Origin of the sequence: Enterococcus sp. AZ035, from assembly GCF_050548325.1 — a bacterium.
Taxonomy (GTDB): domain Bacteria; phylum Bacillota; class Bacilli; order Lactobacillales; family Enterococcaceae; genus Enterococcus; species Enterococcus faecalis.
Window position 1 is genome coordinate 2,407,843 of record NZ_CP172958.1, and the last position, 57,671, is coordinate 2,465,513.

Annotated in this window: 50 protein-coding genes (2 of these 50 only partly in view); 10 read left to right on the forward strand and 40 right to left on the reverse strand. The window is 39.0% G+C overall.

Annotated elements, in window-relative coordinates:
- The 18 genes from IGL32_RS11585 to IGL32_RS11670 form a co-directional block, all read right to left on the reverse strand.
- Positions 1–825 carry the 5' portion of an alkaline phosphatase gene (locus IGL32_RS11585; protein WP_002392525.1) on the reverse strand. Its footprint begins 621 nt before the window's first position, so only the first 825 of its 1,446 coding nucleotides appear in the window; its start codon is at positions 823–825; its stop codon lies off the left edge, out of view.
- Positions 826–912: 87 nt separating this feature from the next.
- Positions 913–2,826 carry an endonuclease MutS2 gene (locus IGL32_RS11590; protein WP_002355085.1) on the reverse strand — a complete coding sequence of 638 codons (1,914 nt, stop codon included), beginning with the start codon at positions 2,824–2,826 and terminating at the stop codon, positions 913–915.
- A gap of 346 nt (positions 2,827–3,172) precedes the next feature.
- Positions 3,173–3,916, reverse strand: a complete 744-nt coding sequence (gene dagF, locus IGL32_RS11595; RefSeq protein ID WP_002361094.1) for a 2-dehydro-3-deoxy-phosphogluconate aldolase — start codon at positions 3,914–3,916, stop codon at positions 3,173–3,175.
- A gap of 3 nt (positions 3,917–3,919) precedes the next feature.
- Positions 3,920–5,023 (reverse strand): DgaE family pyridoxal phosphate-dependent ammonia lyase, encoded by a 1,104-nt coding sequence (locus IGL32_RS11600; protein ID WP_113793655.1) that lies wholly within the window; start codon positions 5,021–5,023, stop codon positions 3,920–3,922.
- A gap of 11 nt (positions 5,024–5,034) precedes the next feature.
- On the reverse strand, positions 5,035–5,886 hold the full coding sequence (locus IGL32_RS11605; RefSeq protein ID WP_430600044.1) for a PTS system mannose/fructose/sorbose family transporter subunit IID: 852 nt from the start codon (positions 5,884–5,886) through the stop codon (positions 5,035–5,037).
- Positions 5,886–6,635, reverse strand: a complete 750-nt coding sequence (locus IGL32_RS11610; RefSeq protein WP_002355079.1) for a PTS mannose/fructose/sorbose/N-acetylgalactosamine transporter subunit IIC — start codon at positions 6,633–6,635, stop codon at positions 5,886–5,888. The genes IGL32_RS11605 and IGL32_RS11610 overlap by 1 nt, the downstream gene beginning before the upstream one ends.
- Before the next feature lie 23 nt (positions 6,636–6,658).
- On the reverse strand, positions 6,659–7,153 hold the full coding sequence (locus tag IGL32_RS11615; RefSeq protein WP_002355078.1) for a PTS system mannose/fructose/N-acetylgalactosamine-transporter subunit IIB: 495 nt from the start codon (positions 7,151–7,153) through the stop codon (positions 6,659–6,661).
- Positions 7,154–7,172: 19 nt separating this feature from the next.
- Positions 7,173–7,574 (reverse strand): PTS sugar transporter subunit IIA, encoded by a 402-nt coding sequence (locus IGL32_RS11620; RefSeq protein WP_002365282.1) that lies wholly within the window; start codon positions 7,572–7,574, stop codon positions 7,173–7,175.
- A gap of 71 nt (positions 7,575–7,645) precedes the next feature.
- The gene (locus IGL32_RS11625; RefSeq protein ID WP_108120224.1) at positions 7,646–10,459 is read right to left on the reverse strand and encodes a sigma 54-interacting transcriptional regulator; all 2,814 of its coding nucleotides are present in this window, start codon (positions 10,457–10,459) and stop codon (positions 7,646–7,648) included.
- Positions 10,460–10,579: 120 nt separating this feature from the next.
- On the reverse strand, positions 10,580–11,107 hold the full coding sequence (locus tag IGL32_RS11630) for a histidine phosphatase family protein (protein ID WP_002359138.1): 528 nt from the start codon (positions 11,105–11,107) through the stop codon (positions 10,580–10,582).
- A gap of 65 nt (positions 11,108–11,172) precedes the next feature.
- Complete coding sequence (locus IGL32_RS11635; protein WP_156210205.1) at positions 11,173–12,621, reverse strand: amidase; 1,449 nt, start codon at positions 12,619–12,621, stop codon at positions 11,173–11,175.
- 96 nt (positions 12,622–12,717) lie between these two features.
- Positions 12,718–13,383, reverse strand: a complete 666-nt coding sequence (locus tag IGL32_RS11640) for a helix-turn-helix domain-containing protein (RefSeq protein WP_002381139.1) — start codon at positions 13,381–13,383, stop codon at positions 12,718–12,720.
- A 380-nt stretch (positions 13,384–13,763) separates the two neighbouring features.
- Entirely contained in the window at positions 13,764–14,972 is a 1,209-nt protein-coding gene (locus IGL32_RS11645; RefSeq protein WP_156210204.1) for an ABC transporter permease, read from the reverse strand.
- Positions 14,969–15,643 carry an ABC transporter ATP-binding protein gene (locus IGL32_RS11650; protein WP_002381138.1) on the reverse strand — a complete coding sequence of 225 codons (675 nt, stop codon included), beginning with the start codon at positions 15,641–15,643 and terminating at the stop codon, positions 14,969–14,971. Before IGL32_RS11650 ends, IGL32_RS11645 begins: the two co-directional genes overlap by 4 nt.
- Positions 15,636–16,802, reverse strand: a complete 1,167-nt coding sequence (locus tag IGL32_RS11655; protein WP_002359132.1) for an efflux RND transporter periplasmic adaptor subunit — start codon at positions 16,800–16,802, stop codon at positions 15,636–15,638. The genes IGL32_RS11650 and IGL32_RS11655 overlap by 8 nt, the downstream gene beginning before the upstream one ends.
- Before the next feature lie 171 nt (positions 16,803–16,973).
- On the reverse strand, positions 16,974–17,273 hold the full coding sequence (locus tag IGL32_RS11660) for a rhodanese-like domain-containing protein (protein WP_002355066.1): 300 nt from the start codon (positions 17,271–17,273) through the stop codon (positions 16,974–16,976).
- Positions 17,266–18,915 carry an FAD-dependent oxidoreductase gene (locus IGL32_RS11665; RefSeq protein WP_002381137.1) on the reverse strand — a complete coding sequence of 550 codons (1,650 nt, stop codon included), beginning with the start codon at positions 18,913–18,915 and terminating at the stop codon, positions 17,266–17,268. Before IGL32_RS11665 ends, IGL32_RS11660 begins: the two co-directional genes overlap by 8 nt.
- Positions 18,916–19,230: a rhodanese-like domain-containing protein gene (locus IGL32_RS11670; RefSeq protein ID WP_002365287.1), complete on the reverse strand. Its 315-nt coding sequence runs from the start codon at positions 19,228–19,230 to the stop codon at positions 18,916–18,918.
- 168 nt (positions 19,231–19,398) lie between these two features.
- Between IGL32_RS11670 and IGL32_RS11675 the strand changes: the two genes are divergently transcribed.
- Positions 19,399–19,659, forward strand: coding sequence for a metal-sensitive transcriptional regulator (locus tag IGL32_RS11675; protein ID WP_010820276.1), 261 nt, complete (start codon positions 19,399–19,401; stop codon positions 19,657–19,659).
- A gap of 45 nt (positions 19,660–19,704) precedes the next feature.
- Here IGL32_RS11675 and IGL32_RS11680 read toward each other — a convergent pair whose 3' ends face one another.
- Positions 19,705–20,964: an MFS transporter gene (locus IGL32_RS11680; RefSeq protein WP_002370048.1), complete on the reverse strand. Its 1,260-nt coding sequence runs from the start codon at positions 20,962–20,964 to the stop codon at positions 19,705–19,707.
- 97 nt (positions 20,965–21,061) lie between these two features.
- Positions 21,062–22,270 (reverse strand): pyridoxal-phosphate-dependent aminotransferase family protein, encoded by a 1,209-nt coding sequence (locus tag IGL32_RS11685; RefSeq protein ID WP_002355061.1) that lies wholly within the window; start codon positions 22,268–22,270, stop codon positions 21,062–21,064.
- A gap of 171 nt (positions 22,271–22,441) precedes the next feature.
- Between IGL32_RS11685 and IGL32_RS11690 the strand changes: the two genes are divergently transcribed.
- The gene (locus IGL32_RS11690) at positions 22,442–24,067 is read left to right on the forward strand and encodes a PucR family transcriptional regulator ligand-binding domain-containing protein (RefSeq protein WP_202569312.1); all 1,626 of its coding nucleotides are present in this window, start codon (positions 22,442–22,444) and stop codon (positions 24,065–24,067) included.
- A 117-nt stretch (positions 24,068–24,184) separates the two neighbouring features.
- Here IGL32_RS11690 and allE read toward each other — a convergent pair whose 3' ends face one another.
- The 6 genes from allE to sylA all read right to left on the reverse strand — a co-directional run bounded on the left by allE (position 24,185) and on the right by sylA (position 30,835).
- Complete coding sequence (gene allE / locus IGL32_RS11695; protein WP_002398881.1) at positions 24,185–24,970, reverse strand: (S)-ureidoglycine aminohydrolase; 786 nt, start codon at positions 24,968–24,970, stop codon at positions 24,185–24,187.
- Between the two features lie 21 nt (positions 24,971–24,991).
- Complete coding sequence (allC, locus tag IGL32_RS11700; RefSeq protein WP_156210202.1) at positions 24,992–26,215, reverse strand: allantoate deiminase; 1,224 nt, start codon at positions 26,213–26,215, stop codon at positions 24,992–24,994.
- Between the two features lie 181 nt (positions 26,216–26,396).
- A complete protein-coding gene (allB, locus tag IGL32_RS11705; RefSeq protein WP_156210201.1) occupies positions 26,397–27,761 on the reverse strand; it encodes an allantoinase AllB in 1,365 nt (454 codons plus the stop codon).
- A complete protein-coding gene (gene allW, locus IGL32_RS11710; RefSeq protein WP_104855703.1) occupies positions 27,762–29,258 on the reverse strand; it encodes an allantoin permease in 1,497 nt (498 codons plus the stop codon).
- 593 nt (positions 29,259–29,851) lie between these two features.
- Positions 29,852–30,364 carry a GNAT family N-acetyltransferase gene (locus IGL32_RS11715; protein WP_156210200.1) on the reverse strand — a complete coding sequence of 171 codons (513 nt, stop codon included), beginning with the start codon at positions 30,362–30,364 and terminating at the stop codon, positions 29,852–29,854.
- An 18-nt stretch (positions 30,365–30,382) separates the two neighbouring features.
- On the reverse strand, positions 30,383–30,835 hold the full coding sequence (gene sylA, locus IGL32_RS11720; RefSeq protein ID WP_113794613.1) for a transcriptional regulator SylA: 453 nt from the start codon (positions 30,833–30,835) through the stop codon (positions 30,383–30,385).
- A 192-nt stretch (positions 30,836–31,027) separates the two neighbouring features.
- Here sylA and IGL32_RS11725 point away from each other — a divergent pair, with 192 nt between their 5' ends.
- A complete protein-coding gene (locus IGL32_RS11725; RefSeq protein ID WP_156210199.1) occupies positions 31,028–31,720 on the forward strand; it encodes a hypothetical protein in 693 nt (230 codons plus the stop codon).
- 163 nt (positions 31,721–31,883) lie between these two features.
- Here the strand turns inward: IGL32_RS11725 and IGL32_RS11730 are convergent, their stop codons facing one another.
- The 3 genes from IGL32_RS11730 to IGL32_RS11740 form a co-directional block, all read right to left on the reverse strand.
- On the reverse strand, positions 31,884–33,545 hold the full coding sequence (locus IGL32_RS11730) for a SulP family inorganic anion transporter (protein ID WP_173963722.1): 1,662 nt from the start codon (positions 33,543–33,545) through the stop codon (positions 31,884–31,886).
- A 120-nt stretch (positions 33,546–33,665) separates the two neighbouring features.
- Positions 33,666–34,337 (reverse strand): glucose-6-phosphate 1-dehydrogenase family protein, encoded by a 672-nt coding sequence (locus IGL32_RS11735; protein WP_156210198.1) that lies wholly within the window; start codon positions 34,335–34,337, stop codon positions 33,666–33,668.
- A 265-nt stretch (positions 34,338–34,602) separates the two neighbouring features.
- A complete protein-coding gene (locus IGL32_RS11740; protein WP_197080448.1) occupies positions 34,603–36,261 on the reverse strand; it encodes a PucR family transcriptional regulator in 1,659 nt (552 codons plus the stop codon).
- A gap of 127 nt (positions 36,262–36,388) precedes the next feature.
- On the opposite strand from IGL32_RS11740, the gene IGL32_RS11745 reads away from it, so the two are divergent.
- From IGL32_RS11745 to IGL32_RS11765, 5 genes are all read left to right on the forward strand, one after another.
- Entirely contained in the window at positions 36,389–37,255 is an 867-nt protein-coding gene (locus IGL32_RS11745) for a DUF2877 domain-containing protein (protein ID WP_156210196.1), read from the forward strand.
- Positions 37,233–38,792, forward strand: a complete 1,560-nt coding sequence (fdrA, locus tag IGL32_RS11750) for an acyl-CoA synthetase FdrA (RefSeq protein ID WP_025186696.1) — start codon at positions 37,233–37,235, stop codon at positions 38,790–38,792. The genes IGL32_RS11745 and fdrA overlap by 23 nt, the downstream gene beginning before the upstream one ends.
- Positions 38,779–40,203, forward strand: a complete 1,425-nt coding sequence (locus IGL32_RS11755; RefSeq protein WP_002355045.1) for a DUF1116 domain-containing protein — start codon at positions 38,779–38,781, stop codon at positions 40,201–40,203. Before fdrA ends, IGL32_RS11755 begins: the two co-directional genes overlap by 14 nt.
- Positions 40,204–40,246: 43 nt before the next feature.
- On the forward strand, positions 40,247–41,428 hold the full coding sequence (locus IGL32_RS11760; protein ID WP_156210195.1) for a hypothetical protein: 1,182 nt from the start codon (positions 40,247–40,249) through the stop codon (positions 41,426–41,428).
- Positions 41,429–41,528: 100 nt separating this feature from the next.
- The gene (locus IGL32_RS11765; protein WP_025191201.1) at positions 41,529–42,968 is read left to right on the forward strand and encodes a helix-turn-helix domain-containing protein; all 1,440 of its coding nucleotides are present in this window, start codon (positions 41,529–41,531) and stop codon (positions 42,966–42,968) included.
- Positions 42,969–42,973: 5 nt separating this feature from the next.
- Here IGL32_RS11765 and IGL32_RS11770 read toward each other — a convergent pair whose 3' ends face one another.
- The 8 genes from IGL32_RS11770 to gst form a co-directional block, all read right to left on the reverse strand.
- Entirely contained in the window at positions 42,974–45,526 is a 2,553-nt protein-coding gene (locus IGL32_RS11770; RefSeq protein ID WP_156210194.1) for a cation-transporting P-type ATPase, read from the reverse strand.
- A gap of 149 nt (positions 45,527–45,675) precedes the next feature.
- Entirely contained in the window at positions 45,676–46,938 is a 1,263-nt protein-coding gene (sstT, locus tag IGL32_RS11775; RefSeq protein WP_156210193.1) for a serine/threonine transporter SstT, read from the reverse strand.
- Between the two features lie 128 nt (positions 46,939–47,066).
- Positions 47,067–47,450 (reverse strand): potassium channel family protein, encoded by a 384-nt coding sequence (locus IGL32_RS11780; protein WP_002355036.1) that lies wholly within the window; start codon positions 47,448–47,450, stop codon positions 47,067–47,069.
- Positions 47,451–47,552: 102 nt separating this feature from the next.
- Positions 47,553–48,293 carry a tRNA pseudouridine(38-40) synthase TruA gene (truA, locus tag IGL32_RS11785; RefSeq protein ID WP_002365313.1) on the reverse strand — a complete coding sequence of 247 codons (741 nt, stop codon included), beginning with the start codon at positions 48,291–48,293 and terminating at the stop codon, positions 47,553–47,555.
- A gap of 243 nt (positions 48,294–48,536) precedes the next feature.
- Entirely contained in the window at positions 48,537–50,318 is a 1,782-nt protein-coding gene (locus IGL32_RS11790) for a DNA-binding protein (protein WP_085444178.1), read from the reverse strand.
- A 151-nt stretch (positions 50,319–50,469) separates the two neighbouring features.
- On the reverse strand, positions 50,470–51,396 hold the full coding sequence (locus IGL32_RS11795; RefSeq protein ID WP_002406041.1) for an anti-sigma factor: 927 nt from the start codon (positions 51,394–51,396) through the stop codon (positions 50,470–50,472).
- A gap of 2 nt (positions 51,397–51,398) precedes the next feature.
- Positions 51,399–51,863 carry an RNA polymerase sigma factor gene (locus tag IGL32_RS11800; protein WP_002355030.1) on the reverse strand — a complete coding sequence of 155 codons (465 nt, stop codon included), beginning with the start codon at positions 51,861–51,863 and terminating at the stop codon, positions 51,399–51,401.
- A 137-nt stretch (positions 51,864–52,000) separates the two neighbouring features.
- Positions 52,001–52,510 carry a DinB family glutathione transferase gene (gst, locus tag IGL32_RS11805; protein ID WP_002370068.1) on the reverse strand — a complete coding sequence of 170 codons (510 nt, stop codon included), beginning with the start codon at positions 52,508–52,510 and terminating at the stop codon, positions 52,001–52,003.
- Between the two features lie 332 nt (positions 52,511–52,842).
- Here gst and IGL32_RS11810 point away from each other — a divergent pair, with 332 nt between their 5' ends.
- The gene (locus IGL32_RS11810) at positions 52,843–54,246 is read left to right on the forward strand and encodes a dicarboxylate/amino acid:cation symporter (protein WP_002387350.1); all 1,404 of its coding nucleotides are present in this window, start codon (positions 52,843–52,845) and stop codon (positions 54,244–54,246) included.
- A gap of 57 nt (positions 54,247–54,303) precedes the next feature.
- On the opposite strand, the gene rlmH is transcribed toward IGL32_RS11810, so the two are convergent.
- Positions 54,304–54,783, reverse strand: coding sequence for a 23S rRNA (pseudouridine(1915)-N(3))-methyltransferase RlmH (gene rlmH / locus IGL32_RS11815; protein WP_010827814.1), 480 nt, complete (start codon positions 54,781–54,783; stop codon positions 54,304–54,306).
- Positions 54,784–55,183: 400 nt separating this feature from the next.
- Between rlmH and IGL32_RS11820 the strand changes: the two genes are divergently transcribed.
- Positions 55,184–56,482 carry a S1C family serine protease gene (locus IGL32_RS11820; RefSeq protein ID WP_002368406.1) on the forward strand — a complete coding sequence of 433 codons (1,299 nt, stop codon included), beginning with the start codon at positions 55,184–55,186 and terminating at the stop codon, positions 56,480–56,482.
- A gap of 46 nt (positions 56,483–56,528) precedes the next feature.
- Here the strand turns inward: IGL32_RS11820 and ytpR are convergent, their stop codons facing one another.
- Both ytpR and IGL32_RS11830 read right to left on the reverse strand, forming a co-directional pair.
- The gene (ytpR, locus tag IGL32_RS11825) at positions 56,529–57,149 is read right to left on the reverse strand and encodes a YtpR family tRNA-binding protein (RefSeq protein WP_002361057.1); all 621 of its coding nucleotides are present in this window, start codon (positions 57,147–57,149) and stop codon (positions 56,529–56,531) included.
- 210 nt (positions 57,150–57,359) lie between these two features.
- Positions 57,360–57,671 carry the 3' portion of a universal stress protein gene (locus IGL32_RS11830; protein ID WP_156210192.1) on the reverse strand. 144 nt of this gene lie beyond the right edge of the window, so 312 of the gene's 456 nt are visible here — the last part of the coding sequence; the start codon falls outside the window, past its right edge; the stop codon is at positions 57,360–57,362.

A 57,671-nucleotide genomic window follows, 5' to 3' on the forward strand; every position in this document is an offset into this window, starting at 1 on the left:
AAGAGCCGCTTCTGTCATATCAGCTAATGAAGGGACTTCTTCCGTTCGGTCAATCATTTTAGGTAGCCCGCCTGGTGCAAACAAGCCTAAAATTTTGTCGTCTTGGTTCTCATTTAACGACTTTTTGTCTGTGACATGACCATAACCCGCTTGGGAAAATTCTTTGACTAAATCACGATCTTTCCGGGCAAATAATTCGGAGCCGCCGCCAAGTAACACATCGACTTTGTGTTGTCCGTCGATTTGATCATCAAAATAGTCATCGGCGATTTCTGCCATATTTTTGCGTGAAACATTATGTGCGCCATATGCAGCAGGGGTTGCATGTGTTATTTCAGATGTTGCTACAAGACCCGTTGATTTCCCCACTTTTTTCGCACGTTCGAGCACTGTTTCTGTTTTGGACTTGTCATTATCGAGTGCAATAGCATTATTATAGGTTTTCACTCCGGCAGCCATCGCTGTCGCTGCGGAAGCTGAATCGGTGACATTCTCTTCTTCATCTTCTGGATAAGTGGCTTGCTGTCCGACCAAATAGGTATCAAAAGCTGTTTGGGGAACACGCTTGTCTGAGTGATTGGCTTTGAAATAGCGATAGCCCGTTGTATACGGATTCCCCATGCCATCTCCAATCATAAAAATAACATTTTTTACTGATGCTTTTTCAGATTCAGTTGCCTTCGCTTCAGCAACCTCTGTTTGTTTTTCGCCGCTTTTCTGTTCAGATAAATTTGTACAACCCGCTAATGTTGTGAATGTTAATAAGGTAACCCCTAGCAAAGCTCTTTTCTTCATTTCCTTGTTTCCTCCTTCATATCTACCCATACATTGACTATAACAAGTCTTAGTTGATTTCTGATAAATAACAAGTAAACAAAGTGTTAAGTTGTTGTATTGCTTCTGTTAAGTTCCTTATTTATCGCGTCTTGCTGCTCTTTTTTCGGCCTCTTTGCGTAATTGTTTCTGCGCTTTTTTTGAGCCGCGTTCAATATCTTTGAGTTTCTTTCGTTCATGGAAATCTGTAAATAAACTTTCTAAATCATAGTCTTGCGGATATAGATCTTGTGCTTTCGCTTGTAATTTCAACCGTCTTCGTGGTACATTTTCAATTTTATCATTCACAAATACTTGGATTTCTTGTTCACCCTCATCTGTAAAAACCAACCCAATTTGTTGTGTTTCTGTCAATAGGACACGATCACCTTTTTGATAACGGTGTGTTTCTTCTACAAACGTGGCAAAGGTCGTTTCTTTTGCTTTCAGGGGTTTAAATAGACTTCGATTAGTAGGGTATTCTTTCCGCTGAATATAATGAGCCGCCTTTTCAATGAGCTGTGGCTCCATCTTCATTTTACGTGCAATCCAAAGCGCCTGACTATCGCCAACTTCACCAATTTTCAATTGATATTTGGGCGTTAATGTTTCACGATCGAAGGCCATTGCGGCGGGCACAAAATCGTCATGCTCTTGGGCAAAACGTTTAATTTCACCATAATGGGTCGTTGCAACTACCAAGGCTCCCTTTTGATACATCGTTTCCATGATAGCAATCGCTAAGCCAGCTCCTTCGTTCGGCTCGGTACCACTGCCAATTTCATCTAATAAAACAAGCGTGTGTCGCTTAACATTACGCAACATTTCCGCAATATTTTTCATGTGCCCAGAAAAAGTGCTTAACGCATTTTCCAGATTTTGCTGATCACCAATATCGACAAAAATTTCATCTAATACTGGAATCTCTGTGCCTGCTTGTGCTGGAATTTGCAACCCAAATTGTGTCATGACAGTCAATAAGCCAACTGTTTTCAAGACAACCGTTTTACCACCAGCATTGGCACCTGTAATGACAAGTCCTCGATACTCTGCTCCTAAAGAAAACGTCAATGGTACTGCGTGTTCTAATAAAAGTGGATGTTTTCCTTGAACAATGCGCAAGCGTTCTTCTTTGTTTACTTTTGGCGTGATCCCACCAATTTCGCGACTATACTTTCCTCGTGCAAAAATAATATCTAAGGTGGTCATTGTATCGACGGCTTGATCGACAAGTCGTTCTTGCTCATTGATTAACCCAGTTAGTTCCGCCAAAATTTGATATTCTTCCGCTGTTTCTTCCGCTTTTAAGAGTGTCAATTGTTCATTTAATTTACTAATTGCTACAGGTTCAATAAAGACCGTTTGTCCTTTATTGGATTGCTCAATGATTGTGCCTGAAACCTTATTTTTATAGCTAGCTTTGATTGGTACCGTGTAATGTTCCCCTTTTTTCACCATCATATTTTCTTGAATATACAGTTGATTATTTTTATTGCGTAAAAATTTGGTGACTTTTGTTTCAATTTCTTGTTGGCATTCATTGATTTGACGCCGGATTTTCCGAAGTTGTCGAGAAGCATCGGTGGCAACTTTTTGATTATGGATTTTCGTATAAATTTGTTCTTCGATTGCTCTGAAATCAGCTAAGTGCTGACTGTAACTAAATAGGCGTGGTGTTTGGTATTGATTTTTTTCAAAAAACTTCTGGATTCGCTGACTACTTCTTAAAAAGTCAGCCACCTCAATCAATTCGTTTGGTGTAAGGATTAAGCCTTTTTTCACTTGTTGAAGCAAGCGGGTAATTTGGCTCAAGCCCATGAAAGGGACGTGTTGTCCGCTATCAATAATTAAGCGGGCCTCGGTTGTTTCCGTTAAGCGGGACTGCACTGTTTCTAAACGTGTTGCAGGGACCATTTTCGCCAACCGTTCTTTACTATACTCGCCAATCGCACGTGTTTGAACTTCTTTAAGAATTGTTGTAAATTGTAATTTTTGAATGGTTTCATGATTCATTTGTTTTTTCTTCCTTTCTATCGCGAAAAGAATACCTGGCGCCTTTAAATAAAAACCAGTTTCTATAGAAAAAAGAGGACAGCGTTCTACCGCTGTCCTCTTTATCATTGGATAAAGGTTACTAAAGAAACCTCTTTTAAAGGAGGTATTTAGTAAATGAGATGACTGACAGGTATCACTTTCTAAGCACACCAAATAAACCTTGCTTGGTTCACTGGTTATTCAACTTATCAATTAGATACCTACGACACTCACCAAAATACCCCACATTCATTTGTTGGTTTTTATTTATTCTCCACTTGAGAGTAGCAAATCTGGCGAAGAAAGTCAAATAAAGATTGGCCCTTTACTTATTCAATGTGTTTTTCATCATGGTTAGTAACGTTTTCACGTCTTCTGTTCTAGTGTCCCCTGTTTCTTGATCGATAATTGAGCTGTAGACATGAGGAATGATTTTTTTAACGCCGGCATCCACCGCAATTTGAACAATTTCTTCAAAGTTTTCTAAATCAATGCCCCCTGTTGGCTCTAAATAAAAGTCATACTTGGCACAAGCTGCTGCTACTGCTTGGTATTCTTCTTTGTGAGCCAAGCCTTTCATCGGGAAATATTTAATGGAACTGCCTCCCATGTCTTTCAACAATTTGATGGCGGTTTCGATAGGTACTTCCGCCGCTGGCGCACCAGAGCTTAACGGACCTGTCGCAATGTTGACATAGCCAACTTTGCCTGTGGGTGAAACCAAGCCATTAATCACTGTTTCGTCTTGACGAAGTAAGGCCCGCGAAGCGCCGACACCTGTGAAGACTTGGTTCACGTGTTGCGGTTGTAGAACTTCTGATAAGCGAGCCACCATTTGACTTTGATTAGGATCGCCAGCCCCTAAGCCGACAGATAAAGCGTTGTTGGTTGCTGCTTGGTATTTTTTCATATCGTCAATGGCTGCTTCATCGGTTTCATAGTTTTTTGAAAGGACGCCTAACACAACATGCCCTTCTGCTGCTTCATAACAGGCTTGGGCATTTTCTACTGAATTGGCTAAGACGTTTAAACAAATGCGTTCTTCTAAATAATTAGGTTTTAATGACATGGCTTATTTCTCCTTTGTGTCCATAATTTCTTGTAATCGTTGCACGATTTTGTTCATTTCTTCTTGATTGACAGAACGAATGTCAAATTCAATGATGCCATTGTTTGCTTGATATTCTCGCGTATAAATGGCCGGACTTTCTGCTTTTAATGCTTGGATGACTTCCTTGGCGGTTTTTCTGCCGTCCACTTTGACACTGGCGCGATAAATGTCTCGTCCGGCGCCATCTTGGACGATTTTGGCGGTTAAATCTGACAAGTTGTTGATGGCTTCAACAAACGGTTTTAAGCGCTCTTGCATCGAAGACCCTGATTCACTGCCATGCGCCAAGTATTCTTCCACTGCTTGGGTAAAACCTAGGATATTGTCTTTGCCAATTTTCATTGCTCGACCAATGCCTTTTCCTTGTAGGCGCACCCAGTCAATGTATTCTTTTTTCCCGACCACTAAACCGGCACTTGGCCCTTCAATGGCTTTGGCGCCGCTGTAAATCACCAAATCAGCGCCTGCTTCGGTGTATTTGAAAAGATCTTCTTCTGCTGCCGCGTCAACAATTAGCGGCACCTTGTGGCGTTGCGCCACTTTGGCCGCTTCGGCCACCGTCAGCATACTTTTTTGCACGGTATGATGGCTTTTGATGTATAGAATGGCCGCTGTTTTTTCGGAAATCATCATTTCCACGTGTTCTGGACTGCACATGTTGGCGTAGCCAGCTTCCACTACTTGGCCGCCGCCTTGCGCTACCATGACTTCTACAGGCGTGCCGTAGTCCACGTTGTGCCCTTTAGGTAAAATAATCTCTCGCTGTTCAATTTTTTCTGTATAGGGATGATACGCGTGGTACAAGCTGCCTTTTCCAATCAAGGCAGCCACCGCTTGGGCAATCCCCGCCGAAGCCGAGGAAACGATTTGGGCATCTTCTACCTTCAACAAGTTGGCTAAAAAGGCCCCTGTTTGCACACTAAGTTCACTCATTTCAAAGAAATGTTCGCCGCCGAATCGTTGAGCCGCGAGGACTGCCTCCGAAACTTTGGAGACACCTAGAATGGTCATTTTGCCAGAAGCATTAATGACTTCTTTTAAGTGGAATTTTTCGTAACTATTCATTATTTTCTCCTTTATAACAAACCAAAGAATGAAGTGACCAAACTAACTAAGACAATCGTGCCGATAATGATACCGTAACGTGGGCCTTTTTTTACCATGAAGAAATAAATAGCCATGACTGCTGCTAAAGGAAGTAACCCTTTCATAATTTGATCTAGAATATCTTGTAAAACAATCGTGGCACCGCCAGTAACTTTAAACGTCATCGGGCTAGCAATTTTAACATAACTCGCACTTAAAGCGCCCATCATCATCATTCCTAAAACATTTGCTGAATAAATGACTTGCTTAATTTTGCCGTCTTTTAACAAACTTAAGATTGAATTACGCCCTAATGTATAGGACTTATTCACTAATGTCCAACTGATGTATAACGTAATGGCTGTGTACAGAACCAACGGACCGATACTTCCAATCACGTTACCTCCTTTAGCCATTGGAATAAAAATGGAAATGATTAACGGCATTACTGCTGCCCAAATAATCGAATCGCCAATCCCAGCCAGCGGACCCATCAACCCAGTTTTAATCGATGTGATCGCCGTATCAGAGATCGCTGCACCATTGGATTTTTCTTCCTCCATAGCAATTGCAATCCCTTGAATTGAAGCCCCTACTGTTCCTTCAGTATTAAAAAAATTCAAATGACGTTTCAGAGCTTCTCTTTGTTGTTCTTCATCGTCTGCGTAAAGTTTTTTAATTGCAGGAATCATCGATGCACAAAAAACTAAACTTTGGAGACGTTCATAAGAATTGGATAACTCACAGCCTAGTTGATAAATCCAAAAGGCTTTGGATAATTCTTTTTTAGTAATTTTTTTCTGTTCCAATTGTTGTTCATTTGCTTGTGTCATTTGTTCCATTATGCTGCCTCCTCACTCAATGCCTTATTTCTAACTAAAAAGGCAATACAGATTCCTAAAATAGCGACGGCCATAACTTCTGCGCCAAAATATACTACTGCAACAAAACCAATTAAAAAATAAGGAATCAAATTTTTCTTGCCAATTACCATAATTGTTAAGGCGAATCCTAACGCTGGTAAAATACCACCCATTACTTCAAAGCCGTGCATCAACCATGCTGGGATAACTTCTAAGACTTTATTCACCACAGATTGACCAAAAAAGTTCGCCGCAAAAACCAACGGAAAGCGAATTAAAAATCCCGCTAAAGCTGGATAAACAAACGCAGCTCGGTAAATCCCCCCATAATTTAACTCTTCTGCATATTTATCAGCCATATGCACCCAAGTCGCATTGATGGTCCGCCGTAATTGATCCATAAAGACGCCTAACACACCAAAAGGAACAGCTAGTGCAACAGCCGCCTCGGCATTCATTCCCACACCTAAAGCAATTGGAATCGCAATTGCTGAAGCTAAAGCCGGATCACTAGGCACATTGCCGCCCGGTGTGGAGGTGACTCCTAGATAAACAAGTTGAATCCCCGCCCCCACAACCATTGCTTCACTAAGTTTTCCTGTTGCTAAACCAGCCACCAACGCTGCGCCTAATGGCTGAGACAGCATGCCTGAAAATGTGTACCCAAAACGCAAACGTGCAAACCAATAATAAAGTCCCATAATAATTGAAACACCTAAAACGCCCATATGATTCTCTCCTTTTTCTCTGATTATAGTGATTGATATTTTTCAATTAATTTTTGAATTGGTAGGGGATTTTCTTCGGGAATCGCTTGGAAGAAAACATGGATGCCCTTCGTTAAAAGTTCAGTCAAAATTGCAACATCTTCTTCAGATAAATTGATATTTTTTAAAACATTTTTCCGATTTGGTCCGCCACCTAAGCCACCAACTTGAATCTCCTCTTTAATAATTTCTTGGTCCACCATCGCTTTTAAGGTCGTTAAATCTGGCACTAAAAATAACACCTTTTTCTCTTCCTTTTCTTGCGATTCCCAATATTCTTTGGCACTTTCAATCCCTTTAATTACTACAGAAACCCCTGGAGGCGCCGCCATTAAATAAATACTTTGTAAAAATTCATCTTGCTCTAGTTCATCACTCACTACCAAAATTTCATTTGCACCTGATTGTTGTAACCATTTAGTCACTACTTGTCCATGGATTAAACGGCTATCGACTCTTGTTAATACGATTTTTGACATTCTGTTCACCTGTACTTTCTTATTTTGGAATTTCTAAAATTTGACAACTGTCTACTGCTGCTTGTTGAATCATCTCTGCATCTTGTAAACGAAATCCAGGACCACTTTGTTTCATGACGGATTCTAATAATAACGATGTGCATAATCCTGACACAATCAGGAGGTCATAATCTTTTGATAAACGTAATGCAACGTTACTAGGTGTGCCGCCTTTAACATCTGTTAAAATTAGCAACTGGTTGTGCCACGTTAATTGGTCAATTTTTTCTGTGACTCGTTCTAAATAATCCCCCAGTGAATCCTCTGCTTGTAATGCTACTTCATGTACATTTGTGACTTCTCCTACAATCATCTGGACGCTTTTGACTAATTCCAAGCCCCAACCATTGTGTGTTAAAAGTAAAATTGGTTCATTTTCCATAAACAAACTCCTTTGCTAATTAATCATTTTATTAAAAGCAATAAGTGTGCCAACTTTCATTTCCGTTTGAATTAAGCCTTTTCAAAGAGCAATTCATAAATATAGCGCACTTCCAAAGGTGGAATCAACAGATTATAGGACACTTCAAGCGGTCGAAACGCCATTTTTATGACAGATACTGCTTCTGGCAACTCTCGATATGACACTTCATAAGCTGTCGGGTCATATTCTGGATTCAACAATTGCCGTTCTAACATACAGGCACAATGAATGATAAAACGAAGTAAAATCTTTTCGTCACTTTTTATTTTAGTTTGTAAGCAAATATCTGAATAAATCTTAGCTAATTCGATCGAAATGGTTGTAGGATTCAAAACCGTTAGTAAGTCTGTAATAGCTTCGATTGATAATCCTTGAATATATTTAGCTGAAACTTTTTTTAGTAACTCTTGGTTTTGTTTTTCTTCTAAATGATGGCCTAATAATTCGAAAACTAGCTGAATGCCCCGCTTCGATAGTAAATCTTGTAAAGAAATAAACGGAATATCTGGCACTTCTGTCTTTACGGTGCCAATGATGCCAACGATTTTCTCTTCTTTCCGAACAAAAGAATGCAAGCGATCAATGTCTTCCACTTCTCTTTTCTCTAAAGTAATGATGCGTACATTCGTTAGTAATTCATTAGGAAAAGTTTTTAGTAACAACTGTTCAATTTTAATAGCAGTCCCCATGCCAGTTAGACAGGAAATAATGAGAACTTTTGCCTCGTTGAAGCGACCTTTACTGCAAATCAAGGCGCGATGATTTTTTTCTTTTAAGACTGGTAATAGATACTCAAACGCCGTCGATTCATAAATGACTTCTCGGGCCACTTCTAGCAATGTTAAGAGATTGATATTGCTAATTAGCAGCACTTCCATTTGAAACGTTTGACTGATAGCATTACCAAAGTAAACCAGGGAACCGATGTCCACCATTAAAATAATTTTTTTATACTGATTTTGCTTTACAATTGTACGGACTTTTTCTAATGTTTCTTCCACTGATTGATTAATCGGCATATCAACTGCACGCATGACCGTTGTTGAAAACAGAAGGTTGGTGTACTCAACCATACTGCTGGCCGTCGCGGTACCATGAGCAACGACGATAACACCACAGTTTTCTTCGAATGAGTGCGCTCTTTTTTTAGCTGTGACTTTACGAATAAATAGATCGAAAAAGAGAATTTCCGTATCAGCAAAAGAAATCCCAAACAATGTTTGTAGAAAGTCCACCATGGTCTTAGCAGCTTGATACTGGGTTACTTTGCCAGAATAGATATTTTTGGTATCTGAATAAAATGTTTCATTCATTTGTGCAGAATAAAAAACAGCAGAATAAAGGTGGACAATTAAAATATTCTGGAAATCCTCTGTCAATTTTTCTTGGATTAATTGTTCAAAAAAGACAATGGCTTCTTGAATTTTTGGCTGCAATGTTTCGTCAATGGCCTCTATGGCTAGCGGTTCTTGAGCAAAAATATCCATATCATAAAGTTGCTCGACTTTGTTTTGCATGATTGCTAGCGCATCCTCTGTCGAAAGAGTTAATTTTTTCAAATCCGCATATTCTTTCAATAGAAAATTATAAAAACGATCATTTTTCAGACTTTCCGATTTGAGTAACTCTTGACTGCTTAAATAAAAATGGTTGTATTGAATCGTGAGGCCATCGTTAGGTATCCACTCATTAAAAGCCAGCAGACTTTCTACATCAGGTTGCTCTTTGACTGTTCCCTCGTTTGCTTCAATGCAAATAGTTTCCGTTAATTGATCAAACACTTCTAAATAGGCTTGTGCGCTCATAAATTGAATCGCCGCTTTCAATTCACCAACGTTGGCTTCAAAATGAGTAAACGTTAATTGTTTCAACGCCTCATAACGAATGTGGATATTCTTTTGAATCCGTTGACTTTCTTCTAAAAAAAAGGACAAAATCAATTGAATTTTTTCTTTCAAAGAGCGCTCGGCTAAAGCTGGAATGGCTAATGTCACAGGGATCCTTCTTAAAAACGTTTTCAAAAAATGTTGATTGACGGCTTCGGTTGTTGCAAAAATAAATTTTATCGATACATTTCTTTGTTTTTCGGCTTCACCCATCCGTGTAAAATACCCTTTATCCAAAACTGTAAACAATTTTTCTTGGCCTTCGCTCGTTAATCGATGGACTTCATCTAAAAATAAAAAACCGCCATCTGCCAACTCCACTAAGCCTTTTTGGTCATTGATGGCACCAGTGAAACTGCCTTTTTTATAGCCAAACAGATGCGAAGTTAATAATTCTGGATTGTTGAAATATTCTGCACAATTAAAATAAATAAACGGAACTTCTTGGTTCATTTTAACTTGATAAAATTGGTGTAATTGTTCTGCAATTAAGGTTTTCCCCACCCCAGATTCTCCAGTAAGTAAAATATTCAAGCCATTAGGCGGATATAAAATAGCGGCTTTCAACTTCTTGATGGCGTCTGCTAAGCTCCCATCAAAACCAATTACGTTCGCAAATGGATTCATTTTCAGTAGCTGCTTTTTCTTATGTATCTGTTCTGTCTGTTGATAAATGTCCTCTTGCAGCGAAGCGAGGGAATCGTAGCACGTGCTACTTTTAAAAAAAGGAAACTGTTCCTCTAAGTAGTCTTTATCAAAAAATAACACCGGTCTAGATTTAACTTTAACGACTTGGTCTTTTCTCACTAATTCTGAAAGCTCTTCACTAACAGCGGTTCGGGTATAGCCAGAGGTCTGACTTAATTGCGAAGCCGTTGCGGGTAACAAGGTTTCTTTGCTACTTGGATTTTGTACGTGAAACTGTTTTAACGCTTGATGAATATTATCAATTCTCATAGTCTTTTCCCCATTTCTTTTTTGATCCAAAAGTTAATTTATTATACATTAAAACGGAAGCGGTTTCTTATTTACCATAAAAAAATCAAGTCTTTAACCAAAAGATTAAAGACTTGATTTTTATTCTCCGTATTGTACAAGTTGTGTATTTTCACAATGAAAGTCCAAGAAATCTTGGATTTTTTTACCATTGAAGTAGTTATCAATGACTCGCATGACCGCATTGTGGCAAACAAATAGGTAAGTTTCCTCTGAAGCCAAGGCTTCCTCAATCAAGGGATAAATTCGACCCGCGACATCTAGGACTGATTCCCCTTCTGGAAACGGCAAGGAAATCTCAGAACGATTTTCTTGGAAAGCCGTTGTTTCAATCGGTTCACCATCATAAATGCCAAAATTCATCTCAATTAAACGAGGTTCTGTTTCAATCGTCAATTGATTTCGTTCCGCAATTTTACGTGCTGTTTCTTGCGCCCTTTTTAAAGGCGACGCCAGTAAACGGTCGATTTGAATTCCTTGTTTGGCAATTTTTTCAGCTACCAATTCTGCTTGTTGATAGCCTTTTTCGGTCAATTGCGCTTCCGCATGACCACAAATTCTACGGGCCACATTATAATCTGTTTCACCATGTCTCACTACGTACAGCATTTTTCCACCTCAGTTTTTTGTCTTGTGTCTATTTTATCTGAAATTTGGTCACAATAACACCCTATTTAGCGGTAACTTTCTGGTAATTTAAATTTGCCTTCTTGCTCAAACTGTTCACCTACTTGGAACAAGAGATCTTCACGTCCACGAGCAGCCAACAATTGAATACCTAAGGGTAACCCCGTTGCTGTAACATGTGTGGGCAAGCTGATGGCTGGTTGTCCTGTCAAGTTCGCTAGTTGAGTATACGGTGTTAGCTGTAAACTTTTATCAAAATAATCATAGATTAATTCAGCTAATTCTGCTTCTGTTAATTCTGCTGCTTGCGCCATTCGTTGACGAATGTGCTCACTTTGCAAATCTTCGTTAATTTTTGGTGCTGAAAAAGCCGTTGTTGGTGATAAAAACAGATCAAATTTTTGAAAAAGTTCTTCCATCGTTACTGCTGCTTGATCCCACAACTGTAATGAATGAACATAGGTGGCTGCTGGAATCTTTTGTCCAAATTGATGCATGGTCCATGAAAAAGGTTCGATTTCTTCTTTACGAATTGGGCGCCCGAGCCCCTGTTGAATGCTGTTCATCATCGCTGTAGTTTCTGCGCCGTTCATTTGATAATAGGAGCGAATCAGCGCTGCACCATCGACTGGATAAGGAATCTCAATGATTTCATGGCCAGCGGCTGCCAGAAAATCAGCCGCTTGTTTCGCCGCTTGTGTTGCTTCTGGTGAAATCCGTGAGCCGATAGGCGAAGCGGTACACAGAGCAATTTTTAGCCGTTGTTTTTTAGTGTGTGTTTGCCATTCTGCCAAGGGCGCTTGGTAGGGGGCGCCACTGTGGCTACCACGTAGGCCATAAAATAACGCTTTGGTGTCTCTCATAGAAATAGTCAACGCAAAGTCAATCGAGGCACCTTGCCAGCCTCGCCAGCCTTCTGGGCCGACAGGCATGGAGCCACGGCTAGGTTTTAAGCCAATTAAGCCACTAAAAGAGGCGGGAATTCGGATGGAGCCACCGCCATCGCTAGCGCCGGCGATAGGAACAATCCCGCTAGCGACAACTGCGGCAGCGCCGCCACTGGAACCGCCTGGCGAATGTTCCAGGTTCCAAGGATTGTGGGCTGGCCCGTAAAGCGCAGGATCCGTAATATTTTTAAAGCCAAACTCTGGGGCGTTGGTTTGTCCTAAGGGCATCAAACCAATCGTTTCTGCTTGTTTGACAAAGTTAGAGGTCGTTGTTGCAGTACTATTTTTAAAAAGTTGCGAGCCGGCCGTTGCTGACCACCCCGCTTTTTCTTGGCCTAACATTTTCAATGGAAATGGCAAACCAGCAAATAGTGTGTCCTGCTGTTTATTTTTTTGATAAGTTGCTTCTGCTTCTTGGCTGTCAAAGGTTACAAAGCCATTGATCTTTGGATTTAACTTTTGGACTTTTTTCTCAATATCCTTTAAGAGTTCTGTGTGACTTACTTTCTGTTCTTTTAATTGTTGTACCCAATATAGTCCGTCTTTCATACAGACCCACCTCCTATACTATTCCTTATTAGTATAGCATGGTTTTTAGGGGTCATCCTGTGATGGTGATTTTCATTCGTCAAGTGCTTCTCTAATTTAAGTAAATAATTCGCCAATGTAAGGAAGCAACTGCGGATGCAGTTTGTAGCCTTTATACCGTGTATTTTGGATACCTTGTTTTTTAAAGCCCCCTACTTGAATTTTTTTATTTAATTTTGTCAGCTGTTTGGTCATTTTTTTTCGATTATTGGCTGTTTCTTCTGTGTCATATATTAATTTACAAAGGCGCTCCATTGGTAAGTGTTCTTTCGGCGTACTATACAAGATAGCGAGTAGTGCACGTTCTGTAGCTGTTAGCTTTATCCCCTCTACATCTAACTTTTCATCTTCTCGTTGGATGGGTTTATTTAATTCTGCCAAAAGGATATTTTCTCTTAATGTATCCAAAGTCGCATCCAATCGTAGCCAATTGAGAATGCCATATTGATAGCTAATGTTCAATTCTTCCGAGGTAGGAATGTCTTCGGAGCGAAGAAACAACGGCGTTTTAACTCTGGCTAATTCCTTTAGATATAAATATTGTTCTTTGCGAGGAATCGTTTCGCTGAGAATGATGGCATCAAATTTCCGATAAAACAAATGACTTTCCTTAATTTCACCAATCAAACACGTCGTACAAAAAACTTGGTGATCTAAATGCTGTAAGCGGTTTTGAAAAGCAGTTTCTGCTAAGATATTTTTTGTGATGACCATTATTTTCATTCTTGATTCCTCCTTAATTCTTTTTTAGTTCAAAATTTTCTCAATTTTCGTGTTTTGTTTTGATATATTTAGTATACTGGAATTTTTTCGAATTAAAATTTAGAAATTTACAATCAAATCAGTCATTAACAGTCATTCCTGTAATCCCCGATTTATAAAGGATTTCCAATAGTCTTATTTAAAAAATATTTGTTATTTAATCCTCAACATGCTATTTTTTTAATTTTTTCTTTTTTTATTTAGCTAACAAACGTCAAAAGGTTGGTATTAGCTACCAACCTTTTGACGTTTGTTAGCTATTTTCTCTTGAAATCTTTGGATTTTTTTCTACTTTCACTAAAAAAAACAGCCAAAAGTGGCTGTTTTTTTGCTGTTTATATTTATTTCATAATATCGATCAAGTCTTTTTTCGAAGCTGCCGAGGCAGGGAAATAGCTAAATACAACCCCGATAAAGACAGAAATCCCAATGGCTAATGAAACGGTCATTAAATCTGGTCGAACAGAAAACGGTAGTGCCATTGAGGCTAAGTAGGCAATAATCATTCCTAAAAGATAACCAGTAATTCCGCCGATTAAGGTCAAGGCAATCCCTTCTGTTAAGAATTGCTTTTTAATATCACTGGCTGTCCCGCCCAATGCACGTCGGATACCAATTTCCTTAATCCGTTCTGAGACCGAAATGTACATCATATTCATAACGCCGACCCCAGCAATTACCAGTGAAATAGCCGCAATTGCGGAAATAAACAAGGTTAAATTATTTAATAAAGAGCCCATTTCTTTGATGGTATCTTTAACATTATATTCTTGATACGTCCCGCTGTTTTTCATGGTTCCTTGTTGAGAGAGAGTTTTTATTGTTTCTTTCAATACTTGATCTGGTTGATAGCCAGGTGCTACTGTTAGCTTCAACGTAGATGTATCTTTTAGCTTGCCGAAATAATGTTCATAGGTCTTTTTGGGAAAATAAAGCAATGAGTCATCATTACCTGGACCAATGGCACCGCTGGTATTGGTTGTCACGCCAACAATGGTAAAAAGTTGCTCTTTATACGGAAAAGTTCGATTAACTGCTGCAGTTGGGTCTTGGTAGAGTTCTTTGGCAACCAGTTCATCCACCACCACTGTTTTATCCAGTTTTGCATTGTCTCCATCATTCAGTTGGCGTCCCGCCAACAATTCTTTGGTGGTTTTGTCGGCAAGTTCATAGGTTACAGAAAGATTTTTCGGTCCTGCTTGAAAATTCAGTGTGCCTTTTTGGGCGCCATCAACTTCTCTTTGATCAAAATCAATTTTTTCTACGCCAGGAACCATGCGCACGACCCCTAAATCATTGTCGGTAAACATCGCTTGGTCACTAAACATATCCGAGCTGTTGTAAGCTGAAAAAGAAATCTTTTTCACGTTTTCTTTTTGTTTTTCAGCAGATAATTTATCGACCATGTCTTCTTTAAAGCCGTTACCGATAGCCACGATGGTAATCACCGAAGCGATCCCGATGACAATCCCTAGCATCGTTAACAAGCTGCGTCGCTTATTTTTCAAAATGGAACGGAAGGCGGTTTTCCAAATAATTGAACGTTTCATGTCAGCACCTCCTCTAAAATCTTTCCATCACGAACTTTAATCAAACGATTGCAGTATTCAATTGTTTCTTCATCATGTGTCACTAAAATAATGGTGACACCTTCATTGTTTAATTGCTGAAAGAGCGTTAAAATTTCTTCCGATGTTTTACTATCTAAAGCCCCAGTTGGTTCATCTGCAATAATAAAACTTGGCCGATTGATAATCGCACGTGCAATGGCAACACGTTGTTGTTGTCCGCCCGAAAGTTGTTTTGGATGCTTCTTGCCTTTATCTGGCAAGCCGACTTTTGTCAGAACTTCGTGGACACGATCTTTGGCTTCTTTTGGGGTTAACCCACTATATAAAAGAGGTAATTCAATGTTTTCTTCAACTGTTAGTGTTTCAATTAAACTAAAATTCTGAAAGACAAAGCCGACTGCTTCATTTCTAATTCGAGATAGTTCCTTATCAGAAAAGTCGCCAATTTCACGGTCTTCAAATAAATACGTTCCTTCAAACTTTTTATCAATAAAGCCTAGCAAATTAATCAAAGTCGATTTCCCAGAACCAGAAGGACCCATAATCGCTAAAAATTCTCCAGCGTCTACTTGGAGGTTAATATCATCTAACACATGCAGTGTTTCTTCTTCGGAATAATAATATTTATGAATATGGGCTAGCTTAATCATTGGCAGCTACCTGAACATCTTGATTATCTTTTAATTCTTTATTGGGATTGGCAATCACTTGGTCTTTCCAATTCAAGCCACTTTTGACAACTTTACGACCTAAATTTGTTTCTGTTTCAATCGGTGTTTTTTTCGCTTTGCCCGCTTTGTAAACATAGACAAATTCTTTTTGGCCTTCTTTTTGGATTGCTGCTGTCGGTATAATCATTTGTTTTTGCGGCACAGCGATGCTAGTAGACAAGCCTTCTGCCCAAGGAAAATCACCTTCTACTGTAAATTGATAACTCACTACTGGATTGCCTTCATTTTTAGCTATTGGGGTTTGCGCAATGGAAACAATTTTGCCTGGCGCTGATTTGCCTGAACCAACGGTCGTCACTGTTACTTCTTCCCCTGTCTGTAATTTATCGTAATCATATTCGGTTACTTTTCCTTGAATATTTTTCTTTTGTGTTGCAATTTTAATGACTGGTTTGTCGGTACTACTCATGGCACTAGCATCGACAGTGACTTGGCCATCAATTGGTGCTGTAACGACTGTGTTGACTTTGCCACGTGTTTGTTCAAGCGTGTTTGCGGCTCCGACGGCATCACTGTTGGCTAATTGAAGGGCTTGGTTAGCTTGGGCGACTTCACTATTCGCAGCACTAACGGCTTCATTCAATTGCTGAATTTCCGCATTTAGTGTTTCTTTCTCTTCAGCCTCTTTTGCGGTGTTTAATTTTTGCTTGGCTGCAGCAACTTTGTTTAACGCTTCATTGTATTTTTGAGTGGCTAAGTTAACGTTCTCTTGTGCTTGTTGAACTTGAAGATTGTTCCGATTAACGGCATTCGCTTGTTCTGTTTCTGTGGCTTGGATGTCTGAGTTATTGTACGTTAACAATGGACTATCTTTCTTGACTTCTTTACCATTTTCAACATTTATTTCGGCAATTTTTCCTAAAGAAGGATCAAAGAAAATATCCCGAGTATCTAGAAAACTCACTTGACCATCTAATTTTAATGAGGCCATTTCTGTAATGGTATACGTTGTGTATTCAGGTTCAACTTCTTTTGAAGAAAAAACTGTTTTTGCTCCGATAAATCCGACGACGACCACTGCGGCACCAATACCGAACCACACTTTTTTATTTCGCTTCTTCTGGCCTGACTTTTTCATTTATTTGTTCCTCCTTGATTTCTGTTGACGAGTTTGTCATTTTATTTAGTATATAATGAATAAAAAAACTGGTCCCTTCATCTTCCTATCATTCCTCTTACAGTTTTGACACATCTTTATCTAACAAAAAAACGTTTATCCTGTGTAAAAGAATAAACGTTTTTTGTTATTTTATTGTTCTAATTGACCCAACCAGCCAGATGTACCACCTAGAACATTGGTTACTTGATACCCTTGTTGACTGAGAAACGCACACGCTTGTGCGGAGCGCGACCCCATTTGACAAATCAGATAATAGGGTTGGTTTTTATCTAATTGCTGATAATTTTCGGTTAAAGTACTTAAAGGTAAGTTGATGGCCTGAGGGACATGCCCCAGTTGGTATTCCATTTCTTCTCGTACATCAATAATCGGTAATTTTTTTCGTTTTGCTTCCTGATAAAATTCAGGCATGCCAATCGTGTTATACATTTTCTAGTTCCTCCGGTTTTACCATTCGATATAGCGCAAAAGCACCATCTAAATTTTTGGCTGAGATGCCTGCTTGTTTTAGCATCCGTTCTGCAATATAACTACGCAAACCACTGTGACAACTAACAATGTACTCCGTTGACTTGTCTAATTCCTCCAAACGTTCTCTTAACTCATTTAAAGGAATAGACACAGCATTTTTAAATTGACCATTGGCTCGTTCGGCGGGATTACGGACATCTAATAAAACAGCTCCATTAGCTAATTCGTTGGATAACTCATACCATTGAACGTTTTCACTCAATCCTTCTACAAGGTTCATCGCTGCATAGCCTAACATGTTCACAGGATCTTTCGCTGAACCAAACGGCGGCGCATAGGTAAACTCTAATTCAGGCAAATCAAAAATAGTTAACTGTCCTTTAATAGCGGTCGCAAGAATATCAATCCGCTTATCTACGCCCTTTGCCCCAATTCCTTGTGCGCCATAAATTTCCCCTGTCGTAGGATGGAAAACTAATTTTAACTGAAGATCTGTTGCGCCAGGATAATACCCCGCATGGTCTTTTCCACTGATATGCACAACAGCTATTGTTAGTCCAGCAGCTTTAGCAGCCCGTTCGCTTAAACCAGTTGAAGCAGCGGTTAAATCAAAGACTCGCACAATGGCGGTCCCAATGCTTCCTTGATTTTTTCTCTCTAACCCAGCAATCACATCCGCTACTTGACGTCCTTGGCGATTGGCGGGAGAAGCTAAAGAAATCAGCGCATCTTCTTGAGTGATTTGTTGTTTCACTACAATAGCATCCCCAACCGCATAAATATCGGGTTGATTCGTTTGATAGTGTTCATCAACAACAATACCGCCACGTAAACCAGTTGCTACACCTGCTTCAACTGCTAAGGTATTTTCTGGTTGGACCCCCACCGACAAAATGGTTAAATCAGAAGCTAATGTTTGACCGTCTTCTAAGCGAATCACTTGCCCTTCTTCTTCAAAAGCAACCGCAGATTGTCCCGTAATTACTTGAACATTGTTTTTGCTTAATTCAGCTTTGACAAAAGCGGCCATTTCTTCGTCTAATGGCGGTAAAACATGGGGTGCCTTTTCCACGAGAGTGACTTCTAATCCGCGTTTTTGTAAGTTTTCTGCCATTTCCAAGCCAATGAAGCCTGCGCCAATCACGACGGCTCGTTTTGTTTCTGGTGTCAAGGCTGTCATAATTTGATCTAAATCAGGAACATTTCTTAATGAAAAAACATTTTTGGCTTCTGCCAATCCTGTAATTGGTGGCACAAAAGGTTTCGCCCCTGGTGATAAAATTAATTTGTCATAGTGTTCTGTTAAAATTTCTGTTTCATGTTTCACTGTGATCACTTTTTCTATTGGATCAATAGCCACCACTTCATGGTGAGGACGAACATCTAAATTAAACCGTGCCTTTAACGCTTCGGGTGTTTGAACAAGCAGTTGCTCTCTTTCTGCGATTTCGCCAGAAACGTAGTAAGGCAAACCACAGTTTGCAAATGAAACAAAAGGGCCTTTTTCCATGACAACAATTTCAGCATCTTCCATTAAGCGACGTAAACGTGTCGCTGCTGACATACCACCAGCCACGCCTCCGATAATTACAATTTTCATTTATTTTCCTCCTTTAATTTGACCAGACCATTGGGACATCCCGCCACGAACGTTAATCACGTGATAGTTTTTTCTCGCTAAAATTTTGGCCGCATTTTTGCTGCGCATGCCGGACTGGCAAATCACATAGACTTCGTTAGCGGATTTGTTGTAGGCGGGAATTTTGTTAAGTGGGACATTAATCGCTTGTGGAATATGCCCTGCGCGGTATTCGCTAGGTGTCCGGACATCTAATAACGTTATCTCTTTAGATAAACGTGACTGAAGTTCTTTTGTTGAAATACTTGGCGTTTTTTTAAACAATTGAAATAACATTTTGTTCTCCTTCTCTTATATACCTTACGGGGTATATTTAACATGAAAAAGTTAGACTTGTCAACTGAAGAGATTTCTGCCATTTTTAGATTCAAAGAAAAGATAGTTGACAAAAATACCTCGTGTAGGTATATTTTAAACCAATCACTACTCTTAAGGAGGGGCAAAATGACTGAAGAAAAAAAGAAAGTGCTGAATCGTTTACGCCGCACAGAAGGTCAAATTCGCGGAATTCAAAAAATGATTGATGAAGAAAAAGAGTGTATCGATATTATCACTCAGTTGAGTGCGGTCCGTTCTAGTATTGATCGCGTAATGGGGATGATTGTTGCGGAAAATTTAAAGCATTGCTTTGAAAATCCTGAAAAAGACCCTAAAGAACAAGAAGAGCGATTAGCACAAGCGATTAATATGATTGTCAAAAAGTAAAACAACGCAAACTTATTCAGCGAAAGATAAGTTTGCGTTGTTTTTTTATTTATTAGACGAATCTGCCCCGCGTTTTTTTAAATTAACAAGCATAAAAAGAATCGTGCCAATTAGTAAAATCACGACGGCGATATAAAAGCCCATGACTTTCGAACCCGTTGTGTCTGAAATTTTCCCAGTTAAAGCTGGGGCGATCACAGATGACATCATGCCGAAAAAGTTAAACACGCCCAAAGTAGTGCCAATTCCAATTTTTGGTGCATTTTCACCTAGCCAAGAAATAATAATCGGTTCTACAGCTAATTTTCCTAAGAACCCATACATAATTAAAGCAATTAATAACAACGTCGCATTACTTACTTGTACAGTTAACAAGAGCATGGCTGTTGCTAAAAATTCTAAAACAACGATGAATTGAACTTTTTTATGCATGTACTTATCCGCCAACCGACTAAAAAATAATGCTCCTGGAATAGAGGCAAATGCGACCAGCGAAGAGGACAACCCTATTGCCGCTCCTTGGAAACCACGTTCGGTACTTAAAAAATTAGGTAACCAAGTCACAATCATATAATATGCATAACAAGTGCCAAAATATAAAATGTACGCAAATAGCATATGTGGCGCAAACAGTTTTTTAAAGGGCACTTTTTCTTTTACCGCTTCGTTATCTTTTTCATCAACAACGGTTGGCTGAATCAAGGCCATGTCTTCTTTATGATTGCGAATAATCACTTGAAAAGCCACTAACATACAAATAATCATAAAGGCGGAAATGTACATCATCACTTGCCAAGGTAATCCTTTTTGGGCAACTAAATAACTAGATAAAATCATCCCTAAACCTGAACCAACTGCTGAACCACTGTTGACAATAGCTGTTGCAAAACTTTTTTTGGCTTGAGGAATGTTTTGCGACGTCAACGAGTAAGCCGAGCCATAGAAAGAACCACATCCTAAGCCTGCCAATAAGCTACCTAAGTAAATTGTTCCAATCGTTTGGGCTTGGGCAATCAGTAATGCTGCCAGCGCAAACAAGATAAATCCTGGAATTAATACACGTTTTTTCCCAATTTTGTCTACCAAGAAGCCTGCAGGAATCTGCATGACTACGTAACCGAGAAAATAAAAGCTAGAAATGGACCCTAGGGCCGTATCGGAAGCGTTACCATTTAGAGACGCGCGAATTTGTGGATAAACAGGAGAAAGCGCGGAACGATAAATCCAGATTGTTACCCAGCCCATACATAGTAAAATAACGATTTTTTTCCAATAAGCCAACGAACTTTTTGTCTTGTCTGTCATTTTCTTTTCCTCCACCAATCATTTTTTTGGTTAACGTTTCACAAGGAACAAAAGCACTACGCTTTTTTACGTAGTGACCTTTGTCCTACCTTCTTTTTTAGTTTAAATACTCAGCCAATGCATGAGTACTACCGCTACCGCCTTCAAATTGATAGCCTTGGTGTTTCAATACAGTCTCAAAGGCACTTAAAAAATGCAACACATTGTCTTCGCGACTGCTGTAACCCATATTACCGACCCGCCAAATTTTTCCTTTTAAATCACCGAAGGATGAGGCAATTTCAACTTTAAAATGATCCAGTAATAAGCTTCGCACCTTTTCACCATCAATTCCTTCTGGAATGACCACAGGAATGACTGTTGGTGTTTTTGTGTCTAACTTCCCGAAAATTTCTAAGCCCATTTTTTGCAGACTTTCAACTAAAATACGATCGTTTTTCCGATGGCGTGCGTAGACATTTTCCATGCCTTCTTGAAGTAACAAGCGCAGCCCTTCATGTAGCCCATAAATCATTGTAGTCGCTTCTGTATGGTGATTTAAGCGCTCTGGTCCCCAATATTTTTCTAATTGCGATAAATCCAAGTAGTTACTTTGAATGAACCGTTCATTCCGCGCATCCGCGCCAAGCCCTAACTCTTTTTGGTAACGGCCCGCCAGATAGTCGGCCACACGTTGGTTGTAAGTAATCAAAGAAAGGCCTGAAGGTACACTGACACATTTTTGAGTGCCTGCTACCGCAATATCAATCTTCCAATCATCGACCTTTGTTTCGACACCGCCGTAAGTCGCCACCATATCTACTACGAAGAAAATTTCATTTTCCCGACAAAAGGCGCCAATTTGATCCAGCGGTTGCATTTGTGCATTCGCCGTTTCGCCGTGGACCATCGCAACAATTTTTGGTTGATGTTCTTTAATCGCTTCAATCACCGTTGTTTGCTCAAACGGTGCGAGCCAGTCCTTTTCTAAATAAATGACTTCGGCCCGGGCGCGTTCGCAAATTTCACCTAATAAATAAGCAAACCGGCCATACGCAGGCACAAGCACTTTGTCACCTGGCTCAATCAATGCAAATAACCCCGCTTCTAAGCCTGAACGTGACGTGCCATCAATGGCAAAGGCTTGTTGATTCTTTGTGGCAAAAGGTACTTTAATCATTTCCCGAACTTCGTCCATAATCTGTAGAAATTCTGGATCAAATTGCCCTAAAATTGGTTGACCCATTTGACGAAGTACCGATGGATGGGCTTCGACTGGTCCCGGCGTCATGATTGTTCGCCGTACAAAATTTGGTTGTTGATACATAGTAATCCCTCACTTCATTTTTAATTCTTCTCTTTTATTATCTTTGGAAAAACCCAGAAATTCATTGTTCAATTTGCACTATTTTGACTTTGTTTTTTAGACATATTCAATAACTATCTTTTGTACTCCTTTTTATTCTTCGCTATACTATAAAAAAAGGAGGTTGTTGTGATGAAAATATTAGCTGAGGTCTTGGCTTTACCAAGATTTTCTGACTTACAATTATTATCGTCTCACTCAAACTTAACACAGCCCTTGGAAAGTGTAGAAATCACGGAAACACCTGATGTGGCTGATTTTATCCCTAAAAATGTCATGATTTTAACAACGGCAATGATTTATAAAGATGATCAAGAAAAATTGAAACCTTTTATTGACTCGCTAAAACAAGCAGAGTGTACGGCTTTAGGAATCAAAGTTGGGCGGTTCCTTGACGAAATTTCACCAGAAATTGTTGCCTATGCCAGTGCCGTTGATTTGCCCCTGATTAAAATTCCTAGCACACAGCCACTAGGCGGGTTGTTGCATGAAATTGTTGGCTATCTTCGTGATAGCAAAACCGAACAGATGTCTGTGGCATTTGACATCCAAAAGCGTTTTTCAACATTATTAATGCAAGATGTTGATGCTACGCGTTTCATCGCTGAATTTGCGAAAATTTTAAATGCGCCAATTATTTTATTAAGTCCTAGGCAACAGGTGATTGCCCACTCGAATTATTTTTATGGCAATCAAAAATCGGCGGAGTTTTTCATCGAACAATTATCAAAAGACCACTTTCAACAATTGGCACAAGAAAAGAAAATCTTTCGTTTACAGGATGAGCGACAAGAAAACATTCAAGTAGCGGGCTTTCCAATTCGTGTGAACGATTATTTTCCCTATTATCTATTGGTCTTATCTCCTGAACAGATTCCTTATCCTATTTCTGAATTTGCCATTGATCAGGCCATTTTAGTTTTGACTTTTATGTTATTTAAAAACCAGAAAATTGCTGAATCTTTTGAGCATCTCAAAACAGACTTTTTGGACCGCTTGCTTGATACACATCAAGAAGCGCTGAGTAAACATCAAAATTGGTTGGAACTTTGGAAAAATTATCGTTTAATCAACAGTGATTATTATCAATTAGCGATTGTCTACGGCGTGACTAAACCAGAAAATGAAACCCATATTCGTTATCAGCAAGCGGAAGGGCAACTAATTTTCCAATGGCTCAAAGAACAATTGCCGGAAATCCTGCCAGATGTCGCCTTGTTTAAATTAAAAAATCAAAATAAAAGTATCTTGATTTTTCAATCTAAAAAAAATGACCATTTGATGATTTTGCAAAACCTCGCTGAACGTTTGCAACAGGCTTTGCCTATTACCATTCGCTTTGCTTTAGGCAATGCTTATGAAAACCTAGAAGATTTGCCTAATTCTTATATTGAAGCTTCTTCGACATTAGAGGCTTCTTTACACGCTCAAAAACCAGCAACTGTGCAATTGTTCCATCCCAAAGGCCTAGCTGGACTTTTTGAAAAGATTGGCACTGAAGATGTTGAATACTTTTGCCAGCAACAATTGAAAGAGTTGGCCTATCCGACGGAACCGACGTTACAAGAATTACGAAAAACCTTGAAAGTTTTTTTAGATTTCAATTGCGAAATTACTAAAACGGCCAACGCTCTTTACCTTCACAGAAACACCATTAAATATCGCATGAATCAATGTGAAAAATTATTAGGTACCTCTATTCAAGAGCCTGAGACGAGTTTACTCTTACGGGTAGCGCTGGAACTTTCAGAAAAATAATTAACAGGAAAATAGCCGAATAAAAGTAACGTCTACCAAGAAAAAGGACTCTACCGTTCACCACTGCGTGTTCAAATCCTATTGTTCCGAGGTCATTACTTTACATTCGGCTTTTCTTTATAATTCTGGTTCACGATTGGCATCTTTGGAATAAACATACATTAGCGGTTCTTCACGGCCAACCGCATAGGCTGCTTGTGGCACATAGGCACTCATGAAAATATAGTCCCCTTTTTCCACTGGATACCATTCATTGTCCAAATTGTACATCCCTTGGCCACTAATTAAATACGCACCATGCTCTTGGACATGCGTTTCAATATAGGCATGACTAGCACCTGGTTCAAAAGATAAGATATGCATATTCATATCAAAGTCAAACTCTTTCGGCAATAAACTCCAAAGTAAAACGTCTGTCATTCCTTCATATTCTTCTGGTTGTTGGTCATGAATTGACCCAACCACTTTATAAGGTTGATGGCCCGCCAACGGCTGATAGCGTTTTTTATATAAGAAAACTTCTGTGTCTGCTTCCTGTGCATTCGCTAAATACATTTTCATTTCAGGCGTAAAGTAGGCATAGCCCCCGGCTTCAAGCTCATGGGTTTCTTGACCATCTGAAACGCGCAAACGACCGTCAATGACATAAACCAACGTTTGGATCCCGTCGCCACCAAAACCGGTTGTTTGTTGACCATTTTTACGAAACGTAGCAATGTAATCCACAAATGTCGCACCTAATTTAGGCGATCCTAAAATGGAAATATCGACATTTTCAAAACCAGGTACTGCATTTTGCACCAAACCATCATGGGGAATAATGGCGTAATTGTCTTTTTTTATCACAGCTCTTGATGTTAACAATTCTTTTTGGTAACCAACTCGATTATTTTTATAACCCATCACAATTCTTCCTTTTCTATCTTATTTATACGCTAATTCATATAAGGTATCTGCTAAAAGCTTGACGCCTTCAACCAAATCTGGAAATGCCGTTGCTTCTGCTGGATTATGACTAATCCCACCAATACTTGGCACAAATATCATCGCTGTCGGGTAATGGGGCGCAATAATTTGCGAATCATGCCCAGCACCACTATGCATCATACGATACTGATACTTGCCTTCTTTAGCTTTTTGTTCAATAACTTCTACAATTGCTTGATTCATCGGTACAGGGGCTTCATCCATCCAACGGTCAATCGCAATCGTTAAGCCTAATTCTTGAGCAATTGTCTTCATCCGTTCTTCTAATTCACCTGTAAAATGTCGTAAAAAAGCAGCGTCGGTATGACGGCAGTCAATTGTAAATTCCACTTCTCCAGGCACCACGTTGACTGTATTGGGTTTCGGAATGACTTTGCCGAATGTTAAAACTAACGGATCCCCAATTTCGTTCGCACGATCAATGGCTTCTGCACAAATTTTAGCAAAGCCGTACACTGCATCATGACGGTAACTCATTGGCGTAGTACCTGCATGATTGGCTTGCCCTTTTAAGTTAACCGTGTAGCGACGTTGCCCTACAATACTATGAACAACACCGACTTGGAGCTTTTCGTTCTCTAAAATATTGCCTTGTTCAATATGAATTTCGACAAATGCTTCAATGTCCTCACGTCTAGTTTGCTCTTGCCGAAAATCAAAGCCTTGGCGATGCATCTCATCAACAAACTTTTTACCTTCGTTGTCAGAGATGTCGACTACTTCTTCACATTTGGCTTCACCAACGACATTTTTGCTTCCCCAGAAAACCGTTGGAAAACGACTCCCTTCTTCTTCAGCCATGGAAAGCACTTCTAAAGAACGCCGTGGTTTCCCATATTTGTCTAATAAATATTGAACAGCCGTCATGGAAGCAATAACACCATATTGACCATCTAAGGTCCCACCATTAACTACTGTGTCGATATGTGACCCAGTTAAAATCGTTTCCTGAGGAAATTCCGTTCCTGCCACTCGACAAAACAGATTCCCAACTTCGTCAAATTGCGTTTCCAGTCCAAACGCCTCAGTTTGGCTTTGCACATACTTTTGTGCTGCCAACCACGAATCTGTATAAAGTAAGCGTGTCATCCCTCCAGCAGGATCACTCCCAATTGCTGACAACTCTTCGATTCTTTGTCTTAAAACTTTTTCCAAGTCCATCACAAAACCTCCTGACTGATTACACTCTAATTGTAAACGTTTCCCTAGTTATCTTCATTGTACTTATCAAACAAAATTAAGCCTTTTTTTGTGCGAAACAACCAACGAACATCCTCTAACTCGTGGACAGAGGCGCTAATTCAATTACGCTTCTGTCCCTTTCCATTTCTAAAATAGGTGTTTAATTTTTGATAAATACGCCGTTAAACGCCTCGGTTACCCCAGTTTCTTGTGCGTAAATTGTTTCGCCTCTTAAAATTGTTTGAATCACTTGGGCCCCAATTTCACGACCAATGTAAGGACTAATTTTATTTCGATATTCTAAATCTTCTGCTTTTAAGATATACGGTGCATTAGGTTTAATTAGTACAAAATCGGCATCCTTACCAATGCTGATGCGGCCCTTTTGTGCTAAGTGATAACGGTCAGCTGGGTTTGCTGCAATCATACCCGCGAATTGTTTCAAGGATAAACCACGTTTTTGGACGGCTTCATCGAATAACACGTCGACGTTATTTTGAACACCAGAAATGCCGCCCCAAGCTTCAAAAGCATTGGTTGTATCTTTTAAGTCTGGCGTACAAGGAGAATGGTCAGAGGTTACAAACGCGATGCCGCCTGTTTGCACGTGGTTCCATAAGGCGGCTTGTTGGTCCGCGTCACGAATCGGCGGCGAACATTTGACAACTGGACCAATGGCATCAAGTTCATCCGTGGTAAAATATAAATAATGCGTACATGTTTCACAAGTCACATCTACCCCTTCTGCTTGGGCTTTCAAAACTTCTTCCACGCCTTCTTGACAAGCCACATGACAAATATGAATCCGACAACCTGTTTCTTTGGCAAATAAAATGGCTTTTTGAATCGCTTCAACTTCGGTAAACACAGGACGTGTAGCTACATATGCTGCTAAAGTCGTTTCGCCATTTTGATAAGCTAACGCGCCTAATTTATCCGTAATTGGCGCATTTTCTGCATGGATTGCTAGCACTTTGCCAGTCTTAGCAACTTGTTTCATTCCTTCATATAGTGAATAATCGTCGACATTTTGAAAATCTCCTTCAATTGAACGATCGCCGCACGTTCCTAAAAAGCATTTATAGCCGGAAACGCCTCCTTCATCAAGTTCCTGAATCCCACCAGCCAAGTTGGTCGGGACCACGCCGCCAAATGACCCTACATCTACTTTTAGTTTATTTTCTCCTGCCTTGTATTTGATCTCAAGAGAGGTCTTATCCACAGTTGCTGGAATCTGATTTAAAGGCATTTCCATAAAGGTCGTCACGCCCCCTTTGGCACAAGCGGCCGTTCCTGTGACATACCCTTCCCATTCATCGCGGTAACCACCACCAGGATCGGTAATATGAACATGGGCATCCACCATCCCAGGACTAACGACTAAACCCGTCGCATCAATCACACGTTCTCCTGACAAGTCTTGCCCAATCGCTACGATTTTTCCTCCTTGAACGGCGACATCCGTAATGACTTCTCCAGTTTCTAAAATAACTAACCCGTTTTTAATCACTAACTCTGCTTGCATTTATTTTCCCTCCTGATAAGCTGTTTCTTTCACTTTTTTTGAATCCCAAGTCCATTTTTTTAACACTAAGTACAGCACAAAACCTGTGGTAAAGCCCACAAACCACGAAATATCAGCAATGATTTTAACCTGTGGAATAAATTGACCACTTAAGGAAAGAACCAACGCCAGAATAGTAGCAACATACGCCGGCTTGTTTAATCCGTAAAAAGGATTGGCTTCCTCTTTTTTGTGTTTATCTACGTATAAAGCATTTAAATCAATTTGTTGCTTTTGAACAAAATAATAATTCGCAATCATCACGCCAGCGACTGGTCCTAAAACAGCTCCAATTGCGTTCAGAAAAATAAAAATACTATCGGCGTTTTCCATCAGTTTCCAAGGCATAATGAGAAAGCTGATAACACTGGCAATCATGACGCCTTTTTTATACGTCATTTTTTTAGGAAACAGTGCTGCCAATTGATAACCTGCCGGAATGATGTTCCCTGTTGCATTCGTTGAAATAGTCGTTAATAAGAAAACTGACATGGCTAAGACCACCACCGCCACATTATCTAAACGATCAATAATGTTTAAAATATTCCATTCTTGAATCCCAAAATACAGCGAACCACCTAACAGAATAACCACACTGGAAAAAGCGAAAATCCCATAACCAACAACTAAACCTGCTGTTTGCCCCACAACCTGAGCACGTGTCGAGCGCGCATTCTTAGTAAAATCCGCCACACTCGCACCAGGCGCTGACCAAACGGCCACAACCGAGTTAAAAATAATCAGATACGCCACAAGTGGATTGACTGAACGAATCGCACCAGAAACTTGATAGGACAAAATTGGTGTTAAACCGCCCCCAGCTCGAATGGCCCAAATCGTTAATCCAATAATAACGACATAAATCAACGGACTTAAAATGGCGGTAAACCGGTTCAAAATTTTGCTACCACCGAAACCTATTGCCACATTTAAGAGCCAGAAAAGAGTAAACGCCATTAATTCAGGTAGCCTGAGACCAAAAAACTGGAATGACCCACCAATTTGTAAAAAGTTCGGCCAAAATTTCCCGAGAATAATTAATAAAGCGAGCGATCCTGTAAACGTTTGCAGACCAAACCAAGCAATCGCGGCCACACAACCTCTTAAGAACCCTGGCAGTTTTGCCCCGAGACTGCCGTAAGTAGACTGTAAGTGCATCGCAAAAGGAATGCCATATTTAGAGCCAGCCCCGCCATTTAAATTCATGAAAGTTGCTACAATGAATGAGCTTAACACAACTGCCAGCATAACTTGCAGCGGCGATAAACCTAAGAAAATAAAGCCGCCCACTGCTGCATAATTCGGGATATTATGAATCGAACCCATCCATAATGTAAAAAAATTGCGCGCGCCCATCGTCCGTTGTTTCGGGCTACTTGGCAACAAATCCTCATTGTAGCCACGTGCTTTCATCGCTGTTTCTTCTTGAGCTGTTACTTGAGACACATTTTTCTCCACGACAAACTCTCCTTTTTATTAAAAATTTTTTTCTATTAAAACACCCTGCCTTCTCTTTTTTGTCACTTTTGCACAAACATGCGTACTACTCTCATCACACAAATTGTAAGCGCTTTTTATAACAACAATCATTAGTTACCCCAACTAAATAACAAACGATTCTTTGTTCACTTTGAACGAAAAAATAGCAACCTTTTTTATATCGCCCTCTCACTCTAGAAAGTAAGAAACAAATCTTTTTATTCACATATTATGTACAACTTCTCTTTTCAAATACTAAAATACGCTTATTATTAAAAATGACATAAATAAATTATACATTTAAATGAAATCCAACACAACATTTTTTAATCAAACACACACAAAACAGATAAACTGAAGTGGATTTTCAGGAAGAGACCCATCCTGAAAAAAGACACTGACAAAAGAGTTTTCTCACAAGATCGACAACTTTTCACAGATTCAAAATCTTCTTTTTCAATTTTTACGTTTTAAAAAATAACATTTTGAAAATAAAAAATGCTTAATTTTAATCAAAAAAATAAACAAAGATTTCTGATTTTATCAGAAATCTTTGTTTCTAAATTTTCTTGCTATAATTCCTTTAACAAAATAAAATCCGTCTGTTCATCGTCTCCCATAAAAAATGAATGTTGACTGTAATAGCGGTAGCCAATCGTTTTATAAAATGCCCGCGCCGCATCATTGTGTTCCCAGACACCTAGCCACAGTGCTTTTTTACCAAATTCACGAGCTTTTTCTTCCGCCAGTTCTAACAATTGTGTTCCCAGCTTCTTTCCTTTAAACGCAGGCAAAATATACAATCGCTCAACCTCGAGCTTTTCTGACCCCATCGGTTCCGTTTGTGCCATCTCACGATTTAATTTCATGTAGCCAGCCAATTGATTATCGACCAAGATAAAATAAAAGTCAGAGTGGGGATTAGCTAATTCCTTTTGTAATTTTTCTAAATTGTAGGCTTCTACTAAATAGGCTTGCATATTTTCTGGCGTATTGTACGGTCCAAAAGTATCTGTATATGTTTCAATGCTGATTTCTTGTAACACTGGTGCATCCTCTATTGTTAATTGTTTTATTTCTCCCATCGACCAGTCGTCCTTTCCTTAATAATTTCGTGTGTTCCCTTTTTTGACAAATTCCCAATCTTCGCTGACATTTTTACGCATCTGGACTAAGTACTCTGCCAATTGTGAAATTTCCACTTCTGACAAGCCTTGCAAAGCCACTTGATTCGAGTGTTGATTTTCGCGCACAATGATTGGATAAACGTTTTTCCCTTTTTCTGTGGCATAAATCCGCTTAATTTTTTTGTTGCTTGCATCTTCTTGACGATAAATAAAGCCTTGTTCTTCCAAACGCTTAATCGCCCGCGCCGCTGTGGTTCGATCAACTTTAATCAGTTCGGCGATCTTTTCTTGGATAATCCCAGGATTTTCACAGACCCTGACCAAATAAAGATATTGTCCTCGTGTTAAAGATAATTCCTTAAATTCAATATTACTGATTGAATCTAAGGCCCGCGCAATCATGCCAATTTCTCTTAAAATATCTGTCACTAGGACACTTCCTTTCGCTAATATTTTATGATTGTCATTACTTTAACTTATTTTTGTTGCAAATGCAACAAAAATAAGTATAAAAACTACAGATTTAAACAATTGGAGCATTCATGAAAATAAAATAATTATTCCTTTTGTTATATTAACAAGTACGATAAAATTAGTTATAGCGTCTATAGGAGGAATAGTATGAAAAAATTAGTTTGTGTTATTTTAGTTATTTTTTTAACAGGTTGTAGTTCTCAGAAAGCGAATGAACCTAAAAAACAAGAAAATTCTACTAATAGAACAACATCAATGAAAAGCAGTACTAATCATTACAGTTCTAGCACAGAAACAAGCTCTAGTAATAAACTAAAAGAAACTTCTGAAAGTTCCAGCACCACTCAAACTTCGGCAAAGTCTAAAAATGAAGTATCTACAAATGTCGAAGAAGCAAATTCTTTAGAAGCAACACCTTATGCTGTCGATCTTAGTAGTTTAAACAATCCACTCGTATTTAATTTTAAAGGAATGAATGTGCCAACTTCAATTACGTTAGAGAACTTAAATTCAACACCAATTGCTACCTTCCGAACTAAATTGTTTGGGGCTGAAAATGGTCAAGTGAAAGAAGCCATTAATAAATATGACCTATCTATAAATACAATTCCTACAAAAGAGATTAGAATATTTTCAGCGGGCGATAACAGTATTCGCACCGTTAAAGTAAATACAGAGTTAATTTTAGGAACTAATATTTCTTCAAACGATGAACAAAATAGATCGGGCACTTTATACTTATTCAACAATAAAAATGGTTCAATATCTTTAATCACTCCTAACTACGCAGGCAATGTTACGGATGATCAAAAAGACGTTATGCTAGAAGTAATTCAATAAATAACCAAAAAAATAATAAAGAGAAAACTTCATACTTAGAAGTTTTCTCTTTATTATTTTTTAGGAACTTCTCTAGAAACTTGTTTTAGTCCCCACTTATTTTTCTTATTTCTTCACCCATTAAGCCCGCAATAGAAAATAGAACATTTTATTTGAAAATGACTTATTGTTCTGCAATATGCACCGTTTGTAAAAATTCTGCGACTGAGAAATGGTATTCTTTCTCTTGATTTCCTTGAATGGTTTGAATCATTTTTTCAACTTCTGGTTGCAGAGCGGCAAATTGAACTTGTTGTCCGCGACCTTCTGCTGCGAGACAAAATTCTTCTAAAATATCTAACGCCGTACTATCAATGCTAGGAACTCCTCGCATTGAAAATACTACACCACTTTTTGTTTCCAATTGTAGTAACGTTTGTTTCAATCGTTCAGAAGACATGAAAAATAACGGGCCACTCAAATAAACCACCACCCAATTTTCCGTACAATCGGTCGGTACTAGCCCCATTCTTGACCAATCAACTTCCTCGACATTAATCGTAATCACGGCACTTTTCGCAATGAAAAACAGGCAACCCGCTAAGACCCCTAAAACAATCGCTAAACTCAAGTCAAAAATAACGGTCGCTATCATCGTTAAAAAGAATAAACATAAGGCTGTGTGGAAACGTTTCTGGAAGAATTCTTTAATCACCGACCATTCATTCATTCGCCACGCTGTCACCACTAAAACACCAGCTAATGCAGGCATGGGAATTTTAGACATGACTGGCGATAAAAGCAACATCGATAACAATAAAAAGACTGCATGAAAAATACCCGCTAAACGTGTTTGCGCACCAGATTTAATTACTACGCTCGTGCGGGCAATCGCTGCCGTCGCAGGCACGCCACCGAAAAATGGCAAAATTAAGTTGCCAATTCCTTGTGCCACTAGTTCCTGATTACTGTCTAATGGTTTCCCTGTCATGCGACCAGCCGAAGCGCCACAAAGCAAACTTTCAATCATACCTAACATAGCAATGCTAATCGAAGGCACCAAAATATCCTGAAACGCACTTAATTGAAGCGAACCAAGTTCCAAACGTGTATCACTAAAAATACTTGTCGGAATTTTCCCTACAGTGGCCACTGGCAGTTGAAAAACCACTGTTGCTAACGTAGCTAAAATAATCATCACCAATGAAGCTGGTATCATCGCATTCCACTTTTTCGGAAAGAACACTAATCCAAGCACCACTAAAATCGACATCACCGTCGTTGGTATACTTAAATCAAAGCCCAATGAACGATAACTGCTGATTTTCTCAATTAAATTGTGTCCTTCTGAACGAACCCCAAAGAAATTATCAAGCTGCCCCAACGCAATAATAATAGCAATTCCTGAAGTAAACCCGGTAATGACCGGTGACGGAATAAAAGAAGTCAAGCTCCCTAAACGCAAAATCCCTGCCAAAAGCAAGAAAATTCCCGCCAAAAAGGTGGCCAATAAAATCCCTTGCATACCATGCACTGCCGCAATTGACATTAAAATAGCTGCCATCGCACCTGTTGGTCCTGAAATTTGATAAAACCCACCCGAAAGGCTTCCAATCACAATTCCAGCGATAATCGCCGTGATCATGCCAGCTGCTGCAGTGGCGCCGCTGGAGACCCCAAACGCTAACGCTAACGGCAACGCGACGGCTGCGACAGTCAAACCTGCCAAGAAATCTTTTTTCAATTTTTTTTGATTATACCCTTTAAATTCATCCCTTATCATTTGTGTGTACTTTTTAAACATTCGCATCCTCTTTTCATGAAATTTCCATTCTAAAGATATCATATTTTCGGAAAGATAATAAGGTGTTTTGTGAAGGAAATCGCAATTTTTTTTCGTCTTCTCTCCATTATTAATGAGTTAATTGTTGATGACTAGAAGAAAAAAACTTCTCTGATCAATAAATCAATCAAAGAAGTTTTTTTCTTCATGTAATGCCACGTACAGAGGTGCTAATTCTTGAAGCGCCTGACAACTTTTTTCTTCAATCGTTTCAAGCTTTTCTGTCGCAAACCACAACTTACCAATCTGAAAGGAGCGATTGCCTATCCGCTCTTCTAGAATTTTCCGCTGCTTTTCATCTGCTAAATAATCTTTTAAAGGCAAATGGTCCACTAGTTCATGCTCCTCCTGCGGCCAAATATAATAGCCTTCGCAGTCGATGGTTTGACTCCAAGCTTCTAAACGATTAAGCAATTGATTGTAAGCGACGACTGAGCCTGCCCGCTCCTCACTTTTGTAATGTTGAAACATCAAATATACTTGAAATTGCTTTTTATTTAATAACAACGCCAGACAAGCATTTTCCGCTTGGCGTTGCTCACTGCGATACGCAGCCCAGAAATGACTGCGTAAATTCCAGCCGTTGGTCCAGCTTTCGATTTTCGGCTTAGTGATGCCGAGTTCAGCTGATAAACTTTGGGCGATGACGAGGTTTAAGGCTTTCCACTTTTCCCAATGTTGCTTGTAGACTTGCTTTAAGGCATCGATTTCTGCTGATGTTTGTTGCTCTTTGAGTTGTTTGAATGTGAAGATTTCTCGGTTGAATAGGTTGAAGTCTTGATGGGTTAGGTTCATTTTTGGGCTTCTTTCTAGGGTGTATTTTGTTAAAATTATTTATTGTATCATGATGTAATTTTTGCTGATATATAAAACAGATAGTGTATAGAGACGATTGGGAACAGTGTAAGTGTAATGAAATACCCTAACTTTTTCAATAAAAAATGGCATCTTTTCAATAAAGATGCCATTTTTTATTGATTAAATTATTCTTCTTGTATAATCGTTTCTTTTAGCTATATATATATTCCATTAAATTAAAAACCGCCACTTATATTGCTTCTTAAGTTCCCACAAACAACGCCACTTCCAACGCCAACAAGTCCACTTCCTTATCAAAATCCAACAGCACTAGCTGTTCAATTTTCTCCAATCGTTGTAACAAAGTATTACGATGAATAAAGAGCTTTTTGGCTGTTTGAGACAAGTTTCGTTTTGATTGAAAATAGACATTCAGTGTATGGACAAAGTCGGTATGTTGCTGTTGATCACTTTTCTGCAATGGTTGAAGATATTTTTTTCTGAGGGTTGCTTGTCCTTCTTCTAAAAAATAACGTTGTAGTGTCTGTCTAAAATGAAAATTCGCGTAGGAAGCAATCCTCATTTCAGGTTTTTCTGCAACGAATTGACGTTGAAAGGCTAAAATGTCAATCGCTTGTTGATAAGATTCATGAATCTGGGTCAGACCTTGAATCTTAGGTCCTATTGTTAGGAAAAGTTCCACATCTTCTTGTACTTTCATTAACTGATTTATGCTGCTTTTTGCTAGGCGTTGCATCATTTTCAGATAATCGCCTTCTTTTTCAGGTGGATCTTCAACTAATAAAATAAAGGAACTACCAATTTCAATACAAACAATTTTTTGTTTATCCCCTAAGATAACTTGGTTTAACTGGTTACCTAAAATAGACATTTTTTCTTGCCTTTGGCGTTCATTTAAGGTTAATGAAATTAGCAAAATCGCATAGGGCTTATCTATTGTCAAGCGATAATACTGTTGAAATTGTTGGAAAACAGCTTGATCCCTCTTTTCATGCGCAATCAGCTTAAAAAATAATTCGTTTCGTTGTTGGTATTCTTCAAATTTCCGTGAGTATTCCAATTGCAATTGTAAAAGTAAGTAATGAGCTGTGATTTTAAAATGAGCCACGTCGACTGGTCGTAATGGGGCCAAGGTGTTCCAGACGAGTAAATAATATAAAATAACATTTTTCTTTTTAATTGGATAAATTTCAATTGGCACCACTTGGTTCTGGAGTTTCAACTGTAAATGAATCGGTTCTTGATAAAAGCGTAGTAATGGATGACTTTGTTCCAGCAATTGTTTTTGGAACTCTGAGGTTTCTTGTCTATCTTCTAAAATGCTAGAAATACGAATTGGGTTTTTAGGCAAGTCAAAAAAATTAACTCCTTCAAAGTGGTCATTCAATAACAAGACAGGATTTTGAATGGTTTCTGCTAGATCCTGCAGCAAATGAAAACTGCTACTTCCCGTTTCTAAGATTTGATAAATTTTATTATGCAATGCGGTTTCTTGCGCATTCATGTCAAATTGTTCTAACGTGACACGACTTTTCAACACGTCAGCAATTTGCGAAAAGGTGTAGTTGTAAGGAATTGCTAAAATAGGTACATTCATTTCATTTGCTAGTTTGATTAGGTCTGGTGGAACTTCTTCAAAATAACGTTGGGTTTTAAATCCTAAGGCAGCACAATGGTGTTTGGCTAGTTCTTTCAAAAAATTTTTCTGTAATTTCCGATCATCTTTAAATATGTACCCTGTCGTTAACAGCAGCTCACCTGCTGTTAGCCAATCTAAAATATCAGGATTTTCTAAAATATTGACTTTTAAAATCGGTTGGTCCTGATTTTTATGTCCTGCCACTAAGGTAATGCCAGGTAATTCTTCTAACGTTAATAAATCACTCACTTTTAACATCATTTATCCTCCCAATGTACAAATTGTCCATTCAAACTTGTAAATCAATGTCATTTTTAGCAATTGTTTAGCGTGCTGGATTCTTTTATTATGAATTCGTGAAAGCGCTATTAAAAAGGAGGTCGTTGGAATGACAAAAATTTTAGCTTATGACCAAACGATTTTATCGAAACTCCCTCATCAAACATTGACTAGTTTGCAATGTTTTACGCACGCTATTAATTATGGTCATGTAGACACCCAAGAAATTCTCTTGACCATTTCAACGCATCCCGAACATATAGCACCTAACACGATTATACTCGATGAAAAAAAACTTAGCCATTTCGCTGATTTACCTGTCCAAATTGAGCCCCTGTTTATCCGGTTAGGCCGACGACAATTAACACTAGCCGATGCCCAAATTTGGCAACCAACGTCACTTTATTTAACACCCAGTAAAACAAAGATAGCTATTTTTTTAACGTATATTCAGCAAACTCGTTTCAATCCTTGGCAAGCACTTTTCCCTGCTTCGCCGTCAACCTTTCTTTTTGATTCTTATAGTCGGACCCAGATTCAAAAAGAAATGGTTCATTTTCAACAAGCTTGGGCGCAAAAATCTTTTAAAATAGCTCTTGATTGTTTAACGAAGATTTTGGGATTGGGGATTGGTTTAACCCCCACTGGCGATGATTTTATCACAGGATTACTTGCTAGTTTTTCTGCATTACAGCAGCTTCCCTCGAATTTCCAACAGCTGGCTGTGCTAGCCAAGGAACGAACGAATGCGGTCAGTTATGCGGAAATCCATGAAGCAGTGAACGAGCGGTTTTCTCAACTAGTTCAGCGTGTTTTTTTATCAATTGAAAGTGGAAATACAAACGAAATGGCTCAAGCGGTTTCAGCTTTAGAGGAGGTGGGCTCAACTTCAGGAAGCGACATACTTTGCGGCATTATTTTTGGTTTAAAATTATTTTGTGAGGAGAATAATCATGACAATTCAAACAGTAATTAAAGAGAACGCCTATTTTGATTCAGTTACTTTAATGACCATTTCAACACGAGCCAATGAACTGGCTGGAGTTAAAACTGCAATGATTGGGATGGGAACCGACATGAATCTTGAAGTGATTCGGAATGTTGGGTTATATACACCCGCCTTGGAGCATGTTACAACAGGTGATTTATTAATTGTTTTAGATCTTGATGACCAAGCGAACTCAGAAGAAATTTTACAGCAAGTCGACGAGTTATTTACAAAGAAAAAGAAAACCGCTTCTTCTGAAGTAACCTATAAGACGTTAGATTCAGCCCTTCATGAAGAGCCTGATGCCAACTTAGTTGTAATTTCTGTCAATGGAAAATTTGCTGCACGAGAAGCGCATAAAGCTTTAGATCAGCAAAAACACGTCATGCTCTTTAGTGATAACGTGACGGTTGACGAGGAATTAGCGTTAAAACAAAAAGCACACGAAAAAGAACTGTTTGTGATGGGCCCTGATTGTGGAACAGCGATTATTAATGGCGTTGGGTTATGTTTTGCTAACGAGGTACGTTCAGGAGATATTGGAATTGTCGGCGCTTCTGGTACAGGCAGCCAAGAAGTTAGTGTCCAAATCCATAAATATGGTTATGGGATTTCACAATTAATTGGTACTGGTGGCCGTGATTTGTCTGCTGAAATTGGTGGGCTGATGATGCTTGACGGGCTGGATGCTTTAATGGCTGACGAACAAACTAAGGCAATTTTGCTTATTTCTAAACCGCCTGCTCCAGAAGTAACAGAGAAAATTTTAAAAAAATTAGCTGTTTCAACTAAACCAGTTGTTATTTATTTTATCGGCAGTGAACAAACGGAACGAAAAATAGACAACGTCACTTTTGCTACTTCTTCTCTGGATGCAGTTCAAAAAGTGATTCAATTTAGTCAAACACAGGAAGCGGAAACCAGCCTCTATCAAAATCCGACAGGCGCAACGTTAACAGCCATCCAACAGCAACAAGCCCCTTCTCAAAAATTTGTTCGTGGGTTGTTCTGTGGTGGCACTCTTTGTGATGAACTTTTATATGCTTTAACAGAAGTCTCTGATGATGTTTATAGTAATATTCATAAAATTCCTGAACGACAATTAGCAAATCCTGACCACAGCCAAGCACATACATTGATTGATTTCGGTGATGATCGTTTCACAGAAGGCCGCCCACATCCAATGATCGATCCGACTTCTCGGATTACTCGCATTCTTCAAGAAGCCAAAGATCCTGAAGTGGCAGTTTTAGCGTTAGATTTTGAATTAGGTTATGGTTCTCACGAAAATCCCGTTGGCGTGTTAGCGGAGGCGTTAAAGGAAGCCAAAGCAATAGCGAAAGCAGATGGTCGTGAGTTAGCCATTATTGGCTATGTTTTAGGGACCGAAGAAGATCCACAAGATATTCATGAACAGCGGAAAATTTTAGAAGATTTAGAGGTTCTCGTTGTCGACAGCAGTCATCAACTTTGCGAAGCCACCAAAACTTTTGTAAAAGGAGCGAACGAACATGAGCAGAAATGATCTTTTTAAACAGCCTTTAGATACGATCAATGTAGGCATTGACTTTATTCATGAAGATATGAAAAAACAAGGGATTCCTTCACATCAAGTAAATTGGGCACCGCCAGCCAATGGTGACCCAGAGCTATTAAAATTATTGGATCAATTAAAAAATCCAACACTTTATGAAAAAATCCAACAAGCCAACGAAGAAGCGGTTACCCGCATTATTCAATCAAAACCTATTTTAGTAGGATTTGATAAAGCAATTAATGTCATGCCCGATATGACTGAAACGACCATTTTACATGCTGGGCCACCCATTACTTATGAAAATATGTGCGGACCGATGAAAGGTGCCGTTCAAGGAGCGCTTGTTTTTGAAGGATTAGCAAAAGATCTAGCTGATGCCGATCGGGTTGCTCGTTCTGGCGCGATTACGTTTTCTCCTTGTCATGAACATGATGCCGTTGGTTCTATGGCTGGCGTGACTTCTCCGAATATGTACGTTCATATTATCAAAAATGAAACGTACGGCAACACGGCTTTTACTAATTTAAGTGAACAATTGGCGAAAGTTTTACGATTTGGTGCAAATGATCAATCCGTCGTGGATCGTCTGATTTGGATGCGCGATGTTTTAGGTCCATTACTTCATGATGCCATGACTTTTTGTCCAGAAGGCATTGATTTACGCTTAATGCTTTCGCAAGCCTTGCATATGGGCGATGAGTGTCATAATCGCAATGTAGCTGGAAGTACGTTGTTAGTCCAAGCATTAACGCCTTACATGGTTCAAACTGATTTTTCTCGTGAACAATTAAAAGAAGTATTTGAATTTCTTGGCAGTTCTGACTATTTTTCTGGTCCGACTTGGATGGGTGCCGCTAAATGTGCGTTAGATGCTGGGCATAATGTGGAGAATAGTACAATTGTCACCACCATGTGTCGCAACGGGGTCGAATTTGGAATTCGTGTCAGTGGGATTGGTGGAAATCACTGGTTTACGGGGCCTGCCCAACGGGTGATTGGTCCGATGTTTGCTGGTTACACACAAGAAGATGCTGGTTTGGATATGGGCGATAGTGCTATTACAGAAACGTATGGTGTTGGCGGATTTGCCATGGCAGCTGCACCAGCAATTGTCCCATTAGTTGGCGGAACAGTGGCAGAAGCATTGAATTATTCAAAAGAAATGCTGGAAATTACTACGAAAGAAAATCCCAATGTCACGATTCCTGTTTTAGATTTTATGGGGATTCCTTCAGGCATCGATGTCTTAAAAGTCTTAGAAACAGGGATGCTGCCTGTCATTAATACTGCTATTGCTCATAAAGAACCGGGGATTGGTATGATTGGCGCTGGATTGACTAATCCGCCAGCAAATGTCTTTAACGAGGCACTAAAAGCTTTAGTAGCTAAAATAAACTAATTTCAAAAACTTAGTAAAATGTCATTTTTTTTGGAGCGATCATATGAAAAATAAATCGATCAATTACGAAGCCGTTTTAGCTCTTGTTGTAAAAATTTTTTTGGGAATGTTCCTGTATTGGATCATGAATGGCTTTCGACATGTGTCTAACTTTTTTCCTTACAATGACGTAGTTACCAAAGTGAATCAGCAGGGATTTTACAAATTTATCTATTTTGTTATGAACTTCACGGAAGGGGAATTTTACGGTGGACTTTTTACAACGCTTTTCTTACTAATCGGCGGTCTGATTGCTTGGCAACTTTATCGGAAAAATTCAAAATGGCAGGGATTTGCAATTGCTGGTGGCTCTGGTGCTTGGCCTTGGGTACTTGCTTCTCAGCTACTTTCCCTCTTTTTAACTATTTATGTTTTTGATTTTACACGCTTTTTTACAAAAGAAGTGTTGTGGTTACCAACGTTTATTGTGGTTGTCGGCACGCCGCCAGCTTTAACGCTCGTTTATGGTCCTGGCTGGAAAAAATTAGGAACGATTTCTCTGTTGGGTGCGCTTTTCACCTTTCCGTTTGCCAATTGGCTGAATGCGCAATTGATGCCCCTTTTAAATGTACCTGGGACAGTTTCCAACGTTACCACAATGGCTTTTGTTGGCTGGATTGTTTCAGCCATCTGTCATCAACTTCCTTGGATGGTTCCTTCTGTTGCACCAATCGCTCAGAAGCGGCAAAAACAACCTAAAATTGAAAATACGCAAACCTTTCAATGGTCAATACGACGCACTTTTGCTGACTTCTCCGAAGCTTGGTTTTATGGAAATGAGTTAGTTGGAGGTTTGGTAATTCTAGGCGTTTTAACAGATTGGTTTGTCAATATTAATCATATTACAAATGGTTCTGGCTTGGTTCCTGACATTTTAATGGGACAAATGATTGCTTCGGCTGTTGGTGTTTTTCTTTATCAAAAACATTTCGCTGAAGAAGGTTGGTATCCAACGTTTATGCCACTGGTCAGCATTGTTCCTGGTGTGATTTTAATGATGGGTGGTGGCTTTTGGCTTTCCCTGACCATCGCCGTTTTAGCAGGAATCAGTGCGGCCCCTGTCGGTAGCTATATTGCTAAACGATTACCTCCGTTTGTTCCTGGTGCTGTCGGCTTTGTATCAGGAATGGCTGTTGTAACCATTTTATTGTCAGCCGTTTTGCATACATTTGATATTTTTGTATAGTGAATAAAAAGAAGCGAATGACGATTCGCTTCTTTTTTTAATTGACCAATCCCCTTTTTATCCGTATTCTTAAGCAAAAGGAGGTTTTGCCATGTACTCCATGTTAAAACGTGTGATAACGGAAAAAGATTTGCTTCGGCAAATTCGTTTGTTGGAACAGTTATTAAATGTTCCCCAGCTGACAGCCAAGCGTTTAGCCACGCAAATCCAAACGACAGAGCGAACCGTTTTTTCGGATTTACAGTATATTCGCAGTCAATTACCCGCCGACTGGTCCATTGAAACCGATAGCAGTGGTATTCGGTTACGCAATCAGGGGAATGCGCAAACCAATGAGCTTTGGTCATTATTTTTACCTCAATCCATTAGTATTCAGCTATTAAAAGAACTACTATTTACGAAAGAGTTAGTGACAACTTCTTTTTTGAGCACTAGTGGTGTTTCTTATGAAACTTTGAAGCGACATATCAAAAAAATGAATCTGGCCTTACGTGATTTTCATTTAACGATTCAACTAACCACGACGACCATTCAGCTAATCGGGGCAGAAAGCAATATTCGGATTTTTTATCACCGTTTGTTGGTGCCTTTTACTCATAATAATTATTTTTTTGACGATTATTCTATTCATGAGGAGCATTATTTCCAATTTTTGAAACAAGTTTACAGTAGTGAGTTGACGGTGGAAACGGAAGAAATTTTTGGCGCTTGTTGGTTTTTTATTAACACGATTCGCAACAAAGCCAATTGCCGAGTGAGTCAATTTTCTTTTGACTCAAAAGATGTCTTGTTTCAACTTTATCAACCGTCCTTGGCAAAACTTTATGCTTCTGAAGGCATCTATTTGCAAGGAGAAGAAAGTTTTTTCGCCTTCTTTTGTTTCTTAGAAAGTTGGAATTACGATAATGTCTATGGCGAAACGTTGGCTTCTGCGCTCCACACTCATTACAGTCAGCTGCGAAAGTCGTTACAGCAGTTTGTCACTAATTTGTCCACTGAAGAAGCCCGGCCTGATTTAATCCAAACAAATTTATTGGATAATCTGTTATTGTTATTCATTAAATATACCGAGTCCCCAACACTTTCTGAGCAATTTCAATTGGAATATCAAGAATTAATGACCGAACAAGCCGCAGAGGACCTTGCGTTATCAAAGAGCAACCAAGAACTTTTGGAGATTTTATCTCGCTACACCACGATTGAAGAACCGACTTATTTTCTTAGTTTGGCTTCTTTGTTAGAAAAACAAGCCATTTATTCCATTCAGGCGCAAACGATGACTGCCTATTTCCTCTTTCAAGGGGAACCTGCTTGGAAAGCTTTTTTACAACAAGAATTAGCTGCTTATTTAGGTACTCGTGTGAAATTACAAGCCATTGAATATGTGGAACTAAGCCAGTTGACGTTAAATGAAGCCGACATAATTATTTCCAATTTTCCCTTGGATCATCTTGATCTTCCTGTCTTTTATCTCTCTTTAATTCCAACAAAAAATGAACTCCGCCGACTAGCAGAGCTCACTCTTCATTCTTATTTTTAAAGGAACTAGCGAGGACATTCGCTAGTTTTTTGGCTTTCTTTCGTCATGAATCGTTTGGTTATATATTTTTCCCCTTCAACAAGGAAAAACAAACTCACAACATGGACGAAAATCATTGCTAATTGAAGGCCATTTAAAGAAGTTGTGCCAATTAATTGCTGCGCTACTGGCAAGTAGACCACTAGTGCTTGTAGTAAAAAGAGGATTCCTAATGAAGCAAACAACACTTTATTTTGGAAAAAGCCTGTGCTTAACGACGGATCAACCAACTTACGACAGTTGATCATATACGCTGCTTGCGCTAAGACGATACTTTGTAAGAGGAACGTTTGCTGTAAGGCTTGACCCTCAAATTGTAACGCCATGAGGTAACCTGGCACCATAATGAGTACCGACACATAGACGATTCTAAAAATACTGTACTTTGTTAAAATGCCTTCGTTGACATCTCTTGGTGGTCGTTTCATGGTATCAGCACTCGCTTTTTCAAAACCTAATGCATAAGACAAAGTAATCGTAGTTACCATGTTTACCCATAATATCTGGACAGGTGTCAACGGTAGAGGATGATTCATTAAAAGCGCCCAGACAACAATTAAACCTTGTGCCAAAGAAGTTGGCAAGAAGAAAGTAATCGTCTTTTTCAAGTTATCAAAAATGCGGCGTCCTTCTTTCACGGCTTTAGCAATCGTATGGAAATTATCATCTGCCAAAACCATATCTGCGGCTTGTTTGGTTACTTCACTTCCTTTAATTCCCATGGCAATTCCGACATCGGCTTTCTTTAGTGCTGGCGCATCGTTCACGCCATCGCCGGTCATCCCGACAATTTCACCATTGTTTTGTAAAGCCGTGACAATTCGTAATTTATGTTCTGGCGTCGTTCGTGCAAATACATCGACTTTTTGAACGTGCTGAGCTAATTCTTCATCTGACATAGCATCAATTTCTAATCCTTCAAGGACTTTTTTCGTATGCTTTAAACCAACCTGCTCGCCAATGGCTTGCGCTGTATCTTTATGGTCTCCGGTAATCATTTTGACGGAAATACCTGCTTCTTGAGATTCTTTGACGGCTTGAATGGCACTTTCTTTTGGCGGATCGATGATGCCTGCCAGTCCAGCAAACGTCAATCCTGACAATGTTTCATGTGTCAGTTCCTGTTGTGACGTAACTGTCTTATAAGCGAAACCTAATACCCGTTGTCCTTTTTGCGCTAATTGCGCAGCTTGTGCTTGCCAAGCACCTTTTTGATTATCAGATAACGTAGAAAGTTGTAACAATACTTCTGGCGCACCTTTGACATAAATAATTGAACCTTCTGCTTGCGGATGGCGAGTGGCCATGTATTTGTAACTTGAACTAAACGGAATTTTCTTTTCTACAGGGCGTAAAGACAGTTGATCCTGATCAACATACTGTAGTAAAGCTAACTCGGTAGGATTCCCTTGTAAGTCGGCGATTTTTTGTTGGTCTTGTAATTTCAATTCTTGACAGTTGGCCATAATCTCTTTGACAATGGTCATTTCTTCAGTCACTACATCCATTACCGTCATTTCATTTTTAGTTAGCGTTCCTGTTTTATCTGAACAGATAACTGTCATTGAACCTAATGTTTCAACGGAAGGCATGCCTTTAATAATCGCATTTTCTCTAGCCATCTCATGAACACCCATCGATAAAATCATCGTTAACACAGCAGGTAAGCCTTCTGGAATCATTGCTACAATTAATGCAATCATCGCAGAAAATAAGAGGCTCCATTCCATGCCATGACGAAAAGTGGTAAAGAAAATCAGAAACAAGATCAAGACCATAATCCCTTGGAAAATTTGCTTGTTTAATTGGTGCATTTTCCGTACGAGCGGCGTTGTTTTTTGATCTACTGACTGCAACGCGTGATTAATTTTTCCAACTTCAGTGGAATCTCCTGTTTCTACTACAACACCTAAGGCCGAACCTGCTTGGACAAGTGTTCCTGAAAAAGCCAAATTCTTTTGATCGCCTGTTGGTAATTCTTCATTCAAGGAACTGGTAATTTTCTCCACGGCTTCTGATTCACCTGTCAAAATTGATTCTTCAATCATCAGATTATGAACATCAAATAAGCGCAAATCTGCTGGGACTACATCGCCAGCTTGTAACGTGACTACATCTCCCAGAACCAATGTTTCAGAAGAAACGGTTGTTTTTTGTCCATCAATTAGAACGACTGTCTCTTGGCCCATCATCTGTTTCAGGCCGTCTAATGATTCTTCTGCTTTACGCTCTTGCCAATAACCGACAAAGCCATTGACAAGTACTACTAGAAAAATGATACTTCCTTCGACCACTTCGCCTGTGGCAAATTTTAGAATTGCGGCAGCGAGTAAGACCACCATTAGTAAATCTGTAAAATGTTTGGCTAGCTTTTGCCACGTTTTCAGTTGTTGTTTTTCTTCAATTTTATTTGGACCATTCGTTTGTAAACGTTGCTGACGTTCTTCGCTAGAAAGACCCGTTTGCTTCGTCTTAGTCTGCTCGATTACTTTTGTTGAGGAAAGTTGATACCATTTCATTTCGTGTACCTCCTGTTTACTTGATACCTTTATTATAGAGAGGATTTTCTTCACAAAATGGTCGATAATTTCAGTGGCCCCTGAAAAAAATGGGGCCGAGATTATAAAAGAAAGGAACAACCCGCATTTTAGCGGGTTGTTCCTTTCTTTTAAATATTTTCTTGTTCGACCACCAATTGACTTTTACCAATTAACGCTTTGACATCAATACTTTCACCATTTTTACGTCGGTCTGCTAACTCAACTGAGGTGGTAAACAACAAGTCACTAGAAGAGTTCAACGCTGTTTCAATGGAATCTTGGACTACGCCGACGATAAAGCCAACGCCGACGACTTGCATGGCAATATCATTGGAAATGCCAAACAAACTACATGCAAGCGGAATTAACAACAAGGAACCACCAGCAATTCCTGAAGCCCCACAAGCAGAAACAGCGGCGATGATACTCAACAATAATGCTAAATAGATTGGCACGGACATGCCTAATGTGTGGACTGCCGCCAATGTCATAATGGTAATCGTAATGGCTGCGCCGCCCATATTAATCGTTGCGCCCAGCGGAATAGAGACCGCATAAGATTCTTCATTTAAATCCATTGCTTTCGCCAATTCCATATTAATGGGAATATTGGCCGCAGAACTGCGTGTAAAGAATGCGGGAATCGCACTTTCCTTTAATACAAAAAAGACTAACGGATACGGATTTTGCCGAATATTCCAAAAAACAATCGCTGGATAAACGACTAAAGCAACCACGGCCATCGTACCAATTAACAATAATAGTAACTGACCATACTTGGCTAACCCTGCAATGCCTGTTGTTGCCACCGAATGAAACACCAAACCTAGAATTCCAATTGGTGCAATGCCGATAATCATTTGAACGACCGTGGTAATCCCTGTTGAAAGATTGGCAATCACATCCTTGGTAGCGACCGAACTTTGACGTAACCCAATACCGATTAATGAGGACCAAAATAAAATAGATAAATAATTGCCTTCAATCATCGCTTGAATCGGATTTTGGACAACGCTTGTTAACACATTGCTTAAAACATCACTAAGTTGCGTTGGGGCTGCTTGCGCTTCCTGCGCCGCCTCCAAAACAATCTTAACGGGAAACAGATAGCTTGCCGTCACGGCAACAACAGCTGCCAAAAATGTCGCTAACAGATACACAACTAAAATTGATCCAACATATGTTTTCGCCCCAGCCTTTTGTTGGGCTAGCGACGCAATAATTAAGACAAAAACTAAAATCGGCGCAATTGCTTTTAAGGCGCCCACAAACAATTCACCAAGAACGCTGATGAAGGTCCATTCTGGCACCAAGAAACCCAAGGTGGTTCCAATCACAATCCCTATCATGATTTTTTGAATTAACGATAATTTCCGAATCGCTTTGACCATTCACTTCACGCTCCTTTAAAATAAAATACAGTTTGGGACATACTACCATAATTATTAAGATAAAAAAAGAGTGTTTCTCAAAAAACTTTCATTTTTCGAGAAACACTTGGTCAACTCATCAATTTCGTCTATTTTTCTGAAGACTTTTCCGCTGAATGTTCTTTGTTTTTATGGTGATGGTGGTGATGACTTTGTTTAGAATACAAGTAGGATTTTGCTACGACCGAAATAAACATAGCCATAATCCCCAAGCCCACTGTAGCATAAACCATGGTGAAAATTTTTCCCAAGTCAGTAACTGGATGCACATCTCCATAACCAATCGTGGTTAACGTCATGAAACTTAAATATAACGAATCTAATGGCGACAATTTTTCCACTGTTGAATAAAAAATAGTCCCACTCAACAACGTGGTTGCCAGTAAAAAGAACAAGGCACGAGTGTCTTCTTTTTTTAAGATACCTAAAAAAGATGAAAATAATTTTTTGACAGAAATAAGTAAAGATAGCAAAAAAATGACCTCTTTCTATTGTTAATCTCTTCTTAACGTTAGCACTTTTTAGATAAAGTTCAACTTTTTAATTGGTGTGGTTAAAGAAAATTTATTTTTTTGTTATTTATAATACACTTCATCTAAAAACAACCCTTGTGCAGGAGCCGTTTCACCTGCGCCTTCTCGGACTTTTGTTGCGAATAATTCGTCAATTATCGCTAATTCTTTGGTGCCTGCACCAATTTCTAAAAGTGTCCCAACGAGGATGCGGACCATTTTATGCAAGAAACCATTACCCACAAAAGTGAACTGTAACATTTCGCCGTTTCTTTCAATCGTAATCTTTTCAATCGTTCGAGTAGTCGATTTTTTGGTTTTTTTCAATGCTGAAAAACCAATAAAATCATGGGTCCCTATTAATTTTTGGCAAGCTTGTTCCATTTTTTCTTGATCCAACGCTTTGGGAAAGTGAAAACTATGATACCGTTCAAAGGCATTAGGAATTGGGCTATTCCAAACATAGTAGCTGTATTGTTTGCCTGTGGCGTTATAACGTGCATGAAAACGTTCAGGCATTTCTGTAACTTCTTTAACAACAATATCGCCAGGTAAATATCGATTTAAAAAGGATAACATTTCGGTTGTTGTTAGTGAACTAGTCGTTTTAAAATTCGCTACTTGACCACGTGCATGTGTGCCGGCATCCGTTCTGCCTGAGCCAATAATTTCAATCGGTTCACCCGTCATTTGTTTTAAAATACTTTCAATTTTCCCTTGAATCGTTTTCTCTGAATTGCCTAGTCGTTGCCAACCTGAGTATCTTTTACCATCATATTCAATGGTTAATTTTATGTTGCGCATGGGCGAAGCTCCTTCGTATTCTTTTTCTCTCTTATCATAGCAGAAATAAGTGGATTTTTCTTCTTTTCCAAGAGAGCCTGGGACAAAAATCACTTTGGATTTTTGTTCCAGGCTTAAAAATTGATAAACGGCGGGAACAAAAGCAACTCCTTCGGAAATAAGCCGAAATTCTCCAAAAATTAAAGAACAATTTTCGAAAATTCCTTCTTATTTCTCGGAGTTAAACACTTCTGTCCCGACCTCTTAGTTTAATCCTGCAATTTTCAATTCTTCAACATTTGCTGCTTTAGCATTTTCAGTCACTACGGCTTTAAATGTCACTTGGTCGCCCTCTTTTAAGAATAGCGCCAGCGGACTGTTATTAGTCGTTACGCTAAAAATGGTTTTTTCATCTTCTAGTAAAAATGAAACTACCGTTTGCGCTTCCCCAGCTACTACTGAGACACGAGCTACTTTACCTTGCATCGTTTTCAAGTTGGCTTTGTCTGTATTTTCATTGTTACTTCCTTTGGTTACTAACTCAATTCGATAAGCGTCTAGTGCGCCTTGTGCCGTGTCTGCATCAATCACAATATCATTATCTACGGCGTTTATATAGACATATTTTTTGAAAATCCCTTTACTGTCCATTAACGAAACAATCCACGTTGGCACGCCATCAATGTTATAAAGGACTGGCATACTAGCTTTCCATTTCTTTTCTGGATAAATTTTTGAAGCGATAGAAATGGCGCCATCACTATCCATAATGCCGACTTTAGTATCACGATAATACGTAACTTGACCTGTTCGGGCATTGATTAAGGAGTAACCTAAAGCGGAATCTTGGTCTTTTTCACTACTTGTAAAGTCCGTAAAATAAAGCAACTGGTTCCCTTCCTTGTTCATCATCGGCGTAATTTGTCCTGATGCATAAATACCATTTTCAGTTGGAATTTTGACATCTTTTTTGGCACCAAACATTGTCTGGTTCCACCAGCCTTGACTGTAACGACCAAAGAATTCATTTAAGCTATTCGCCGCTGAGCTAGTAATCGGCGCATCAACGAAACTTGGGGCTTTTTGACTGTCATAAACGTTAACTTCTCCTGTTGTAGCATTTAATACTGCTGTTTTAAATTCATTATAGTGCATGCGACCAGAAACCCCATACTCTTTGTAAAGCGTTTGAATATAGTAAGGATTCCCTTGGTCGTCCAGCTCTAAATTGATTGTGCCAGTTGCTGCATAACCTGGATAAGCGGAATAAATTTTTCGTGCGGCATCTTTGCCAAAGTAAGCTGAAGGAGTATAAACAATTGGTTTTTCTACAAATTCTGGCTGTGCGTTGATATCTGTTGCACTAATGATGAAATAGCCAGGTACTTCCCCCAGTTTTAGCCATTTAAAGAAGCCATTAAATTCGACTGTTGCTACATAAACATACTCGCCATTGACGACTTGTGCCGTTATACCATCCAAAGTAAACATATTGGAATTGGGAATGACAGAAAATTTCTGTAACATTTTTCGTTTCGCCGTTTGTGGTGCAATCGCAATGGGTGTTTCTTTCGCCGAAGTTAAAACTTCAGCTTTTTCTTCCGTTTTTAAAGGAATTGTTTGATAAATTTCATCAATGGAAGAAATTCTGGTAATACTACTGACAATGGTCAACAAAATCATTGCCAAAACGGCAACACCCAAAATTTTGCCAGACCAGTCTTTGTTAGCCGTTTTGTTGGTATTCTTGCCTACTTCTTTGCGGCCCTTTTGGATACCAGGAACTTCGACTTTACTAGCTAAGCGTGTACTTAATAACACCCCACTAGCAATCACTGCGCCAATCAAATTAATCCACAACACAGTTGAAAGATTTTTACTTGGCAAAGTCACAAATAAAAAGATACCTAACAAGAGCAGTTCCATCACCATTAATAGAATAGTCCCTTTACTCTTTTTCCCTTTATTCGCTACAATGTTGGCGCCATTCGCAACTAAGATCCCGATACCAAAAAATAACGTTAACCCAATAAAATTAAAAAACATTCACTTGCCCTCCTCATAGATAAGTAAAAAAAGTGCTCCCACGCATTGTAGAAGCACTTCCTGTGATCCATTCTATTATAACGTTTTCTATTTTTACTGACAATATCGTTGAAGCAAAATCAGTCGGAAGGCTTAGAGTTCTGAAGAACATTTATTTCTCTGGCTGAATATAAGGAACGATAGGTGCGGTCACGCCAATTGAAGCACCACGAACAAAAGGTTCATTTTGTAAGGCTTTGAAATTTTTGGTTTGTCCGGTGAGCATGACTCCCCAAATAGGTAATTTTTCGACTTTTTTATTTTTATTTTGTTGGATAAACTTTTGGCCTTCTTGGTTGTCAGCAAACAACGGGGATTTTTCTAAGGTTTCAAAAAAGTGTTGCTTGTTATTTTCAGGATCAAATATTTCGTTGTGATCGTCCATGCTTAATTGAAAACCATAAGGCAGCGTACCAGAAGGACCTTCTGCTTCATTAACCGTTTCGGAGTAAACATAGAGCCAAACTAAGTTGACATTGCTCGGTAACATTTTGCGGACTTCTTCATATGGATAAGGTTTATCAAAAGAAATCGCCACTTCCGCTACTTGGTTTTCCATTTTATCTAATTCACTTAATTCGTTTTTGATACCACCATAGTAATTGGTAATCGCTGGGTTATAAAAAGATGCTACTTTCTGCTTGGTTTGTCGGTTGTATTCATAAAAATTCTTAGAAGAATAATAGCTACCAGGATAGACTTCATTCCAGTCAATCGAATTTCTGAAAAAGCTATATCTGCTACGTAAATTACTCCACTCCACCGTGTAACCATCAATATTTTTTGAACGATTAGTTACAACTTCGCCCCCAAAAGGCGAACTATTAGCAATTACTTGGGAATCTAATTGAGTGTTTGGTGAAGCAATCATTTCTTGATCATTAATTACTTCTAGTAGGGTATGATAGTTTTTCGTCGAAAGTTTATCCATTCCCACAAAAAAACCGACAAACAATACAGCAAAACTAACAACGGTTATGGCACCAATCACGATAAATTGTTTTCTTTTCGCTTTACGAATACTTTTTTTTAAATCCACTTCTATTCCTCCAGTTCTTTTTTTAATTTTTGACGTGTGCGATACAATTTTTTGCGAACATTTTCAACAGATAATTCTAAAATCAACGCAATCTCGGCATACGATAATTGATAATAATATTTCAAAAGTACTAGTTCTTGTTCCTCATCTTTTAAGGAATCGATCAATAATAATAACTCTTGCCCTTCCATTTTTTCTATTGATTGTACAGGATGGCTGTTTGCCACAAAAGTGCGTTCTCGTTTCTTTTTTCGATACATCGTAATGTAGTAATTAAATGTTACTCGGAAAAACCACGGGCGTAGATTTTCTGATGTAATTTCAGGTAATATTGAAAAAATCGTTGTATACGTTTGCGACACTGCATCTTGTGCATCTTCAAGACTTGCTCCTCGGCGAATCAAGACTTGGATGACTTCTTGCCCCAAAGAAAATAGTACTTCGTCAAAATTTGCCTCCTTTTTCATCTGATTTCTCCTTTCACTTATACAACGTTTCAACTAGGGAAAAAGTGGACAGTTCTTCGTTCATTATTTTTATGTATTTTTCTCTCAATAAAAAATGCTCCTGCTTAAGCAGAAGCATTTTTGTTTTTACTTATTTATCATTTTCCAATGACTAATCTTCGTGTATAAACGGCTTGCCCAGAATGCATCACTGCATCATCAATCACTGAAACTAAACGCACTTGTCTAGTCACCGGCGGGGTCCAATTTTTATCAATTACGTCTGACAATTGTTCTTCTTTGATTTGGTCTAAATAGCTTTTGGTAAGTGCCACACTGGCAGCCAAATAGTCACTAAGCAATTGCTTTTCTGCCACCACGACTTTCGCCGCTTCTTCTGGTGTGTGATGCCAGTCTTCTGTCTCATCTGGCAAATCCAAGGCAAATTTTTCTGTCCAGTGTTGGCTAAGCCATAACGGCTCACTATGATTAAGTGCGGAAATTTGTAGGTCTAATTCTCTGGCTGTGTGCCACATCAGCCAAGTAACAGACTTGATTAATGGAGCGGGCATCGTGTTTGCTTCGGCAACGGTCATTTGCGCAAGTGTTTCTTCAAAACGTTCATGCGCTCGGTCAAGGGTTTCACTAGAAAGTTGAGTGACTTTCATAAAAATACCTCCTTTGTGTTGGTGCCTGTTCTTTCGTTTCTATTTTCTATTATACTGCAAAAGAATCCGTTGTAGTTCTTTTTTGGCTGCGGTATCTGCGGAAAGGGTAAAGATCACTTTCTTTCTTCAAAAATAACACTTCCCTAAGTAAAAAAGAATTGACAATTCTCGTAGTTTCCCTTAGTATGTGGAAAAGTACCTTTAAGATAGTCCGAGAGGCTAACAAGGCAAAGTTCTGTAAAATTCTGTATTTTTGTATAGTGAATGATACGAGATGTCTTGCCCTTTTTTTGTGTGCAAGGCTTTTTTTGCGCGGTGCTTAATCAATTTATTTGGGAGGCAACAAAGTGGAAAAGAAAAAACGTGAAGTGAAAGGTATCTCATTTACCAAAAAAATGGTGATTTCATTGGTGGGAGGATTAATCGTTGGGCTCGGCTTTTTATTTTTAAGAGAGCACCTTATTCGCAGCAATCAAGGCGCTGTGTGGCAGACAATCAATCAGATTCTTTTCCAAGATATTTCAGATCCTGAAAAAGGACAATCTGCGATTGGGCTTTTCTATATTATTGGTCAACTATTTATCAACGGCCTACAATTAGTGATTGTGCCGATGGTCTTTACTTCAATTACTTTAGCCATTTGTCATATTACCGATACGCAAAAATTAGGACGAATTTCCTATAAAACGATTTTTGGCTTTTTATCGATGTCACTGATTGCTCTATTAACGGCTGGAATTGTGGGCTATAGCGTATATTTAACTGGCGCTTTTAATGTGTCGTTATCTGAAACGCTAGCTCCTGTCGAAGTAAGTACGAGTGGCAATCCATTAATGGTGATTGTCAATGCTGTCACGAAAAATATCGGTTCTGCATTTAGCGACAATGGTGCGATTTTAGCCGTTGTTGTGTTGGCAGTGATTACTGGTTTATGTATTAATGCATTAGGGGATAAAATTCGTGTTTTCAAAAAATTAATTGAAGAAGTCAATGCGATGGTCACGTTATTTTTAACCTTTGTAATTACTAAATTTGCTCCTATCGCCGTCTTTATGTTGTTAGTTCGGACGTTTGCTTCCTACGGGATTGATTATTTAAAACCAGCGTTAGTCTACGTCGTAACAACGACAGCGACGCTCTTAGCCTTTTTGATGATCGGTTACCCATTATTTATCTTATTTGCGACAAAATTAAATCCTGTTCCTTTTATTAAAAAGATTATGAAAGTTGTGGTTTTTGGATTTTCTACTTCTTCTTCGGCAGCCACTTTACCGTTAAATACAAAAACAACGGTTGAAGAGTTAGGTGTCGACAGTGATGTTGCCGCCTTTGTCTTGCCGTTAGGAATGACTATCAATATGAACGGCACAGCGATTATGCAAGTAATTGCGGCTATTTTTGTGGCGGGCGTAGCTGGTTATGAAGTGACACCAGCTAATATTGCCTTGATTGCCATTTTAGCTTTAATGTCATCCATTGGTACACCGGCGGCACCTGGCGCTGGCGGGATTATCCTTTTCACTATTTTAACTGGTTTAAACTATAACAATGAGATTGCGATTGCGACGTATTCATTGATTTTAGCCATTAATCGTCCAATCGAAATGCTCGTTACTAGCCTAAACGTGGTTGGTGATAGCGCCACTGCGATTTATGTCGCACATTCGGAAGATTTGTTGGATGAAGCCACTTATCTGACTGATGTCGCTGACTTGCAAAATGCGGAAGCGGAGTAATTAATGAAAAAGCAGACTTCTTGTATGGAAGTCTGCTTTTTTGTCGAACGCTTTGCTTTATTTATGATACGGTTCCCCTTTCATAATCCGAAAACCACGATAAATTTGTTCCACTAATACCAAACGCATTAACTGATGTGGATAAGTCAAGCGGCCAAAAGAAATTTGTTGGTTACTTCGCTGAAGGACTGAATCACTGAGACCTAAGGAGCCACCAATGACAAACGTTAGGTTACTTTTGCCACTAATCCCTAATTGTTCAATTTCTTTTGAAAATTCTTCACTAGATAATTGTTTGCCATTAATGGCTAAAACAAAGACGTATTCGTTGTCATTAATTTTCCCCAAAATACGTTGGCCTTCTTTTTCTTTGACCTGAAGCATTTCAGCGTCACTGAGTTTTTCTGGGGCTTTTTCATCTGGTACTTCAATGATTTCCATCTTGGCATAGCTATTTAAACGTTTCAGATATTCATTAATGCCTTGAATCAGGTATTTTTCTTTCAGTTTTCCGACTGTTATTAGTTTAATTTTCACCTATTCCACTACTTTCTCGTTTTCTCTTCGTTCTTATTTTAGCACGAAGTTTGGCTACTTTCCACAACGTTTCCACATACTTATACACATATACACAGAGTTATCCACAGAACAAACTAAGAAATTACTTTATTTAACAGCTTTTTCAATACAAACACATATTCGCCACTGATTTGTCCACATTATCCACATTCTGTGGATAAATTTTCTAAAAACTGTACACAGAGTTATTCCCGATTTGTTCACATTTTTCTGTGTATAACTTTTTCATTCGTATTTTTTCTGTAATTTTTCCCTAAGTTGTTCATAAAAAATTCAAAGCTATTCGATAGACTAAAGGAGTAGGAAACAGATATACTTAATATAGAAAATTCAGATGCACTTATTGGGAGGTTATTTTATGCAACGAAAAGATGTTACACCTAATTCAGATAAAAAAAGTTTATTGCAAAAATTTGGGATTGGTTTAGCTGGCGGCTTACTTGGTGGCGCCCTTATTCTAGGAGGCGCTTATTCTGGGATTATTCCCACACCCAACGGCGGAAATAATGCGGCGACGACGACATCCACTAATCACGGCGACACAAAAGTCAGCAATGTGAGTTACAATGTTTCTAGCGATGTCACAAAAGCCGTGAAAAAAGTTCAAAATTCTGTGGTTTCTGTCATTAATATGCAAAGTGCTAGCAACAATTCTTCGGCAGATGATCCTTTTGGGGGATTGTTCGGTGGGAATGAAGGTACGCAAGACTCTTCCGGCAACAATGGTAACGATTTAGAAGCAGCCAGTGAAGGTAGTGGGGTTATTTATAAGAAAGATGGTAAAACGGCTTATGTCGTGACAAATAACCACGTCGTAGATAAAGCGCAAGGATTGGAAGTTGTTTTGTCTGATGGTACCAAAGTGAAAGGCGAATTAGTCGGAACCGATGCTTATACGGATTTAGCCGTGATTAAAATTTCTTCCGACAAAGTTGATCAAGTCGCTGAGTTTGGGAATTCTAGTAAAATCACAGTCGGTGAGCCTGCTATTGCAATTGGTTCCCCGCTAGGGTCTGATTATGCTAACTCTGTCACACAAGGAATCATCTCTTCTGTGAATAGAAATATTACCAATAAAAACGAGTCTGGTGAAACCATCAATATTAATGCCATTCAAACCGATGCTGCCATCAATCCAGGAAACTCCGGTGGTCCACTAATCAATATTGAAGGACAAGTCATTGGCATTAACTCAGTAAAAATTGTGCAATCAACTAGTCAAGTGAGCGTTGAAGGGATGGGCTTTGCCATTCCAAGTAATGACGTAGTCAACATTATCAACCAATTAGAAAAAGATGGTAAAGTGACGCGGCCAGCTCTCGGGATTACGATGTCTGATTTAACAGGTATCTCTTCACAACAACAAGAACAAATTTTAAAAATTCCAGCTTCTGTAAAAACTGGCGTAGTGGTTCGTGGTGTTGAAGCAGCGACCCCTGCTGAAAAGGCTGGATTGGAAAAATACGATGTTATCACGAAAGTTGACGGCCAAGACGTAAGCTCTACTACAGATTTACAAAGCGCGCTTTACAAGAAAAAAGTTGGCGACAAAATGGAAGTGACTTATTATCGTGGTTCTAAAGAAATGAAAGCAACCATCGATTTAACCATTGATAAATCAGCTTTAACACAACAAAATAATCGAAGCAATCAATAAAAGAAAGAAACGACCTGTTATTCAAACAACAGGTCGTTTCTTTCTTTTATTCTCCTACCGCAAATGCAGAACCAACTTCTGCATCAAAAGGCAATTCTAAGATTCCTTTTTTAGCAGGTGCATTTGGTAAACGTAATTCTTTTGCTGAACAAATCATTCCAAAACTTTCTTCCCCACGTAAAACCCCTGGCCAAATCATTAAACCATCAGGCATCATTGCGCCTGGTTTGGCCACAACTACTTTTTGTCCTGCTTTGATATTCGGTGCGCCACAAACAATTTGTAAGATTTCGCCGTTGTCTACTTCTGTTTGTGTGATAGATAAATGATCTGAATCTGGGTGTTTTTTACATGATTTGACAAAGCCGACCACAATTTTAGGGGTGTCGTCTTTTTCAAGAGTTTCTGAAAATCCCGCATCTTTAATCGCTGTATTGACTTTTTCAATTTGTTCGTCTGTTAAAGTCACTTGGCCGGTGCCATTAATGTCACCTAGAAGCGCTGAAGCATTGAAAATATTCCAAGCTACCACTGTTTCTGGCGCCTCAACTAAACTTACACGTGCCACATCCCCGACACGTTTTACTTGGTTTTCCGCACCTTGATCGTCCGCAACGATGACAAGTAAGACATCGCCAACGTGTTCTTTATTATATGCAAAAATCATTTCTGTTCCTCCTCTGTCGTTTTCCTGTCTTATCTTATCAAAAATTGACCCATTGTGCATACTTTTTTGTCGAAAAACTAAAAGACTTGGAAAATATGTCGCTACGACTTATTCTCCAAGTCCTCAATTTTGAGTGACAAGCCGCTGATCCTTTGAAAAAACAAAAGAAACATTCGGTCAACTCTCTATTCAATCAATAACTTTTTTTGCTTATTTTTCTTCAGAGTGAACAATTAAGACATCGCAAGGGGCTTGACGAATAATGTAGCTACTGACGCTTCCCATGACCACACGTTCGACTGCGTTTAATCCTGATTGTCCCACCATAATTAAATCAACATTGTATTTTTCAGGTAATTCATGACTCATGACTTCTTTGGGCGAACCAAACATGGTAACTGTTTCAACATTATGAAAATCAATGCTTTCAGCATACTTTTTACAATCGGCCATTAATTCTTCCGCAGCGGCTGTTTCTTGATCAATTAATTGATCATTTAACGTCGAATACCCCATCATTGT

What these genes read in the sequence shown, in the direction of transcription:
- IGL32_RS11630 (WP_002359138.1), bottom strand. Translation starts at nt 11,107, where the DNA reads ATGCTGTACGTAGTGAGACATGGTGAAACAGATTATAATGTGGCCCGT.
- IGL32_RS11675 (WP_010820276.1), top strand. Translation starts at nt 19,399, where the DNA reads ATGACTGAAGAAAAAAAGAAAGTGCTGAATCGTTTACGCCGCACAGAA.
- IGL32_RS11740 (WP_197080448.1), bottom strand. Translation starts at nt 36,261, where the DNA reads ATGATGTTAAAAGTGAGTGATTTATTAACGTTAGAAGAATTACCTGGC.
- IGL32_RS11670 (WP_002365287.1), bottom strand. Translation starts at nt 19,230, where the DNA reads ATGTTATTTCAATTGTTTAAAAAAACGCCAAGTATTTCAACAAAAGAA.
- IGL32_RS11715 (WP_156210200.1), bottom strand. Translation starts at nt 30,364, where the DNA reads ATGGGAGAAATAAAACAATTAACAATAGAGGATGCACCAGTGTTACAA.
- IGL32_RS11730 (WP_173963722.1), bottom strand. Translation starts at nt 33,545, where the DNA reads ATGATATCTTTAGAATGGAAATTTCATGAAAAGAGGATGCGAATGTTT.
- IGL32_RS11645 (WP_156210204.1), bottom strand. Translation starts at nt 14,972, where the DNA reads ATGAAACGTTCAATTATTTGGAAAACCGCCTTCCGTTCCATTTTGAAA.
- IGL32_RS11590 (WP_002355085.1), bottom strand. Translation starts at nt 2,826, where the DNA reads ATGAATCATGAAACCATTCAAAAATTACAATTTACAACAATTCTTAAA.
- IGL32_RS11605 (WP_430600044.1), bottom strand. Translation starts at nt 5,886, where the DNA reads ATGGAACAAATGACACAAGCAAATGAACAACAATTGGAACAGAAAAAA.
- IGL32_RS11760 (WP_156210195.1), top strand. Translation starts at nt 40,247, where the DNA reads ATGAAAAATAAATCGATCAATTACGAAGCCGTTTTAGCTCTTGTTGTA.
- IGL32_RS11690 (WP_202569312.1), top strand. Translation starts at nt 22,442, where the DNA reads ATGAAAATATTAGCTGAGGTCTTGGCTTTACCAAGATTTTCTGACTTA.
- IGL32_RS11765 (WP_025191201.1), top strand. Translation starts at nt 41,529, where the DNA reads ATGTTAAAACGTGTGATAACGGAAAAAGATTTGCTTCGGCAAATTCGT.
- IGL32_RS11635 (WP_156210205.1), bottom strand. Translation starts at nt 12,621, where the DNA reads ATGAAAGACGGACTATATTGGGTACAACAATTAAAAGAACAGAAAGTA.
- IGL32_RS11640 (WP_002381139.1), bottom strand. Translation starts at nt 13,383, where the DNA reads ATGAAAATAATGGTCATCACAAAAAATATCTTAGCAGAAACTGCTTTT.
- IGL32_RS11655 (WP_002359132.1), bottom strand. Translation starts at nt 16,802, where the DNA reads ATGAAAAAGTCAGGCCAGAAGAAGCGAAATAAAAAAGTGTGGTTCGGT.
- IGL32_RS11745 (WP_156210196.1), top strand. Translation starts at nt 36,389, where the DNA reads ATGACAAAAATTTTAGCTTATGACCAAACGATTTTATCGAAACTCCCT.
- IGL32_RS11665 (WP_002381137.1), bottom strand. Translation starts at nt 18,915, where the DNA reads ATGAAAATTGTAATTATCGGAGGCGTGGCTGGTGGTATGTCAGCAGCG.
- gst (WP_002370068.1), bottom strand. Translation starts at nt 52,510, where the DNA reads ATGAAAGTCACTCAACTTTCTAGTGAAACCCTTGACCGAGCGCATGAA.
- IGL32_RS11735 (WP_156210198.1), bottom strand. Translation starts at nt 34,337, where the DNA reads ATGAACCTAACCCATCAAGACTTCAACCTATTCAACCGAGAAATCTTC.
- IGL32_RS11610 (WP_002355079.1), bottom strand. Translation starts at nt 6,635, where the DNA reads ATGGGCGTTTTAGGTGTTTCAATTATTATGGGACTTTATTATTGGTTT.
- allE (WP_002398881.1), bottom strand. Translation starts at nt 24,970, where the DNA reads ATGGGTTATAAAAATAATCGAGTTGGTTACCAAAAAGAATTGTTAACA.
- sstT (WP_156210193.1), bottom strand. Translation starts at nt 46,938, where the DNA reads ATGGTCAAAGCGATTCGGAAATTATCGTTAATTCAAAAAATCATGATA.
- IGL32_RS11650 (WP_002381138.1), bottom strand. Translation starts at nt 15,643, where the DNA reads ATGATTAAGCTAGCCCATATTCATAAATATTATTATTCCGAAGAAGAA.
- IGL32_RS11600 (WP_113793655.1), bottom strand. Translation starts at nt 5,023, where the DNA reads ATGAATAGTTACGAAAAATTCCACTTAAAAGAAGTCATTAATGCTTCT.
- allC (WP_156210202.1), bottom strand. Translation starts at nt 26,215, where the DNA reads ATGGACTTGGAAAAAGTTTTAAGACAAAGAATCGAAGAGTTGTCAGCA.
- IGL32_RS11820 (WP_002368406.1), top strand. Translation starts at nt 55,184, where the DNA reads ATGCAACGAAAAGATGTTACACCTAATTCAGATAAAAAAAGTTTATTG.
- IGL32_RS11685 (WP_002355061.1), bottom strand. Translation starts at nt 22,270, where the DNA reads ATGTATCAACAACCAAATTTTGTACGGCGAACAATCATGACGCCGGGA.
- IGL32_RS11615 (WP_002355078.1), bottom strand. Translation starts at nt 7,153, where the DNA reads ATGTCAAAAATCGTATTAACAAGAGTCGATAGCCGTTTAATCCATGGA.
- IGL32_RS11620 (WP_002365282.1), bottom strand. Translation starts at nt 7,574, where the DNA reads ATGGAAAATGAACCAATTTTACTTTTAACACACAATGGTTGGGGCTTG.
- allB (WP_156210201.1), bottom strand. Translation starts at nt 27,761, where the DNA reads ATGCAAGCAGAGTTAGTGATTAAAAACGGGTTAGTTATTTTAGAAACT.
- IGL32_RS11725 (WP_156210199.1), top strand. Translation starts at nt 31,028, where the DNA reads ATGAAAAAATTAGTTTGTGTTATTTTAGTTATTTTTTTAACAGGTTGT.
- ytpR (WP_002361057.1), bottom strand. Translation starts at nt 57,149, where the DNA reads ATGATTTTTGCATATAATAAAGAACACGTTGGCGATGTCTTACTTGTC.
- IGL32_RS11800 (WP_002355030.1), bottom strand. Translation starts at nt 51,863, where the DNA reads ATGAAAAAGGAGGCAAATTTTGACGAAGTACTATTTTCTTTGGGGCAA.
- IGL32_RS11790 (WP_085444178.1), bottom strand. Translation starts at nt 50,318, where the DNA reads ATGTTTTTTAATTTTATTGGGTTAACGTTATTTTTTGGTATCGGGATC.
- dagF (WP_002361094.1), bottom strand. Translation starts at nt 3,916, where the DNA reads ATGTCATTAAAACCTAATTATTTAGAAGAACGCATTTGTTTAAACGTC.
- IGL32_RS11755 (WP_002355045.1), top strand. Translation starts at nt 38,779, where the DNA reads ATGAGCAGAAATGATCTTTTTAAACAGCCTTTAGATACGATCAATGTA.
- IGL32_RS11625 (WP_108120224.1), bottom strand. Translation starts at nt 10,459, where the DNA reads ATGAGAATTGATAATATTCATCAAGCGTTAAAACAGTTTCACGTACAA.
- IGL32_RS11660 (WP_002355066.1), bottom strand. Translation starts at nt 17,273, where the DNA reads ATGTATAACACGATTGGCATGCCTGAATTTTATCAGGAAGCAAAACGA.
- truA (WP_002365313.1), bottom strand. Translation starts at nt 48,293, where the DNA reads ATGCGCAACATAAAATTAACCATTGAATATGATGGTAAAAGATACTCA.
- fdrA (WP_025186696.1), top strand. Translation starts at nt 37,233, where the DNA reads ATGACAATTCAAACAGTAATTAAAGAGAACGCCTATTTTGATTCAGTT.
- IGL32_RS11770 (WP_156210194.1), bottom strand. Translation starts at nt 45,526, where the DNA reads ATGAAATGGTATCAACTTTCCTCAACAAAAGTAATCGAGCAGACTAAG.
- IGL32_RS11680 (WP_002370048.1), bottom strand. Translation starts at nt 20,964, where the DNA reads ATGACAGACAAGACAAAAAGTTCGTTGGCTTATTGGAAAAAAATCGTT.